Source organism: Campylobacter sp. RM16190, from assembly GCF_012978835.1.
Taxonomy (GTDB): domain Bacteria; phylum Campylobacterota; class Campylobacteria; order Campylobacterales; family Campylobacteraceae; genus Campylobacter_A.
On the sequence record NZ_LIWS01000003.1, the window covers coordinates 173014 to 230684 of the forward strand.

Here is a 57671-nt window from a genome sequence, read left to right on the forward strand (position 1 = left end):
CGAGCCCTCCACAAGTGAATAAAAGCTCTGGCTTAGCTCATCGACCATATCGCGGCTTGGCTTATCCTCGCTTACCTTATTTGGGATCTGGTGAGCTATCTGCACTAAAGATCGCTTTATCGATTTTTCCCTAAGTTCTGTTGCATATTTTTTAATATCCAGGATTGAGTTTGTACCAATAATATTTGCAAAAATTTCCTCATCAAATTTACTTCCTAACTTTGTCTTTAAAAATGTCGTCTCTATCGGCAAATCCGCATTCATGCACTCGACCATAGCCAAATATACGTCCGCATGACCTTTTAGATAAAAATCCCCGGCAGAAATAGTGTCAAAAATTTCAGCTAAATTATCTCCGCTATAGATGATAGAGCTTAAAATCGACCTCTCCATATCGAGGTCATAAAGATTATGCATATTTATCTCGTTCTTAGCCACGGCTCTTTATCTCCTCGTCAAGCTCTAGTAAAAACCTATCCACAAGCTCGTGCTCTTTCAGCCTTGCGACGACCTCTCCTCGGCGCATTATAAGCCCGCTTTCTTTGCCAAAAGCTATCGCCACGTCAGCACCCTTAGCCTCGCCTATCGCATTTACCACGCAGCCCATAACAGAGACGTTAAGCGGCTCTTTGATATGCTTTGTCTTTTCCTCGACTATCTTAATCGCCGCCATTAGATCGCTTTGAAGCCTCCCGCAGGTAGGGCAAGAGATGATATTTAGCCCCTCTTTTTGTCTTCCGCTATCTTTTAAAATAGCCTTTGCGACCTTTATCTCCTCTTCAAGCTCGCCCGTGATGCTCACTCTCATCGTATCGCCGATTCCTTCAAGCAAAAGCCCCCCAAGCGCAATAGACGATTTTATAGTCGCGTGAAAAGTGGTTCCAGCCTCGGTTACTCCTAAATGAAATGGATATATAACCTTTGGGCGAAGTTCACGGTAAGCCTGCATGGTACGCTCTACATCGCTTGATTTAAGAGAAATTTTAATATCCGTAAAATCAAAATCCTCAAGCAAATTTATGTTATAAATCGCAGAAGCCACCATAGCCTCAACCGTTCTACCATATTTATTCTCAAACTGCTCCTCTAGCGAGCCTGAATTTACACCGATTCTTATAGGTAAATTTCTTTGCTTGCATGCATCCACAACTGCTTTTATGCGCTCTTTTGAGCCGATATTGCCCGGATTTATCCGTACGGCATCTACAAATTCACTAACTATAAGTGCATATCGGTAGTTGAAGTGTATATCAGCTACCACAGGAAGCGGACTTTGCCTTACTATTTCGCGCAGAGCTGCAGCGTCCTCTTTGTCAAGTACCGCACAACGCACTATATCGCATCCTGCAAAATAAAGCCTGCTTATCTGCTCTAAGGTGCCTTTTATATCCCTTGTCTTAGAAAATGTCATCGACTGCACCGAGATGGGAGCATCACCCCCTATTAAAACATCACGAATTTTTATCTGTTTAGTTGGATATCTTTGCAAAATTTGCCTTTTAATTTTTTGGGTAATTATAAGAAATTTTCACTTTCAAAAGGCTCAAATTTAAATTATAAACCAAATTAAATTTAAACTGACACAAAACATCTAAGCATACATGCAATTTAATGCTTATTAAGCTTAAAATATATAAAATTAGCAGCTGTTTTTATTACTTACAAAACTTAACTAGGAGCCGAGCATGAACTCAAAATTAGCAAGAAGTGTTACGATTTTAATATCATTTTTACTAGTAATAGCACTAAGTATATTCTCTTTTGTCTCGTTTAATATAACAAAACAAGAGACAAAGACACTTATATCCTCATCTCAATACAGTATAGTAAAAGATGCGATAGAGTATATGCAAAACTACATGGATTCAAAGCTAAGCATAGTAAAATCAGTAGCTTCTTATATAGAGAGTTCGGAGTATAACGAAGATAATTTTGAGCAGATATTAAAGGTAGGTAGCCAATCTGGTAAATTTGTATCTTTATATGCAGGTTTTGAAAAAGACGGCAGGATGCTACGATCAAATGGAAACCACCAATACCCAAGCCTAAATGGATACGACCCAAGAGCAAGAGGATGGTATAAACAAGTCATATCGGCTAAAGATGCCGTTATCACAGATCCATATATCTCAACCAAAGATCAAAAACTAACTATATCATTCGCAGCCCCTATTAAAAAAGGCGGCAAACTATCAGGTGTTGTATCATCAGATATTACTCTTGAGAAATTAAGCGAAGTAATATCAAATATGAAACACCACAATGATGACTACATACTACTCATAGATAAAAATGCAAAAAGCATCATAAATCCTAATAAAGAGCTTCTAATGAAGGAGTCTGAGGTAAATAAAAATTTACTCAACTTCTTTAAGGATAGTTCTACAAAATCAACAACATACGCATTTAACGATAATAACAATGATATGGTTGCAGCGTGCCTAAAAGATGATATTACTGGTTGGTTACTATGCTCAGTAACCACAGCAAAAACATACAATCAAAGCATAGACAATCTATTCATATATCAACTCATCCTATCCATATGCTCTATACTGCTTATAGTGACCACTTTGGCTGTTGTATTAAATTTAAAACTAAAACCTCTATCCAAGATTAAAGAGGGGCTGTTTGAATTTTTTGCATATCTAAACGATAGCTCTAGGGAGTGCAAGCAAATAACAGTAAAATCAGACGATGAATTCAAACAAATGGCGGATCTTATCAACGAGAATATTAAAAATATAGCAGACGGTCTAAAAAAAGACACTAAAATGATAAATGATGCTAAGATGGTCTTTAAATCAGCATCTACAGGCAATCTAGGGCAAAATATTAACCAAACTCCTAATAATAGAAATTTAGAAGAGTTAAAAGACCTTATTAACAATTTTGTAAATACGCTAAAAACCGATATTCACGGCGTTGTTGAAATTTTAGGACTTTATACGAATAATGACTTTACAGCCAGAATCGATCTTGGAGATTCTAAAAGCGAAAAAAGAAAGCTTGGGGAGGGCATAAATTTCTTAGGTGAAGAGATGAGCAATATCCTTAGAAATTCACTTGAACAAAACAAAATGCTAGAAGAGAAATCTCAGGTGCTAAATTCATTTGTTCACAACCTATCCGAAGGCACAAACAAGCAAGCGGAATCTGTCCAAGAGAGCGTGCTAGCGATAGAAGAGATAAATAACTCAATGCACTCAATAAACGACAAAGCAAATCAAATCATAAACCAAAGCAACGACATAAAAAATATCGTCAGCATCATAAGAGATATAGCCGATCAGACAAATTTACTAGCTCTTAATGCGGCGATCGAGGCGGCACGAGCAGGAGAGCACGGACGCGGATTTGCCGTAGTGGCGGACGAAGTAAGAAATCTAGCCGAAAGAACGCAAAAATCACTATCCGAAATAGAAGCGAATATCAATATGCTATCTCAAGGCATAAACGATATGAGCCATAGCATATTTGAGCAGACCAAAGGCATAGATCAGATCAATCAGGCCATAGTCGAGATAGATAATGTAACAAGAGAAAATATTAAGATAGCAAAAAATACTAACGAAATTGCCTCACAGGTAAACGAAGCGGCAAAAATCGCTACGCAGGATGTGCGTAAAAAGAAATTTTAATTTTATTTGCAGGATCCGATTAGGAGAAATTCATCGGATCCATATCCACATCAAAGCCGAAATTTGAGCAAATTTTACCCGCTTTAATAAGCGGTATATGAGAATTTGATCTTAGTAGTATCTCGTATCTATACTTGCCGGAAATCATCTCTATAGCGCATTTTCCATGCCCTACTATCTGCAAATTTGACTCCTCGCTAGCTAGATTATTTAGCTCTTTTAGACACTCATTTAGCCTCTCTTTAGCTAAATTTTCATTTTTATCGCTTATAACTACTCGTAAAAGTCTAGCAAAAGGCGGATATAAGCCATCCCTGTAAGCTATCTCGTCGGCTAAAAACGAATCATAATCATCTATATAGCTTTTAAAAAACTCTTTTTGCAGGCTTTGTATCACGACTCTACCACGCCCTACTCGTCCCGCCCTGCCAGCCACCTGCATCGCAAGAGCCAAGGTTCTCTCACGAGACCTAAAGTCAGGAAAATTTAGAAGCTCATCTATGCCCATTATTACAGCTAAATCCACGTTATGATAATCATGCCCTTTGCTTAGCATCTGAGTACCTACCAGAATTTGCACTTCACCGTCATTAAAGGCCTTTAGGCTCTTTTCTAACCTGCTTTGAGTTGTTATCTCATCTCTATCAAATTTGGCTATTTTGGTATCTTTAAAAGCCTCTTGAAGCTTTGCGGTAAGTTCATCCGTGCCTATTTTTTTGGCTTCTATCATCTCGCTTTCACAATTTTCGCAAGTTTTTACAACAGGCATTGTAAAACCGCAGTATTGACACTTTAACATATTGCGCCTCTTATAAAAGCTCATTCCAACGCTACAGAACGGACACTTTATCGTATGTCCGCAATCCCTGCAAACAAGATATTTAAAATTCGCTCTCGTAGGTACAAAGACCACAGCTTGCTTGCCTATACTTATACTTCTTTCAAGCTCTGATAAAATTTTTTGACTTAAACCCGTCTCACTCTCATCGTATATAAACTCTTTTTCACTCTTATAAAATGTTCCCTTTAGCCTAAAATTTGCTTGCTTAAAGTAAGTTACAAGACTTGGAGTTGCAGAGCCTAAAAGCACTTTTACATCAAATTTATTAGCTAAAAACAAAGCCAAATCTCTAGCGTTATATCGCGGATTTTGAGCTGATTTATAGCTCTCATCGTGTTCTTCATCGACTACTATCAAGCCTAAATTCGTAAACGGTAAAAATAGAGCCGATCTTGCACCGGCAATTAACTTTATCTCACCGCTTAAAAATTTAGTCAAAATTTCATTTCGTTTTTTTTGTGTAATTTTAGAGTGCCAAAGACCGAATTTATCGCCAAAATAGCTCTTAAGCCGCTTTTGCATCTGAGGAGTTAGAGAGATTTCCGGCATGAGAAACAAAACCTGATTTCCTTTATTTAGATATTCTTTTATTAAAGATATATATACTTCACTTTTGCCACTTCCAGTATCACCAAAAAGTAGGCTAGCCTTATGCTCTTTAGCAAATTTAAGAGCTTCTTTTTGAGCATCGCTCAAATTTGGCTCTTTGTTAAATTTACTATCCTCTAAAATAGGCTTTATACTATTGTCAAAAGGAGTAAAAAGTCCTGCGCTAACACATAAATTTGAGATATAGTAATATGAGATGAAGCTTAGAAGCGAAATTTGAATATCGGTTAGTTTGGTCGGTAAAATTTCTAAAATTTCAAGAGTTTTAAACTCGGGCTTTTGTATTTTTTTTAATACATAGCCTAGAGTTTTTTTATTTTTTATGTTTATGAGAACTTGCGTATAAGGAGAGATTTCATAGCCACTATGATAGGCAAGCGGCTTATAGTTTAGGCCGCTTGGTATTATCTCGTAATAGTTCATTACTCCGTTAGTTGTTTGCAAAGATCTTTGTTGGTATCGTCAGAGCAACCAAAAGAGCCGTTTGTTTTATCGTATTTAAATGTTACAGTTTTTCCAGCTACAGTAAATTCATAGTCATCTCCGCTCTTTTTCCAGCCTGAAGTGCCGCCATCACCTTTAGGCTTAATTCCGTCTCGCAAAACATTATCGAAAAGATTAGTGCTGGTAGCACTTTTTTCAAGATCGGGATATGTAAAAGTTCCGGATAGCATATTGGTATTTTTTATATTTACTATCGCACTTCTAATAGACGATATGTCAGCTCTAGCTCTAGTAATAATAGCGTCATCTCTAGTGGCGAATAGTCTAGGGACGGCAATAGCAGCTAAAATACCCAAAACTACAATAACAAATACAAGCTCAACCATTGTAAATCCGCGTTTCATTATCGTTCCTTTATTTTTATGTCATTTTATCACATATAAACTTATAAGTAATCTATTCTAAGGATTAAATTTGACATTAGAGCCACCAAATTTATGGGTTTTAGTAAGTTTTTTTACAGACTCAACTTCGTTAAAAGCTACACATATAGTATCGTTGCTTGTCCCTATATTTGAAACAGTTACTATACCGTCAGATACGGATATTTTTGAACAACCTTTATTTTTGACACTTAAAAAAACATCTGTATTTATAGAAGTAGTATTGTCAATAGCAGAGCCTGAATTATCTAGCAACAAATTCACACGAGTAATATTTTTCCATTTCGTATCGGACTTAAATCCTCCTACACTTGTATAATATGTAGATATATCCATAATAAGAGTGGCAAGACTTGATGCACTTTTTGATATCTCTGCATCATCTCTAGTTGCAGCCAACTTTGGGATAGCAACAGCAGCTAAAATACTTAGTAAAACAATCACAAAAATAAGTTCAATCATAGTAAATGCACGCTTCAACTTATTTCCCTTTAAATTTGCGCAGAATTTAAAAAAGCCCAAATCTACTAAAAGTAGAATCGGGCTTTTTATTATGTAAAATACACAACTAAAATATTAGTTAAATTTTACACTTCTTCCGCCAACTTGGTAAGTTTTTGCAGCCGGAGTATCGCCGAAAACATTTTTCATAGCAGGTATCTCAAATAGTTTCGGGCATTTACCAGTACTGTTATTAGGAGTTGCAGTAATAGTTCCTGCACCGCTGTCAAATGCCACTGTAATACATTCATCACTAATAACTTTTATTTTTCCGTCTGTTGTTGTTTGGGTCATATCCGGCCAATTACTTGAAAACTCGCCTTGAGAAGTATAATACGCTGTAAGATCGGAAATAAGCGTAGAATAGTTTGTAGCAGCCTTTGAAATCTCTGCATCATCCCTTGTTGCAGATAGTCTTGGGATAGCTACAGCAGCCAAAATACCTAAAATAACGATCACGAAGATCAACTCAATCATTGTAAAACCTTTTCTCATAAGAGACTCCTTAAATTTATTTCTACATACATTTATGTAGTTAAACGAATTATATGTTTTTAATACTTAAATAGATATAAATTTATACTAAATTTTTATAAAATCTTATATAAACAAAAAGAAATATTAAATTTTTAGCTATTTAAAGCCATATTGGCAGCCTTGGTCAAAAAGGCGGAACAAATTAAGATGACTCTATCCATGACTTCAATATCGCTTTTTATTTATATCTAAGCGTATTTAATAACAGAGTAGGATACTACGAATAGAGCTATGACTATACACAGAGTCAAAAATATAGTCGCCATTTTATTTCCTTTCTTTTAAATCGGTTAGTTCTTTAATCTTTTTATTTATCTTCTTAAAAAGTACAGATATTATGATCGATAATACAACTACGGCTATACCGACTAAGATTATATCTAAATTTTCCGCTTTTTGTCTGATGGTTACTATCCAACCTATAACAGCAAATAGAGCAGTAAGAAAAAATATAATTAATGATTTTAAAAAATCTATATCAGCTTTTAATCCCTCATTCTTACTCATAAATACCCTTAAATTTTATTTGGATTATAACATATTAAAATTTACTACAATATGGATTTTATAATATAAGTAATGATGTTATTGTGGGTTTGATACTAAATTTCAGCTTATCTCTTGGCTTAGTTTTTTAGCAAGATTTTCCAAATCACGCTCTTGCTGGTAGTTTTCGTAGCATTTTTGCACAAAGGCGCTTAACAGCTCTTTCACATCAAGATATTTCTTACCTCCCAAAAACACCTCCCAGTCGCGCTCAAAGCTCCTAGCAAAGTCATCTTCAAGGCTTATAGTATAGTCTCTTGATGCGATTGTAACTGTTATTTTTTTCATTATTTACCTAAAACGGCTTCGATTTTGCGGACTATATCGTCAGATTCTATATTTTTATTTTTGAGTTCATCTTCAAGGCGTAAAATCTGATTTGTTTTGGCTTCGTTTTGAGCTTTAAGCGCTATAAGCTCATTACGTAGCGCTTCGTTCTCATCGCAAATTTCATTATATTTGACAAGCAGGTCGTTTACTTTATCCGTAAGAGTATTTAATACTTTTTCGTTTTCAAACATAAGATCCCTTTATTTGGTATAATTTCCTCGAATTGTAACATAAAATAAGCTGTTTTTTAAAGAGGATAAATGAAAAATTTTGAAATTTCATCCAAATTTAGCCCAAGTCCCGATCAGACAAATGCTATAAATGGTATAGTAGAGTCTATAAGATCAGGCTCTAGCTATCAGACCCTGCTTGGAGTTACGGGTTCGGGCAAGACCTTTACTATGGCAAATGTAATAGCAAGGCTAAATATGCCGACTCTCGTAATGACACACAATAAATCTCTTGCGGCGCAGCTTTATAGCGAATTTAAGGGCTTTTTCCCAAATAATCATGTGGAGTATTTCATAAGCTACTATGACTATTATCAGCCTGAAGCATATATCCCCAGAAGCGACCTGTATATAGAGAAAGATAGCTCGGTAAACGAGGAGCTTGAGCGGCTTAGGCTCTCGGCTACGGCAAGCTTGTTAAGCTTTGATGATGTGATAACTATAGCTTCAGTATCTGCAAACTACGGCTTAGGAAATCCTAGCGAATATAAAGGTATGGTGCTATATCTAAAGGTAGGAGAAGCCTTAAATCAACGCAAACTGCTTAGTAAACTCGTAGATATGGGCTATAAGCGAAACGATGCCTACTTTGACCGTGGCGACTTTCGCGTAAATGGCGATGTGGTCGATGTCTATCCTGCGTATTATAACGACGAGGCACTTAGGATAGAGTTTTTCGGAGATGAGATAGATGAGATGTATCATTTTGACGTTTTAGACAATAAAAGGCTTAAAAGCATAGGCAAATTCACGCTTTACGCAACTAGTCAATTTATAGTCGGAGAGGATAGGCTAAAAATCGCGATTAAGCAGATTGAAGCGGAATTAGACGAGAGACTAAAGGAATTTAACGAGCAAGGCAAGCTCGTAGAGGCTCAGAGGCTAAAGCAGAGGGTTGAATTTGATCTGGAGATGCTAAATTCTACCGGAATGTGCAAAGGTGTCGAAAACTATGCCAGACATTTAACGGGTCAAGCTCCGGGAGAGACGCCATACAGCCTATTTGACTACTACGAAATAAGCGGAAAGGACTATCTAGTAATAATTGATGAGAGTCACGTGAGCTTGCCACAGTTTCGCGGAATGTATGCTGGTGATAAAAGTCGTAAAGAGGTGCTGGTGGAGTATGGATTTCGTCTGCCGTCCGCACTTGATAACCGTCCTTTGAAATTTGATGAATTTATCAATAAAAGAGCTAAATTTCTATTTGTATCGGCTACTCCAAACGAGCTTGAGCTTGAGCTCTCAAAGGGGCATGTGTATGAGCAAATTTTGCGCCCTACGGGACTTCTTGATCCGCTAATAGAGATAAAAGATAGCGATAATCAAGTGGAAATTTTATTCGACGAAGCAAAGCGAGTAATAGAGAGAAACGAAAGAGTTTTAGTAACGGTGCTAACTAAAAAGATGGCGGAGGAGCTAAGCAGATATTACACGGAACTTGGCATAAAAGTAAAGTACATGCACTCCGATATCGATGCAATAGAGCGAAACGAGATAATAAGAGGGCTTAGGGGCGGTGACTTTGATATGCTAATAGGCATAAACTTGCTTCGCGAGGGTCTTGACCTGCCCGAAGTAAGTCTAATAGCCATAATGGATGCCGATAAAGAGGGGTTTTTACGCTCTACTACAAGCTTAATACAAACAATGGGGCGAGCTGCCAGAAACGTAAACGGCAAAGTGATGATGTTTGCCAAAAAGATCACCAAATCCATGCAAGAGGCGATGGATACGACAAATTCTCGTCGCAAACTACAAGAAGAGTACAATAAGGCTAATAATATCACTCCAAAGAGTGCAAGCAGAAATATCGAAGAGAGCCTTCATATAGAGGACGAGGGCGAACTATATAGAAAAAATAAGAATTTAGAAAAGATGCCGGCTGCAGAGCGCGCTAAAATCGTAAAAGAGCTAAGAAAACAGATGCTTGAGGCAGCAAGTAAGCTTGAATTTGAAAAAGCGGCAGCTTTGCGAGATGAGATAGCAAAGCTAAGAAAATTGTAAATTAAATTTGGGCCAAATTTAGCCCAAATTTTAACTCTCTTTTAACAGTTTTGAAGCTATATGCTCCCTTTTTGCATTATCATTGTCTTTTTTGGTGGTTTTGTAGATTTTGCTTACATACTCCTCAAAGATCTCTTGAGAATTTATGCTGTTTTCGCCCTCTTTCACCTTCGCTTTATAGTACTCTCCATTTTTATAAAGCTCAAACGCAAGCTCGTTGTCGCTTAGTTGGATTCGCAAAAACTCAAGCAATCTATCTTGTAAATTTTGCTCGTAAATTGGTGTCATAAGCTCTAATCTACGCTCTAAATTTCTAGGCATCCAGTCCGCGCTAGAGATATAAAGCTGCGGTGTGGCGTGCTTGAAGTATAAAATTCTTGCATGCTCTAAATATTTGCCTATGATTGAGCGGACGCGAATGTTCTCACTAACCCCTTTTATGCCCGGTCTTATGCAGCAAATTCCTCTGACGATAAGATCTATACTAACCCCTGCAGCACTAGCCTCGCTTAAAGCATTTATGATATCGCTATCTACAAGCGCATTCATCTTGGCTATTATCTGGCCCTCTTTGCCCTTTTTGGTCTCATTTTTTATCATCTCCAAGACTCGCTCTTTAATTTGCATCGGAGACATCGAGAGAGTATTTAGTCTGCGATTTTTAGAAAATCCCGACAGGATATGAAAAAATGTGGTACTATCGTGAGCAAACTCGCTTTTGCTAGTAAAATAGCTCACATCGGTATAAATTTTAGCCGAACCACCATTATAGTTGCCTGTGCCAAAGTGCATATAAAATTTAAGTTTATCGCCTACTTGGCGGATCACTTGGCTGACCTTGGCATGTACCTTAAAGCCTGCAATTCCATATATCACGTGAGCACCGGCATCTTCAAGAGCCTTTGCCCAGTGCAGGTTATTTTCTTCATCAAATCTAGCCTTAAGCTCTACCATTACGGTTACTTGCTTGCCATCGCTTGCAGCATCTATTAAAGATTGAATAATAGGTGAGTTTTTATCCACTCTGTAAAGAGTCATTCGTATAGAAATCACTTTAGGGTCTTTGCTCGCCTCTTTTATAAATTTGACAACAGGATCAAAGCTTTCATATGGGTGCAAAATCAACACATCTTCTTTGTCTATCGCATCAAAAATAGGCATATGCTCACTAAAAGGCAAAAGAGTTCTAGGTGTATATGGCGGAAGTGCAAGATGAGAAAATTCCTTATTTCCCACTATCTGCCAGAGCGAATTTAACGTGAGTGGAACCGTGTACTCATAGATATCTTTGTAAAAAATCTTCATGTGAGTGTTTAGAAACTCGACTATATCGGCATCGGCGTCCTTTTGTATCTGCATACGGACAAAAGCGCCTTTTCTGCGAAGTTTAAGCCCCTGCTCCAATATCATCATAAAGTCATCGGCTTCTTCTTCCTCGATGATAATATCAGCATTTCTGGTGACTCTAAACGCCGCAGAGCTAATGAGTCTATACCCCGGGAAAATTTCTTCGGCATGCTCGTGGACTATAGTTTCAATAGGCACATAGACATTGTCCTGCGCTTGATAAAATCTTGGCAACACTCTAGAAATTCTTATCATTCCGTATTTTAAAATCTCAGGATGTTCGCTGTCTGCAAGCTTAACAGCCAGCGAAAAGCTAAGATTATTTAAGTGAGGGAACGGATGGGTCGCATCTACTGCGATTGGAACTATTACGGGAAGAATATTTGAGAAGAAATAGTCATCGCATTTTTTTCTAAGAGACTCGGGAATTTCGCTATAGTTTTTAATAAATAAATTTTGCTCTCCAAGCTCTTTTAAGGCATCTTTATAGTGTTTTTCCACTATATTAAGCTCATCTTTTATATATTTTCTAATCTCTCTTAACTGCTCTAACGGTGTCATTTCATCGCTTCCGCTTGCAACTATGCCTGCGGCAAAAAGCTGCTTAAGACCAGCTATCCTTATCATATAAAACTCATCTAAATTTGTCATATAGATAGCTATAAATTTAAGCTTCTCAAGCGGTGGGATAGGTTTTTCACACTGAGCTAGAACACGAGAGTTAAAACGTAGCCAACTAAGCTCTCTATTGATAAAAATACTTTCTTTATCATTCATCATTAATCCTTTTGAATAATATTAATTTTATACAAATTTAATTTTATTCAAGCTTTAATACTAATATTTTTAATAATTTTATTTTTTATTGTGTATAATTATTTTGAGTCAAGTTACCACAAGGAATAAAGATGAACGAATATGTTCTGGCAATCGGACTTTTAATAGCTGTTATGATAGTTTTTTATATTCTCAAGAAGATATCGATAGATTAAAATTTAAAAACCCTGCCTGAAATTTCAATGATTTAAGGCAGGATTTGGTAGATTAGAGTCCTTTTTCTTTTTTATACTCCAAAATCATAGCATAGGCTTCATCTTTTAGTCTTAGTTTTTCGCGTTTCATCTCTTCAATGCGAATGTGATCCAAGTGACTTCTGCCCTCTTCGGCATCTATGATTTTTTGATCCAAATCATTATGCTTATCAAAAATCGAAGCAAATCTCGCATTTGAGACTTTTAGCTCAGTGATTATATCCCTGTATTCGTGTAACATCTACCCTCCTTGAAATATTTATATAATTTTAGCAACTTAACTCTAATAAATGGTTTAAGAGCGATAGTCTGCGTTAATACTTACGTATTTATGACCCAGATCGCAACCGTAAGCACTAAATTGTGCATCTCCGACATTCAGATTGCAACTTATCGTATAGCTTGGTTTTTTCATTACCTGATGAGCTGCGAGTTCTCTTTTTTCATCAAGCTCTTTATGAAATTTATCATAAACCAAGACATCATCGTAATAAATTTCAAGCTTATCTTCATCGCACTCTACTCCGCTTGCGCCTATGGTGGATGCGATTCTACCCCAGTTTGGATCCTCTCCGAAGATAGCGGTTTTAACCAAAAGTGAATTTGAAAGAGCCTTTGCGGCATGCTCCGCCTCTTTTAAATTAAGTGCACCGCTTATATTAAATTCGACCACCTTAGTAGCTCCTTCTCCATCTTTAACAAGCATTAAAGCCAGCTCTTTAGTAATTAGTTTTAAAGCCTCTTTAAAAGCCTCTTTATCATAGACCCCGCTCTTTCTTGAGGTTAAAAGCATAACGGTATCATTAGTGGATGTATCGCCATCTACGCTTACGGCATTAAAACTACTCTCGCAAGCCTCTTTTAACAGCTCATCCATATCGGGTTTTGAGATATTGGCATCCGTTAAAATAAAACATAGCATAGTAGCAAGAGACGGATTTATCATACCTGCACCCTTACAGATAGCGGCGATTTTAAACTCTTTTTTATCATCAAATTTCACGCTTACGGCTATCTCTTTTTTAAAGCTATCCGTCGTCATTATGGCACCGACAACTCCATTGGAATCTCTTGAATCAAAATCGAATTTATCAAATGCGGATATAATTTTTTCTTTTTTAAGGCGATATCCTATGACTCCCGTAGAGCTCATAACGGGATTTACTAAATTTATATTTTTACTCAAATTTTTAAAAATTTCATCTATATCGTTTATGCCCGCTTCTCCTGTCATTGCATTTGCGTTTTTAGAGTTTAGCAAGATGAAATTTGTTCTAAAATTCTGCCTTTTTTTTAAAAAATGCCTAATCGGGGCGGCTTGAAATTTATTGCTTGTAAAAACGGAACTTATATCAACAGGCTCACTTGATCTTATAAATCCAAGATCATTACCCTCTTTTTTAAAGCCCGAATTTACCCCGCCAAAATAAAATCCATCTATATTCTCAAGTCCATTTTCAAGACGCTTTATCTCATACATATTTACACTCCTCAGGCTTATGCTTGCTTTTTACTACTTTTTTGGTCATTCGTATAGATTCTGCGGTGCCTATGACAAGCAGCTTCGTGCCTGTACCTATCAAGGTGTCTCCTCTTGGCATAGGAATAAATTTATTATTCATATCCCTTATGCCGACAACATCCGCATTTGTAATATTTCTTAAATTGGTCTCCTTAAGACGCTTAAATCTTATCCAAGAGTAATCAGGCACACTGATCTCTTCGATATCTATAGGGGAGTCCTTTTTGTATAAAAATTGCTCCAATAAATTTTCCATATCCGGGCGCACACTCATCGCACTTAAACGTTGCGCTACTAGTTTGGAAGGGCTTACGACATTATCTGCACCCAATTTTTTAAGGCGCTCTGTATCATCATCATTATCAGAATTTGTCATTATAAAATATGGTTTTTTTCTACCTATCTCTTTTTCATACAGTCTAACAGTGGCGATGAGAGCGATATTATCAGCGATATTTGGACTAAGAGTAATAAGCCCTTTGGCGCTTGAAAGATGGGTTTTTAAAAGTGCGATTTGAGTATGAGGCTGAGACATTATATAATAAGGATATTTGTATTTTTCGGCTATCTCGTGCATATCTTCGCGCGGATCAACGACAACAAAAGGGATATGATTATCTCTAAACTGCTTACTAAGTTCTATCGTATATAGACTATGATAACAAATTACAAAGTGATTTTTGAGTCTAGCGATCTTATAGAGCATTCGCCTCTCCTTTAAAATATTTATCAAAGAGCCTTTTTTTAAAACTTCCACTAGAATACCGATAGAAAATGTAAAAACGCAAAATCCAAGCAGAATAAAAGTGATAGTAAAAAGGCGACCGGCGGGTGAAATTGGAGCAACTTCAGTAAAACCTACCGTAGTAAAGGTCATTCCGGCCTGATATATAGCATCAATAAGACTGAAATTATCTATAGCAACATAGCCCAAAGCACCGACCATCATCATTAAAACGACTAGGATAAGCGGTAGGCGAAATGGGCGAAGTTGTTCGTATAGTTCTGTATTTAAATTTATTTCCGGTTTAGAGAAGCTAGACCAGTTGAGGAATTTTTGGATCTTTTTTATAAAAGACATAATCCCTCTTTATTTATAAAACTTGCAAATTATGAACGCGATTGCTTTCTCATAGTTCTAAGCGTAGAAGCGGCTACTTTAATTCTTCTTGTTGTTCCGTCTTCAAGCATTACTCTAATAGTTCTAAGATTTGGCAAAAATCTTCTCTTGGTTCTATTTTTAGCGTGGCTTACATTGTTTCCAACCATAGGGCCTTTGCCTGTGATATCGCATATTTTTGACATATTTTTCCTTCAAAACAAAAATTTCTGCTGATTTTATCCAAAAAAAGCAAAATATTAACTTAAATAAATTTTAGAATATAGGTTATCTTAAAATTATTATATGCAATATTTAAACTCATTTTATGAATATAAAGGATAGAATATTAAAAGATTATTTTTACAAAATTGGCAGATAGATACGATAATGATAAAACAAGAAAGTATAGATGAGTTAATCGCTCAAATACCTGCGATTCCGGCTATTTTAAAATCATGTGAAAATACTCTTGCTTCCGGAGATTTAGCCAAAGCAGCTGCTATTGCCAAAAACGATTTGGCATTAGTAGAATATATGCGCTCTATCATCAACAAGCCGATTTTTGGATTCAAAAAAGAGATCAAAGATATATCTCAAATCTTTTCCGCTCTTGGCGCAGATAGAACTACCGATATTTTATACTCTTATTACGTATTACTGACGACACCTAAAAAATGGAAAATTTTCAATCTAGACACACAAAAATTTGCAAATTTGCAAGCCAATTTTATGATCGATTGGGGAAAGATATTAAAAGAAATAAAGGTAGATAATAAGGATATTTTTAAATCCATAACAATAATACCATCAAGCATATCCGTATGTGAAAAAATATTCTCGGAAAACGCAGAAAATTTAAAACACGTATTAAGAACTAGCGGACTTAGCTACAATACGATTTTAAAGAGAGAACTAGGTTTTGATATATTTGAAATATGTTGTAAGATAGCTGAAAAATGGCAGCTGAGCAACATTGTAGTAGATATTTTTCAAAATTTATCCAAACAAGAGGAGCAAACAACAATAACCAAATATATACATTTGCTAATATCATACGAGCTATCAAAGCCGGAATTTGCAAATTCCGGCTTTGGAGAGATGTTTGAGTTTAATTGTAACGCCTCACCTAAAGAGCTTGAGACTTTTATGAAAGCGATAGGGTATGAAACCAAAAATTAAAGATAATGTAGTCATATTCTATCCTCACGGCTTTTTAGACGGAGATGCCTCAAAATATGAGATAGACTTGGCAACCAAAGAGTTAATCTTTTCAAAAAAAATAGAATGCATACTAATATCACTTAAAAAAGTTGTCTATTTTAACAAAATAGGCATTAACTCTATCTCATTGACAATGTATGAAATGGCAAAAAAAGTGTATGCCAATGTGGCATTTTGCGACTATGACGAGACAAAATTTAAAGCGCTAAGAGAGATGTCTCCTCAAAGCCTAAATCTATCATTCTTTGATAGTGAAGAGATAGCCATGCTATTTTTTGGAAATACCGAAAAATCAACCAAAGAAAAAAAGATAATCCTATTTCACGAAAATCAAGAGCAAAAAAATCAAATTTCACTAAAGCTTGTCGGAAGAGGCTACATAGTCTATACAGCAAAAGATGTAAACGAGTTTAAAAACTCAGCTAAAAACTATAATATCAAAATTCATTTAACACATATCAATATAAATGAAAAAACCATAGCCGTACAAGTAAGAGAAAATGTCGTTATTTATAAGCTTACGGGCTTTATAGACTCAAATTTTGCCGAAAATTTCGACATGTCGGCTCACAACAACTCTCTTAAAATAGGGTTTAAATTTTTCGTATTCGATGCAACAAAAGCAAGATCGGCCAATATTCACGGTGTAAGCTTTTTAGCCAAACTATCTATATCGAGCGCCGAATACGGTGCCACTATTGCGATTTGCGGACTTAGCGGCTCAAATACATCTGAAGCGCTTAGAAACGACTTGGAAGATTCGGGAATTTTACTATATAATAACGTCGAAGATTTTTTCAATGATGACGGAAGTATAAACGGCGGTCCCGGAATGAAAGAGTCGATGCCACATAACATCACTAGAAATTTAGTTCAATTATTGCCTATCATTTTAGAAACAGCTATAGACACCTTATCCTCTATGGCAAAAATTAAAGTAGAGCGCGGTGAAATTTTTGTTAAAACATTTGACTTCGATCAAAAAGCGCTAACAGGATGCATAGGCTTTTACGGCGATATTGACGCTAAAATTTTACTCTCCCTTGATAAAAGTATAGTACAAAAAGCTTGCGCTATACTTTTGCAAGATGACAAAGAGGCATCATTAAACAGTGCTTTTGGTAATTTTATGATAATAATAGGAAATAAAATTCTATCCTTATTAGAGTCAAAAAAGATAAAGGTAGATATTACGATGCCAAATGTTTTTGAAAACTATATTCAAGACGGCGATACCGTTAGCAAAGGCGCTTTTATTGAGCTTGTTAGTGATGGAACAAAGGGCGCTTTATTTTTAAGTAGATAACAAAGGATTTATATGTACGTTGCTCCGAGTATTTTATCGGCTGATTTTGGAAATTTAAGAGCGGAGATAGAGGCCATCTGCGAAGCGGGTTGCGATCTTGTGCACGTTGATGTGATGGATGGGCATTTTGTTCCGAATTTAACCATCGGACCGCTTGTGGTAAGTGCAGTTGCAAAGGCTTCCACAAAGCCTCTTGATATACACTTGATGGTGCAAAACAATACATTTTTTGCCGATCTTTTCTTGCCGCTTAAGCCTAAATTTTTAAGCTTTCATATAGAGGAAGAAAAGCACCCGCTAAGACTAATAGACCATATCAGAAAAAACGGCGTAAGCCCTGCTATCACGCTAAATCCGCACACGCCTATTGAAACTCTTGAATACATCATAAACGAGATTGATATGGTTCTTTTAATGAGTGTAAATCCCGGCTTTGGCGGACAGAAATTTATCCCTTCAGTGCTTGAAAAAGCTCGCAAACTACGCGAAATGATAGAGCGCAAAAATGCAAAATGCATGATAGAAGTTGACGGCGGAATAACGGGACTAAACGTAGCCGAGCTTGATGAAGCGGGCGTTGATATCGTCGTTGCGGGCAATTATATATTTTCATCAAACTCTTATGCCGAGGCGATAAGAGCGCTAAAGCTTGAGTTTTGAACCAAAAGCTAGAAAATCTCATAAATTTACTCTGCAAGCAAAATTTAAGCTATTATGAATTTATCTCAAAAGCAAACGAGATAGAAGAATTAAGCTCGATATTTGACGTAAGAGACCTTGCCATGTGGCAAATTTTAGGGCTTGACATTAAGCGAAACGGCTCAAACGAGATAGAGTTAAACACAAGAAAAAGAAATATAGACGATCAAACTTTTTGCGTCGTAGATATAGAAACGAGCGGCGGTATAAACAGCGGACAGATCATAGAAATCGGCGCGATTAAGATAAAAGACGGAATTGAGCTTGATAGATTTGAAACTCTCGTGTATGCAAGCAGCGTACCTGAAAACATCTCCGCGCTTACGGGCATACGAGTAGAGGATCTCAAAGGCGCTCCAAGCCTTGCAAGCGTGCTTGAAAAATTTAGACTTTTTTTAGCCGAGTGCGTTTTCGTAGCGCACAACGTGAAATTTGACTACGGATTTATCAACGCCAGCTTTGAGAAATTTGGACTTGGCACTATGCTAAATCGCAAAATTTGCACTATCGATCTAGCTCGTAGAACAATCCCTTCGCTTAAATACGGACTTGGCGCACTAAAAGAGGTTTTAGGCATACAAAACACTCATCATAGAGCGATGAACGACGCTATCGCCGCAGCTGAAATTTTTAAAGCCGCTGTTAAAAATACTCCAAGTGTAGTAAGGTACACGGAAGATCTTATAGAGTTTAGCAAAACCGCAAATACGGTCAAAAGACCGACAGTTAGCGCTCAAACCGTGATAAATTTTGAAGAGTGATTTTTAAGCTCTACTCGCTTGGAATTAATCTAAATTTTATAAAAGCTCAAATTTTATAGTTTGTGGGCTTTAGCTCTCGATTTTCTCGCCGTTTATCCTAACTACTCTAGCGGGTATACCGACAACCGTTGCATTATCGGGCACATCTTTAAGCACGACTGAATTTGCTCCGATTTTTGAATTTTCGCCTATAGTGATAGCACCAAGTACCTTTGCGCCTGCTGCTATGACAACACCGTTTTTAATAGTCGGATGACGCTTGCCTACTTCTTTACCCGTTCCGCCAAGAGTTACTTGATGATACATCGTAACATCATCTCCGATCTCGGCTGTTTCTCCGATAACTACCCCCATGCCGTGATCGATAAAGAGCCTTGAGCCGATCTTTGCGCCCGGATGTATCTCAATGCCCGTTATAAATCTTGAAATTTGAGAGATAAATCGAGCGATAAAAAAGAATTTCTTCACGTATAGAAAATGCGAAAATCTATGAAAAACCACCGCATGAATGCCCGGGGTGTTTATAAGCACCGCCCAAAAGCAGCATCCGTTTGCGGCGGGATCTTTCTCACCGACAGTGGCAACCAGCTCTTTTATCTCTTCTATTATCTTCAAATTTTAAACCTCGTAAAGTGGCGTGCTTAAGTATCTCTCGCCATTATCGGGAGCTATAAACAGCACTTTTTTGCCCTCGCCCAGCCTTTTTGCCGTGCGGATAGCTACTGCAAGAGCGGCACCTCCGGAGATCCCAAGCAAAATTCCCTCGCTTTTTGCCAAGACCCTAGCCGCCTCAAAAGCCTCTTCATTACTAACTAGCTCTATTGTGTCGATTAAAGAGGTATCAAGTGTATCAGGGATAAATCCCGCTCCTATGCCTTGAATTTTATGTGCGCCTGCCGTATTTCCGGAAATCACGGCGGAATCCTTTGGCTCAACTGCGATTATCTGTGTGTTGTAGCCATTTTCTTTAAGCACCTTAGAAACGCCGCTTAGCGTCCCGCCCGTTCCGACACCGGCTACAAAAGCGTCAAGCTGCTTAAAATCACTCATTATCTCAACTGCGGTAGTCTTTACGTGAGCTTGCGGGTTATAGGCGTTTTCGAACTGACTTAGCATCATATATCCTGGCTGTTTTGCAAGCTCATTTGCCTTTTCAATAGCGCCTTTCATGCCTTTTGCACCCTCGGTTAGCACAAGTTTAGCTCCATAAGCGGCTAGAATTTTGCGCCTTTCGATACTCATCGTCTCAGGCATAGTTAGCACCACTTCATACCCAAGCGCGCTTGCCGTCATGGCTATGCCGATACCCGTGTTTCCGCTTGTGGGCTCTACTATAACATCACCCTTTTTTAAAGCGCCATCTTTTTGCATCTCAAGAATCATATTTGCAGCGATCCTATCTTTTACCGAGCCGCCCGGGTTGAAAAACTCAAGCTTAGAGTAAATTTCTGCCATGCCTACTTGCTTTAAACTATTTAATTTTACTACAGGCGTCTTTCCTATCGTTTGAATTATATTCTCATATATCATTTTATTCCTTGATTAAATTTTCCAGTTATTTTAACACATCAAGCAAAGTAACTTCAGCTTCGTCAATCTTCTTTCCTTTGAAGTGAGCTTTGCCAAATTCCACTATCTTGCCGTGATAGCGCGCAAAAATTTGATTTAGACTAAGCTCTTTTCCGTAAGCTTTGCAAACTGCGCCTGTATCGATATCTTCAAACCACTCACGTGCCTCTTCATAACTTTCAAATTCATATCCGAAATGAGCCAAAATCCTAAGTGCGTAGCTATCCACGCACATCACTTCGCGCTCACAAGCATAGCAAAGTATCGCGTCACAAGTCTCGGCACCTATGCCTCTAATGCCAAGAAGCCACTCTCTGCTCACGTTTTGCTTAAAGCTCTCAAAGCTGCCAAATTCCTCATATATCGCCTTGCAAAGCGCACTTAATCTCTTTGCTTTAGTGTTGTAAAAGCCGCTTGGTTTAATCATGATCGCAATACTTGTGGTGTCTAAATTCGCTAAACGTTCAAGAGTTAAATTTCCGCTATTTTTTAGATTATCAAGCGCTTTTTGAGCGTTTTTCCATGCGGTATTTTGCACCAAAATTGCTCCGACAATCACTTCAAAGCTACGCGAATTTGGCCACCAAAGCTCATCTTGCAAATCCGCTTTAATTCCCGCGTTTAAAAGCGTTATTAATAGTTCTTCGCTTCTCAAATTTCAACCTACTTATCAAATTTAAGTGCGTTTTGTACCTGCATCTCATCTATGCCGTCTATGACTCTAACTTTAAAAGCGTCTATACACCTGCTCTCTTCACACTCAAAAACCATCATCTGAAATATCCGCCTACACCTTTCATTTACCTTAAAAGAGTGCTTAAAGCCCGTTAAAAATGTCTTAATAGGAGCTTCTTTGTCCATACCGATAACTCCGTCAAAGGGTCCGCTTAAACCCACATCGCTTGCATAAGCAGTATGATTTAAAATTTGCAAATCATCAGTGCCTACGTGAGTATGCGTGCCAAATATCGCGCTAACTTGCCCGTTTAGATAGCCAAATATAGCGTTTTTCTCACTTGTTGCCTCGGCGTGAAAATCAATAAGTATGTTTTGGCTCTTGCACTCTTTTAGAGCGTTTTGCACCTCTAAAAAGGCGTTATTCGTATGGGGCATAGCGTAATGTCCCATTAAATTTATGACACTTAAGCTTTTCTCGCCTCTTTTTAAATTTATCACACCTTTGCCGGCAGTGCCTGCGAAGTGGTTATACGGACGAATGATCGGTAAGCTGTCCATAAGCGAGGCAATCTCCTTTTTATCAAAGCTATGGTTACCTCCCGTTATCGCGTCTATCCCGCACTCAAGGAGTTCTGCTGCGTTTTGAGCGCTTAGTCCAAAGCCTCCACTTGCATTTTCGCAGTTTGCGATGACAAAATCAAGCTCAAATTTATCCCGCATCTTTTTAACGTTTTCAGCCACGATCTTACGACCCGCTCGCCCGACGATATCGCCTATAAATCCCGCTCTCACAAAAGCTTCTCTTTATAAGATAGATAAAACTGCTTTGCGGTTCGTCCTGACCTGCTGGCTCTAAGCGCAGAGTAGTTTTTAGCAAGCTCGTGAAGCATCTGCCTATCGCCCATGTAGTCTTTAAAATAAAAATCCACGATCTTAAGATACTCGGCAAAGCTTCCCTGATAGAAACTTATCCAAAGACCAAAGCGATCAGATAGCGAAATTTTTTCATCCACGCTTTCTGCGTAGTGGATCTCGTCACTGGTTACGCTTGTGCCTTCATTGTCGCTTTTTAGCTCGCTGATTAGATGACGGCGATTTGAAGTGGCGTAGATGAGCACGTTTTTAGGAGCTTTTTCTATAGAGCCTTCTAAAATCGGCTTTAAAAATTTATAGTTAGTATCTCCCGCTTCAAAGCTTAGATCATCGCAGTAAATAATAAATTTATAATTGCTTCTGCGAACCTCATCGATGATATCAACGATAAATTCAAGTTCATCGCTTCTAAGCTCTATAATTCTTAAACCCTCGTTATGAAATTTAGTAAAAACAGCCTTTACCAAGCTACTTTTGCCACACCCTCTTGCACCCCACAAAATGGCGTTGTTAGCCTCTTTGCCGTCTATGAAATTTTGAGTGTTGGCTATTAACTGCTCTTTTTGTTTTTCCATGCCGACAAGGTTATCAAGCTCAACAAAATCAATCTCATGCACAGCCCTTAAAGCCCCTATCCTACGCCTAAAAACAGCAGCGTGACTCAAGCTCCAATCAATCATCTTGACGCCTTTCTTAGATGGATTAAAATTTCATCTATTATATCGTCATCATCTTTGCTTTTTGATTTTAAAACCGTTTTCTCGTCGTTTAAATTTGTAAGAACGATGTTTTGACCGCTGTTTGAGACAAGCTTAAAGCCAGCTTTTGCGGCTAAAATTTTAATTATTATAAGCGATAAAAACTGCTTGGTATAAATGTCAATCTTTCCGAACCTATCCTCAAGCTCGCTTTCTATGGCATGTACTTCGCTTACCTCTTCACACTTGCTAAGGCGACGATAAAGCTCCAGACGAAGCCTGTCTTCACGGATAAAATCTTGATTTAAAAATGCGTTTATACTGAGCTTGAGATCAACTTTTTTACTCTTGAAATTCTCTTTGTTTAAAAGCTTATTTATCTCGTCTTCAAGCATTTTAATATAAAGCGAATATCCGATAGCCTCGATATGCCCGCTTTGAGCCTCTCCGATTAAATTTCCTCCGCCTCTAATCTCTAAATCATGATAAGCAAGTACGGAACCCGAGCCTAAAAACGAATTGCTCTCAAGTGCGACAAGCCGCTTTAAGGCCTCAGGCGTAAGCTCGCTTCTATCCTCGACCAAGAAATAACAATACGCCTGCTTGTCGCTTCTACCCACGCGGCCTCTTAGCTGATGAAGATCCGCCATACCGAATTTGTTTGCATTTTCTATGATTATCGTATTTACGTTTGGCAGGTGAATTCCGCTTTCAACAATGCTTGTGCAAAGCAAGATGTCGTATTCGCCCGCTTTAAATTTCATCATCTCGTCTTCTGTGGTATTTGCATCTATCTTTGAATGAAGTATGAGGATGCGCAAATTTGGCAAAATTTTCTTAATCTGCCTTTTTGCCTGATCCATAGTGGCGATGTGATTGTGGATATAAAAAATTTGCCCGCCTCTTCTTAGCTCCCGCAAAATCGCCTCTTTAATCACCTTTTCGTCCCACTCCCTTACGCTCGTTCTCACGTCTAAACGAGAGCTTGGCGGAGTTTGAAGCACGCTATAGCTTTTTACGTTGCTAAGCGCCATATTTAGGCTTCTTGGGATAGGTGTCGCACTCATTGAAAGGATATGCGAGTTGCTTGAAATTTCTTTTAACTTCTCTTTTTGCTTAACGCCGAATTTATGCTCTTCATCGATGACAATAAGCCCTAAATTTAAAGCCTTCAGTCCCAAAAGGGAATGAGTTCCCACGCAAACGCAAGCAAGCCCCTCCTCAAGCGCTCTTTTAACGGCTGATTTTTCTTTTGCCGAACTAAATCTATCAAGTCTAAAAACTGGAATTTCAAATTTGTCAAACCTGTCTTTTAAGCTCTTAAAATGCTGAGCCGAAAGCAACGTCGTAGGCACGAAAAATAGCGCCTGAAATCCTGATTTAACACATTTAAATATCGCATTCATCGCGATTTCAGTCTTGCCAAAGCCGACATCTCCGCTTAAAAGCCTATCCATAACCTTACCGCTTGCAAGATCCTTTGAAATTTCGCTTGCAGCCTTTTCTTGATCTATAGTATAATCAAAGCCCGCATTTTGCAAGAAATTTAAGTATTCGGCATCATCTTTTTGTATAATTTCGGCGCGAATTAGCTCTCTTTTAGCGGCAAGTTCGATGATCTTGGAAGCGATTATAAATAGTTTTTGGCGAACTTTTTCTTTTATCTTGGCAAAGCTAGCCTTACCAAGCCTATCAAGTGCCGCTATAGAGCCGCTTTGAGCTATGTAGCGATCGATTAAATTTATATTTTCGACAGGCAAAAGAAGTTTGTCGTCGTTTTGATAAACGATAACTACGAATTCGCGCATGCTTCCTAGCACGGTTATCTTTTCAAGTCCCGCAAATCGACCTATACCATACTCTTCATGCACGACGTAGTCATTTATCTTTAGCTCGTCGATCACTAAACTTGCATGCTTAACGCGGCGCTTCTTTTCAAATTTATTAAGCGAAACGATGATTTCGTTACCGGAAGTTAAATTTACGACAACATCGCTTTTAATAAATTCTATATTTTTATATTCGCTTAAATTTAATGAGTTAAAAAGCCCGTCGTTTCGGGCTATGACCTTGATATTTTTATTGGCGTTAAGTTCAAAAAAGTCCTTATTAGGCGTTACTGATAAATCTTTGTAAATTTTTGCTTCAGGAATCACGGGCAAATCATGAAGCGCGCTCGTATCTCTCTCAAAATCCTCGAATTTAAACTCTTTTGCAAGGACGGTCTTAAACTCCTTGCTATAGTCTATAAAACCATCAATCGCCCAAAAACCAAGTGAATTAAGGTCATTTATCAGAGCCTCGCTTTTTAGCTGCTGCGCTTTTTGGCTTGCTTTTTCAAATTCATCCTTGCTAAGCGCTGCGATAAATGGTGAAATTTCAACGCTTTCAAGTTCGGTTTTGTTTGAAATTTGAGTGCTGGTTGAGTAGTTTCTGATGCTTTCTATCTCGTCATCAAAAAGCAAAATTCTATGAGGTTCGTCGCTTCCTATGCAAAATATGTCAATGATATCTCCGCGCAAGCAAAACTCGCCCTCGCTCTCAACGATATCCACAGGCTCGTAACCAAAGCGCGTAAGCTCGTCAGCTAGCTCGTTTAAGTTTAACTTATCGCCAAATTTCAGAGTAATTTTTTGTAGATGTTTTTTGCCGGGAAGTTTGTTTAAGATGGTTGAAATAGGAGCTATAAGAAGCTTTTTGCCCTCAAATTCGTAAAATTTAGAAAGCTTAGCCGAAAGCTCATAAAGCTCTGCGCTAAAAGAGCGTAGATCATCGCCAAAATGCGCTCTAAAATCAGGCAAGCTAAACGGACAAACGCCTGCAAATTTAACCGCATTTTCGATAAGCAAAGCCTCCTTATCATCTTCACAAACGATAATCTGGGCTTCGTTTGGCTTTAAAAGATACTCATATATCCTAGCTTGCATTAAACTGCCTTAAAAAGGCCTCGACTAGATAAAACGAGCCAAAAGCCAAATATAACTCATCTTTATTTTCGCATAAACTATCAAAATTTGCCAAAAAATCCCTATGCTGGATATCTAATTCATTAAGAGTTTTTCTGATCTCATCGGTAGCTAGCTCACGTTCGCCACTATCATATTGATAAATTTCAACTCTTTTTATTATGGGCTTAAGAGTAGCTAAAACCGCCTTATAATCCTTATCGGCAAAAGAGTTATATATCAAAACAAGCTTTTTACCGATAAATTTTTGAGCTATGGTCTGCGCAGCAAGCTCGTTGTGACCAACATCCACATAGATATTTTGGGCTACTTTCTCACATCTTCCACGCAGATTCAATTCTTCTAAATTTTCTATATCAATCTTATTAATAAGTCTTTTTGCAGCTGCGCTTGCAAGGCATAAATTCGATATTAAAAAATATGGAAGTGAAAATTTAATAGAATATTTTTTAATATTTTCTACATCCTCTTTTTCCAAAATTTCACTTGCAAAATTTATCCTTACTCTTCTTGAAGCTGCAATCAAAAATGCGATATGGACGCTTATGCTATCCATCTCATCATTTAATATAGCTTGTGAATTTACTTGCATGGCTTTAAATTTCGTAGTTGAAATTTGCTCTATTGTTTTACCCAAAACAGCAGTATGATCAAGCCCAATCGGAGTAAAAACACTTAAAATTTTATCAAAAACATTTGTCGCATCAAGCTCTCCGCCCATGCCACATTCGCAAACAAAATAATCACATTCACTAAAAAGCACCGCCGCAAGCAGGGTCGCATACTCAAAATAGCTGGTTTTTACTTTAAATTCTTCACTTAGCATAGCCTGCAAACTCTCGTGAGCAGACTCCAAAAGCTCGCTTGAAACCACATCTCCGTTTAGCCAAAATCTCTCGCGAAATTCAAATATATGAGGGCTTGTGTAATGCCCCACACTCTTGCCTTGAAGATGCAGAATTTGAGCTAAAAACCTTCCTGTTGAGCCCTTGCCGTTTGTGCCTATGATGTGAATAATCTTAAACGGCTTTAAATTCGCCTTTATGCTACCCCATGCACGCGGCATACGAATATAATCTATCTCTTTGTAAAAAAGCGGTTTGTGGCTTAAAAATTCATCCAACTTCATATAATACTTGGCATAACCTGATTTCTGCCGTTTTGTTTAGCGGTATAAAGCATCTTATCGGCGGATTCAAGTGTTGATGATGAAGTTTTATTGGAGCTTCTTAAGGCTACTCCGCAACTAATAGTAACATCTATTCGTTCGTCTTTATACATAAATTTTGAATTTTCTATAATATCACGAATTTTATTTGCAAAATTTACACTATCTACTAAAGAAATTTGAGGAAGCAGCATAACAAACTCTTCACCGCCATATCTAGCCACAAAATCAATCTTTCTTGAGTATTTTCTAAGCATCTTCCCAACGCTTGCTATGATGACATCACCTGCATCGTGGCCGTAAGTATCGTTAATCTTTTTGAAATAATCTATATCAAAAAAGCAAATAGAGTAGTCCGCATCATAGCGTCTATATTTATCTTCCATACGATCAAGCTCTTCTATTAATGCTCTTTTTGTGGCGGTTTTAGTTAAGAAGTCCTCTTTGCTCTCGGCTTTAACCATAGCCAGCTCACCCTCAAGACTACTAATTCTATCTTGAAGCTCTTTTATTTTTTTTTGATCACTACTAACCTGCAATGAAAACTGTTGTGTTTCGTTGCCTAAAGATTCAGCTATGATAATAAGCTTATCTCTAATAACTTCAAAACTATCTTCTTTTAAATTTATTGAGTTTAGATCCCTTTTTATATCTTGCATCTTGGCTCTGCTCGTAGAGGAGCTACTCATCATATTTAAAAGCCTGGTATTTATCCCTTCAAGCACATCGTTTAAAACTGAAACTTTGGTTGAAATTTCAGCCCTATCAAGCTCTATACGCCTTTTAATCATTTGTTGTATATTATCTTGAGTTTCATCTAATTCTAATAGTTTAGGATTACTCTTTAAACTAAGCTCAAATCCTGAAATTTCAGCATTCATGCTTTCAGATATAGAAGGTGTAAGAGCACATACCAGAAGAGGAATCATCTTTTGGCATAGATAAGCGGTATCACCTGATCTTATAGAGGCATTATCAAGCTCTGTAATTGCTGTTTGCAAATCATCAAAACTCTTAACACCATAAAAACCAAGTCTTCTAATAAATAGATCATCATAATCTGTTAAAAACTCAAACCACTTGTCTCTAATCAGGTCGATAGACGATATGTCAAGTTTTTTATTAAGAGTATCTATGCTTAATTCTGCTAGTTTTTTAGCCTCTTTGTTATGAAGCATAGTCACTGCTTGAAATACTCTCTTACTCATAAAAACAAGCGAGTGTATAAGCTTTGCGGGTTCATTAATATTTGACGAGTTTAATTTAGCCGCCATAAACGCAAATAACTCATCTATATTTTTAACTCTTTTTTGTTTAAGTTGCTCTACAAGATCGGCATTGAGTCTAGAAAGATACTTTTCAAGCTTTTGACAATCAGGGCTTATGTATCCATTTTTTTTCGCTATCTCACAAAAAACTTCTGTGTAGTTATCGGGAGTAAGTATTAAATTCCTCTCCTTAATAGTGCTAATGGTATCTCTTATAATCTTAGTGATTGTTGCTGACATTTTTAAACCCTTTAACCGCAAGAGCTGCTAAATATTCATCAAAAGCCTCTTTTGAAGCCTCTTTTATCGCATTATATCTATCTGTTTCACTGATTACGCTATCTGCATAGCGAACATCTTTTATTTTTTGAGAAATAGTAAAATCATATTCACCGGTAGTTACACTCTTATATATCTTTCCGTTTTCAAATTTAGTATCAAACTCCATTTTTAAAATAGCTTTATATAACGATACATATCCATCTTCATCATATAAAAGTGCTTGTAAACTTACAGATTTTACAGACGCTATTATCTTTGTTTTTGCATTTTTATCACTACTAAGTTTTCTGTTAAGGCTTGATACTATACCCTCTTTTATGCTGTCTGCTATCCAAACACTGCTTTTTGGATCGGCTCTATCTATAGTCACATGCACGTAGATATCATCCCCAATCATATCTTTTGTGATCTTTGAAACAGGCTTATACCCGCACCCGACTAAAAAAACAGCGATGAAAACCGCAGCTATAAATCTCATATCTAACCTTTTACAACCAAATTTACAAGCTTTCCTTGCACGTAAATTTCTTTTATAAGCTCCTTGCCTTCAATCCATTTAGCGACATTTTCTTTGGCTGCTTTTAAAATTTCAGCTTCACTAGCGTCGCTTGGCACTTCAACTTCGCCTCTTCTTTTTCCATTTACGGTAATGGCTAAATTTAGGCTATCTTTTTCAAAGACCTCTTCTTTGATATCAATATGCGTGAAATTTGCTCTGCCAAATAAATTCTCGCTTAGCTCATTTGCTATATGCGGCACGATCGGCTCAAGCAAATTTAGTATTATAAAAAACGCTTCAGTGGTTACATCTTCATTGTTTTGCGCATTTACCGCGTTTAAAGCCTCCATACACGCAGCTATTAAGGTATTAAAAGTAAAGCTTTGCGTATAGACCTCTTGAGATTTTTTAAGAGCTTCATAGACTTTAGCTCGGGCGTATTTTTCATCCTTAGTAAGCTTTGTGTGATCTATATCAGGGATTTTAGAACATTTTTTAACGCCCACAGCCTTATCGTAAAGTCTATTTAAAAATCTAAACGCACCCTCAACTGCGCTATCGTTCCACTCAAGCTCTTTTTGAGGAGGCGCAGCAAAGAGTATAAACAGCCTTGCAGTATCAGCTCCATAGTTTTTAATGATATCATCAGGATCTACGACATTTCCTTTACTCTTACTCATCTTCTTGCCGTCTTTTAGCACCATTCCTTGCGTTAAAAGCCTCTCAAAAGGCTCATCATCACGCAAGTAGCCAAGATCTCTAAGCGCTTTTTGGAAAAATCTCGCATATAAAAGATGTAGTATCGCATGCTCGATTCCGCCGATATACTGATCGACATTCATCCAGTAATTCACGCTCTTTTCATCAAAGGCTATATCGTTCCAAGTCTTGTGATCGCTTGCATATCTGGCAAAATACCAGCTGCTTTGAAAAAACGTATCCATAGTATCAGTCTCTCTAACTGCGTCACCGCCGCATTTTGGACACTTGGTATGCTTCCAACTTGGATGTTTATCAAGTGGATTTCCTTCACCCGTTATCTCGACATCATCAGGCAGAGTAACAGGTAAATTTTTAATATCTTCGCAAACCACACCGCATTTATCGCAATGAATCATTGGAATAGGTGCACCCCAATATCTTTGGCGAGAAATTCCCCAGTCGCGAATTTTAAAATTCACAACTCTTTTTCCGATCTTTTCACTCTCAAATTTCTCTATGATTTTAAGCTTTGCCTCTTCGTTATTTAGCCCGTCTATAAGCGGCGAATTTATACAAATTCCACTTTCCGTAAATGCTTTTGATCCATCCATTTCTCCGTCAATAGGTCTAATCACTTGCTTGATAGATAGGTTAAATTTGCTAGCAAATTCAAAATCTCTCTCATCATGCGCAGGAACAGCCATAACAGCTCCGCTTCCGTAATCAGCCAAAACAAAATTCGCAACCCAAACAGGCACTTTTTCGCCGCTTAACGGGTGGATAACGTAAATTCCTAAAAATACGCCGTCTTTTTCTTTGGCTTGACGCTCTCTTGGGCTTTGATTTAGCATAGCTTTTACTTTTTGGCTTGCCTCATCGCTTAAATTTCCGCTATCAAGCAGCTTTTTAACTATCTTATGCTCAGGCGCAAGTGCGGTATAGCTAACTCCATAAATCGTATCAGGGCGAGTTGTAAAGACTTCAAAGCCCTCCGCTTCGCCGCCTAAAAACGCTTTAGAAGCGTCATCAAGACTAAATTTAAACTCAAGACCAAAGCTCTTGCCAATCCAGTTTTCTTGCATTGTGATTACTTGATTTGGCCACTTGTCTTTTAACTTTTCAAGATCGGCCAAAAGCTCCTCGGCATAATCTGTTATCTTTAGATAATACCCCGGCAACTCACGCTGAATTACGCTATTTCCACATCTCCAGCAGCAGCCATCCTCAACCTGCTCGTTTGCAAGAACGGTTTGATCATGCTCGCACCAGTTTACTATAGCATTTTTGCGATACACAAGCCCTTTTTCATACATTTTGATGAAAAATTCCTGCTCAAATTTCGTATAAAGCGGATCAGATGTGGCAAATTCTCTATTTTTAGAAAATGAAAAACCAAGCGACAAAAGCTCAGCTCTCATATAATCGATATTTTCATAAGTCCATTTTTTAGGATGAATTTTATGCTGTATAGCCGCATTTTCAGCAGGCATACCAAAGCTATCAAAGCCGATAGGATGAAGCACGTTATAGCCTTGTTTACGGTAATATCTTGCTAGCACGTCACCGATAGAGTAGTTTCTAACGTGACCCATGTGGATACGTCCGCTTGGGTATGGAAACATACTTAAGATATATTTTTTAGGCAGGCTATAATTATCTTTTGGTTCAAATTCTTCGTTTTTTAACCAAATTTCTTGCCATTTTTTCTCAATTTTTAAGGCGTCATACTTCAAATTTTCAGCCATTTTATCTCCTAAAATTCTTCTTGAGTCTTACTTGCTTCAACTAAAACAAGCGAAAGTGAAAAAAAGTTTGCGATAGCAGCACCGATTGCAAGTGAATAAACAACTGTCATATTTCCGGTTGTTTGAAGCACTACAAATGCAGGTATAAGGTGCAAATCAGCCACAAGCGAGCTAGCAAAAAGCTCAGCCGATAAAATATTTTTAACACCGATTTTAAGTAGCGTAGAGACTAAATTTATGCTAGCTGCTACAAATAGCGCTATCTCGTTTTTATCATACAAAAAACCCGCCGTAGTCGTTAGACTCATCAACGCAAAAAAGATATAAACAACCTTACCCCAGTTCATAAATCCTCCTTACACCACGCCTTTTTCAAACATAGCTCTATGTCTTTCGCGCTCTTTTTTCGCTTTCATCTTTTCAGCCTCTTTCGCTCTATATTTCTCCACGCTAAATTTAAACCAAAGAAGCATCGGAGAAGCTATGTAGATAGAGCTTAGAGTTCCTCCGACTATACCCACTAAAAGCACTAAAGAAAAGCCGTGTATCATATCTCCACCATATAAAAATAGTGTTAAAACAACCATTAAAGTAGTTACAGATGTAAGAATAGTTCTTGAAAGAGTCGCGGAGACAGATTCGTTTATAATCATATCAAGAGCCGAATTCTTACTTGTGTTTATGCTCTCTCTAATCCTATCAAAGATAATAATCTTATCATTTAAAGAATAGCCTATGATCGTTAAAACCGCAGCCAAAATATCCAAATTTACATCAATCCTAAATAAGCATATAGCACCTAAGGCTATCACTACATCATACGCTTCGGCAAATATAGCAGCCATCGCAAATCTCCACTCGAACCTAAAGGCAACATAAAGCAAGATACCCAAAAGAGACATGGCTATAGCCATCATTCCTTTTTGTCTAAGCTCGCTTCCTACCTTTGGTCCCACGACATCCACACGGCGAACTTCAAAGCTGCCAGTATCTTTGAGTAATTGAGATACGCTAGAGCCGATATCACTACCCAAATTTGAGCTTGAGCCCGAAAAACGTATAGTAATCTCCTCCTCTGAACCAAATTCGGTCACAGAGGCATTTTTTAAAGTCTCATCTTTATACAAAGCCTCTCTAATCTTATCAAGAGGTGCTTTTTTATCATACTTTATCTGGATCAGCGTTCCACCAGAAAAATCAATACCGTAATTTAGCCCTTTGGTAAAAAGCAGAAAGATTGAGCCAAAAAATAAAATAGCGGCTACGGCAAGGGCGATATGGCGCTTACCCATAAAATCATAAACATGTGCTTTTGAAAAAATTTGCATTATTACCCTCTCTTGTATCCAAACCAAATTTTGGTATTTCCGCTCTTCTCTATCTTGTCCATTATAGTATCAAACATGCCTCGAGTACCTAAAATAGCAGTTAGCATAGAAGCCGCTATACCTATGCTCATGGTTACGGCAAAACCCTTTACAGGACCCGTGCCGTATGCATACAAAACAACAGAGGTTATAATCGAAGTTAAATTCGCATCCACAATAGCACTCATGGCATTTTCATAGCCCTTTCTCACACTTAAGGCTATACCCTGCCCATCTCTTAAAAACTCCCTTATACGCTCATTTATAATTACATTCGCATCGACAGCCATGCCTACCGTAAGCACTATACCAGCCATTCCGGGCAGGGTCAAGGTAGCTCCAAACATAGCCATAACCGCAACCAGAATAAGGATATTCGCAACTAAGGCTAAATTTGCCAAAATTCCTGCAAACCCATAATAAGCTATCATAAATAGCACTACAAGAACACCCGCACCTGCGAGAGCCATCATACTTTGATTGATACTATCAGCACCTAGGCTTGGTCCGATACTTCTCTTTTCAAGCATCTTTACCGGAGCTAAAAGCGCACCGCTTCTAAGCGCAATAGCAAGATCATGAGCCTCTTCTACACTAAATCCTCCACTTATCTGGCCACTTCCACCGCCTATACGCTCATTTATAACAGGTGCCGAATAAACCCTACCGTCAAGCACTATAGCAAGTCTTTTTCCTACATTTGCACCCGTAAAATCTCCAAATATCCTAGCTCCTTCGGCATTTAACGTAAAATTTATAATTGGGGCGTTAGTTCGCTGATCAAAAGCCACTCTAGCATCCGTTAGCATTGAGCCATCAAGCACGGGAATATTTTTTACGGTATATTTCATTTGATCGCTTTTAACATCCGGATAAACGATTACACCATAGCTTTCAGCCTCTGCTGCGCTTAGAGTGTTTGCCTGCAACTGTCTTTTTTCATCAAGCGCCATCAGCTGCAAATGCGCAGCCTTAGCGATCAGCTCTCTTGCACGTTGCTCGTCAGCCTGAGTTTTCACGCCCGGAAGCTCGATTAAGATATTTTCTTTACCCTGCCTCGCGACCGTTGGCTCGGCCAAACCAAACTGATCAAGCCTATTTCTAATAGTCTCAACGGCTTGATTTATCGCATACTCAATCGTATGAGACTGCTCAGTCTCAGTTAGTCTAATAGTGTATTTGAGTCCTTCTTTTTGGACATCAAGCCCCTCAATCTCTTTCAGCATCCCATCTATCTTATTTTGATCATCGTTATCTAAAAGTTCAAAGCTTACATGCTCCTCTTTTATTTTAAAGTTATCTATCAAAATATCTTCTTTGCCCGCATAGTAATTTATACCAGAGGCCACGGATTTGACTTTAGAGTGTATGGCTTCTTGTGTTTCTACGCCAAGAAGCATATATAGACCTCCTTGAAGGTCAAGTCCTAAATTTATCTTAGATCCACCATCTGTCTGTAAAAACGAAGGAGCTGAAAAGCCTATGCCAAAAATTAGAGCTATTAGAAAGATAACGAGTCTGTATGTTACCTTGGCACTACGCATTTACTTTAGTCTCGATTTTTCTGGCAACAAACTCACGTCCGATACGCACTATTACATCGTCATTAAGTTTAACTTTGATAAAATCATCTTCCGGTTTGATAACCTCGCAGTAAAGTCCGCCGGCAGTGATGATCTTGTCACCTTTTTCTAGGGCTGCAAGCATCTTTTGATGCTCTTTTTGCTGTTTTTGCTGCGGTCTAATAACCAAAAAGTAAAAAATCGCGAAAAGCACGATCAGAGGTAGTAATGAAGCTAAAAAATTGCCTTCTTGCATTGTATTCCTTAGTGAAAAATTTTTTAATCAAATATTTTAGCACTAAAATTATAAGAAAAGCCTTTTTTAGTGCTTTTTTGATATCAAATTTTATATTTCTTTCGCTTTTTAATTCTGAAGTGCTAAATTTTATCTCGCCATTTCTTGCCATTTTAGGCTTTTATCTGCTATTTCAGTTTAATCGCCATGAGTTTTTTACGACAGGATTTTTCGTAGGAATTTTGTGGTTTTATTGGATAAGTTTTAGCCTTATTTATTACAACTTTGGCTATCTAATCCCAATTGAAATTTTATTTATCGGAATCGTATATGGAATTATGTTTTTTATAGCCGGAATTCCTACTCAAATTTGGCCTAAAGCGATCTTGCTTATTTTAATTTCAAATTTGCATCCGTTTAATTTCAACTGGCTAAATTTTGAGGCGATATTTGTAGTTGGAATTTTTAAACCGAATTTATATGGACTTATCTTTATTTTTACTGCGATTTTATCGCTATTTTACATAAAATCAAAGCTTAAATTTTTAGCTTTTATCACGCTTTTACTTTTTGCGGTTCAGTATAACGATAACAAGGCTAAAATTTTGCCTTTTGAAGTTGCTCTTACAAATACAAACGTACCTCAAGCTTTAAAGTGGGAAAAGTCGCTTAAAAATGAGTTTATAAACCAAAATTTAAAGATGATAGATGAGGCAATAAACGAAGGCAAAAGAGCTATAATCATGCCTGAGAGCGTATTTCCGACATTTATGACGCACGAGCGAAATTTAGTAGCCGAGCTTAAAGAAAAATCGCAAAAGATCGCTATCGTGACTGGCGCACTTGCCTATGAAAACGCACAAAGCTACAACTCGACTTTTTTATTTGATAAAGGCGAGATGAAGCGATTTGATAAATTTGTGTTAGTACCCTTTGGCGAGGAAATTCCGCTTCCAAATTTTATGAAAAATTTTATAAACGAGCTATTTTTTGATGGTAGCAAGGATTTCAAAACGGCAAATTCAGTTAGCAACTACGAGATAGACGGAGTTAAAATTCGTAATGCAATCTGCTATGAAGCTACGCGAGATGAACTGTTTAAAGGCGAATTTGATGTGATGATAGCTATCACAAACAACGGTTGGTTCGTGCCATCAACCGAGCCAAATTTACAACGCCTTTTGATTAAATATTATGCAACTAAATACAATAAAACAATTTATCACAGCGTAAACGGCTCAAAAAGCGAGATCATAACTCCTAAAGAGAGTTTGATAAGGAAAATTTTAGATAGCAGATCTTAAAAAGCATGCTTTAAATTTATATTCAAGATGGATTGTGTGTAGTTAATATAATTTTTAGTGGGCAAAATAAATAACTTTATTCAAGACATAAAATTTAAAAGCCTGCCGACCGAAAGCACTAATTTGTGTGTGATTATAAGACAGGCTTCTTAAATTTATTCTAAAATCCGTTATTTATGCGGAATTAAAGCTTTAAATGTATCTATGGCGTCTAGCTTCTCCCACGGATACTTCGCATTTCCAACCTGCCCTTTTGCTGCAACTTTTGCGTATAAAAACGTATCTTTGCCGGGCTTATCAAGTCCAAATTTTTGAGTTATCCATTTTGGAGTTAAAGGGAAATTTTGCATAACGAAATTTGATAAAATATCATCATTCAATCCGCTTATCTGAGTTCCCATTGTATCTACGCTAATAGATGTTGGCTTAGCAACTCCGATAGCGTAGCTTAGCTGAACGATACATTTTTTAGCAAGTCCCGCCGCAACGATATTTTTAGCTATCCATCTGGCAGCATATAGTCCGCTTCGATCAACCTTCGTATAGTCTTTTGAACTCTGTGCGCCGCCACCTATAGGAGCGTATCCGCCAAAGCTATCTACGATAAGCTTTCTGCCCGTTAGTCCGCTATCGTGAAGTGAGCTGTGATTTACATATCTGCCGGTTGGATTTATATAAATTATTGTCTTATCTTTATCATATAGCTCTTTTGGAAGACCGGTATCATCTATAAGCTCCCCAATAAGAGCTCTAAGTTCCTCTATCTTCATACTCTCTACGCAAGGAGCTGAGACAACGATAGTGTGTATGCTTTGCGGTTTGCAGTTTTCAAAGTTATCCTTACTATCATAATCAATTGTAACCTGAGTCTTTATATCAACACCCAGCTTATCGGGATTTGCTTTAGCAAATTTATATACTTTATCACAAAGCATTCTTGCATAAGTAATGGCTGCCGGCATATATTCTTTCGCTTCGCAGCTTGCAAAGCCAAACATTATACCTTGATCGCCTGCGCCTATCTCGCCGCTAGCTTGATCTACGCCTTGATTTATATCGCTACTTTGCTGATTTATACAAACCTTAACCTCGATATCATCAGGATGCAAGCACTGCTCTTTAGTAAAATTTGACTTACCATCATATCCGATTTTGGCCAGAGCGTTTTTGACTATACTTTCATAATCTTTAAAACTGAGCTTAACTTTTGAGTTTATCTCACCACCGATTACTATGTTTTTACCGGCTACAAATACCTCGCTTGCAACCCTACCGTTTGGATCCTGCATTAAAATACTATCTACTATACTATCAGCGATAATATCTGCGCATTTGTCAGGATGCCCCGGACTTACTACTTCAGATGTAAATAAATACATATCTTTCCTTAAATTTTATATTAAATTGTAAAATTGTAGCATTTCATAATAAAATTTATATTAATTTTTTGTTAAATTTTAAAAAATTTCAGAATCTTTTAGTTATACTTAAATCCAAATTTTAAATTTATAAAGGTGTAAAAATGAGTGGATTTAGCAATATCGCTAAGCGTTTTGCCGATGGAAATTTGATTGTTCAAATACTAATCGGTATCATTGTCGGTGCTATTTTTGGCTTTTGGGGGAATGCAAGCGGAAGTGAATTCGCCGACAAAATTCTAAACGGCATTTCCGTTCTTGGAAATTTATTCGTAGGTGCCTTAAAGGCTGTCGCTCCTATTTTGGTCTTTGTATTGGTTGCTACATCAATTATTACTAAAGAGTTTGGCGAAGCAAAAGGCATGTCAAAGATTGTCGCATTGTATCTAATTGGAACTTTTTTGGCGGCTGTAGTCGCAGTTGCAGCTAGCTTTATGTTTCCGGTTGAACTCGTTTTAAAAGGTGTAGAAACAGCAACTATGAGTGCGCCTCAAAACGTAATAGACGTATTAAAAGACCTCATTTTTAAAATGGTTCAAAATCCGGTACAGGCCCTAAGTACAGGCAATTATATAGGTATCATTACTTGGGCTGTGGGTGGCGGTATAGCCATGAGAGGCTGCTCAAGTGAGACCAAAAAAGTATTTATGGATGTAAGTGATGGCGTGACAAGAATTGTTAGATTCGTAATCCGCTTAGCTCCATTTGGAATTTTTGGTCTTGTTGCTATTAGTATCCACGAGACAGGATTTGCGGCTCTAGCTGGATATATGAAACTAATTGCGGTTTTAGTTGGTGCAATGCTATTTGTGGCATTTGTTGTAAACCCTATTATTGTATTTGTGGTAACCAAAAAAAATCCATATCCGCTTATAATGACTTGCGTAAGAGAGAGCGCCGTAACTGCGTTTTTCACAAGAAGCTCGGCTGCAAACATACCTGTAAATATGGCGCTTTGTAAAAAGTTAGGACTTAGAGAGGAGCTTTACTCTATATCCATACCTTTAGGGGCCACTATAAATATGGCAGGAGCTGCGGTAACCATCAGTGTTTTGGCTCTTGCTGCAGTAAATTCTATAGATCATATCACAGTTAGCTTTGCAGACGCTCTACTTCTTAGCTTTATCTCTGCGATAGGTGCTTGCGGAGCTTCAGGCGTTGCGGGCGGATCGCTTCTTCTCGTGCCTCTTGCTTGCGCTCTTTTTGGAATAAATAACGACATAGCCATGCAGGTTGTTGCCGTAGGCTTTATAATAGGAGTTATTCAAGACTCGGTAGAAACTGCGGTAAACAGCTCTTCAGACGTTGTATTTACAGCGATAGCTTCAGAAACAATAAAATAAAACATAAATTTAGTGTCCATTATTTGGACACTAAATTTGATAATCTCTTTCTAAAAACTTTAAATTTCATTATATTTTGTGTAAAATATCCTAAAAAATTTCAAGGATAAAAATGACAACATGGGATTTAACTCCGCTTTTTAAAAATGAAAAAGAGCTTGAAAAAAGCGCATTAAGCCTAAAAAATGAGTGTGAAAAATTTGAAAAAAAATATTTTGAAGACTTTTTAAATTTAAGCACAGATCAATTTTTAGAGGCGTTTGATGAGTATGAACAGCTACTTTCTAAAATTTCAAAGGTTACAACTTATGCGTTTTTAGTATTTGCAAAGGACACAAGCAAGGGTGCTTTTTATGCCAAATTTGAAGAGATCGCCATAAAAGCTCATGAAAATTTAATATTTTTTGAGCTTAAATTCAATGAATTTGACGACAAAAAGCAAAAAGATATTATTAATACATCTAAAAATAACAGATACTATCTAAGCAATGTAGCTAAATCCAAAGCGCATCAACTAAGTATAAAAGAGGAGCAAGTCTTGCTTCGCACAGCAAGCACTGGAGCTGATGGATTTGCAAGGCTATTTGATGAGACAATGAGCAATATGAAATTTAAATTTCAAGGTAAGCTTTTGAGCGAAGAGGAAATTTTAAGCAAGCTTCACGACAAAGACAGAAATGTAAGAAAAGCGGCCGCCAAAAGCCTGAGTAGCGAACTATCTCGTCACCAGCATCTGCTTGGCTATATATACAATATGATAAAAACTAATCTAAAAACAAGTTGCGAATTAAGAAATTTTAGCTCTCCTGAAGAGCCTAGACACGAAAGCAACCAGATAAGTAAGAAAAGCGTGGACGCACTTATAAAAACAACCGAGGCGAATTTCTCTTTGGTCAGTAAATTTTATGATAAAAAACGCAAAATTTTAGGCTTTAAAAAACTATATGACTATGATAGGTATGCACCGCTCGATGAGGGTAGAAAATATGAATTTAACGAATGCAAAGAGATAGTCTTAAAGGCGTTTAACGACTTTAGCCCGAAATTTGGCAAAATTGCTCAAAAAGCTTTTGATGAGGGCTGGATAGATGCTTATCCTACGACAAATAAAAGAGGTGGGGCATTTTCACACTCAGGCTCATTAGATGCTCATCCTTACGTGCTTTTAAATCATACGGACGGAAGAAGAGATCTATTTACTCTAGCTCACGAGCTGGGTCATGCCATACATCAAAATTTATCTTACAAAGTTGGTTATCTAAACTCGGATACGCCGCTTACTACGGCTGAAACCGCTTCGGTATTTTGTGAAATGCTAGTGTTTGATTACGTTAAAAAAGAGCTAAGCGACAAAGATAAAATTTCGCTTCTTGCAGGCAAGATAGAAGACATTTTTGCCACGCTTTATCGCCAGATAAATTTTACCACCTTTGAGCGCAGAGTCCATTCTCACGAAGGCGAAATTTCGCTTGATGAGCTAAATAAAATTTGGCTTGAAGAGAGCAAAAAGATGTTTGGCAAAAGCGTTACTCTAAATGATTATTATAAAATTTGGTGGAGTTATATCCCGCACTTCATACACACGCCGTTTTACTGCTATGCCTACTCTTATGCGCAGCTTTTGGTCCTTGCTATCTTTGGGCTTTACAAGAGCGGCAAATGTAAAAATTTCGTGCAAATTTACACTGAATTTTTAAGTCTTGGCGGAAGCCAAAGCCCAAAAGATATGGTTGCGAAATTTGGCTTTGACATAGAGGACTCGAAATTTTGGAACATAGGAATAAATGAAGTTAAAAAATTAGTTAAAGAATTTGAGGAGTTATAATGCTTGATAAAATTTTAGATGATGAAAAATTTGCACTACTTATGAAAATGCATGTTTACGAGTGCATAGACTATTTGCTTCAAAACAAGCATCCGTTTTCGGTAATGACAAACTCGGACTTAGTAAAATTTGAGCCGGAGCTTCCAAAGAGTATAAGCTCTACTTTTACATCTCCGGTGATTCTTTTTACTCTTGACGGATATACATTTTCTAGTGCTAAATTGATGCAAGACAGCCTTAGTTTTGAGGCGGGTTTTGGCAGTGATGATTTTGCTTCGCTTGTTAGCTTTCCACTTGGAGCAGTAGTTCAAATTTTAGTAGAAAATAGCCCGATTTTGATCAATTTTTCTATTCACAAAGCAAAAGAGGCTAAAAGTAAAACTCAAAAATCAATGTCAATCTTTATGTCAAATCCAAAAAATAAAGATTTTTTCAATAAATAAAAACACTTTTGCAGACATAGAATCACTATGTCTGCTATAAATTTTTAAAAATTAAAGCTATTTTTTATCTTTAAAAAGCTATTTAATATGTCTTCATTCTCTTTAAGTACCGCTACATAAACTGAGCGCGTAAGCTTTATTCTATTGATTTTGATCTCAAAAAGTTTTTCGTTTTTTAGATGATCTTCTATTAAAAATTTAGGCAAAAAGGCAACATAATCTTCGGCAAAATTATTTAAAATTGCTCTTTTTACCATTATTGAACCGTCTAATACATAAGCACTTTTTAAATCATTGTAATTTATTCCGTATTTTACGAAAATATCATTAAGATAGTATTTTGTGCGATCTTTTATCAATTTGTATTTATAAAGCTCTTCGGGCTTAATAGAGTCAACCAGTTTTTTATTGGAAACTAAAATAATCTCATAATCAAAAAGCTTTTTAACTATCAGATTTTCATCATAAGACTGATCTAAAACCATTGCAATATCGCTTCTTCTATCCTTTAAATGTGGAATTAGATCGTTTTGCTCTTTTATTCTTATGTCAAGCTCCGCATCGGCAGTTTGCGAAATTTTATCAAGCAATAAAGGCACAAAAGTTTCTCCGATAAGCTGAGTGGTTGATATTATAAGTGGAGCTTTGTCATTTTTGATATGAGAAATTTCATCTTTAAATCTAAACATTGCACTTTCAAATCTAAGACAAAGTTTATAAAATTTTTCACCCTCTCTAGTTAAAATTATTCCATTTTTTTTACGCATTATTAGAGTTGCTTGTAAAATCTCTTCTAGTTTTTTTATTTGAAGCGTAACAGCAGGCTGAGATATACCAAGAGTCTTTGAAGCCTTAGAAAAGCTCCTCTCTTTAACTATCTCCATAAAAGTGTAAATTTTGCTAAAATCATTAATCATATTTATCCCCTCTTTGATAAAGTAATATATATATATATTACTTTAAGTTATAAATTATAGCGGATATAATTATATTAATATATACTAAAATTTTACTGAAAGCGAAACGGTAATATTAATTCATGTAGGCGGGGATTTTTAAGCTTATTGTGTTAAAATCTATAAATAATATATTTTTGGAATTTTAATGCGAGATATCCTAGATAGTTTAAACGAAGAACAAAAAAGAGCTGCCACTCATTTAGATGGAGCTATGTTGATTTTAGCAGGTGCCGGAAGTGGAAAGACAAAGACTATAACGACAAGGCTTGCCTATCTAATAAGCGAAGTTGGAATAGATCCCACTAGTACGCTTACTCTTACTTTTACAAATAAAGCCGCTAATGAAATGCGAACCAGAGCCATTAATATGCTATCTGAAAATAACAAAAATTTTACTCCATTGCTCTGCACTTTTCATAAATTTGGACTTTTGTTTTTAAAATTTTATATAGACAGACTCTCTCGTAAAAACAGCTTTGTCATAATCGACACCGATGATAAAAAAAGAATACTAAAAAGCTTTGAAAGCTCAATCGCAACATCGATATTATCAAGTGAAATATCAAATTTCAAAAACTCCCTTTTAAGCGTAGAAGATGTTATCTCGAGCACCAATTTATTTGGCAATAACGAAAAACACAAAGATGGTTATTACACTAAAATAGCAAACATATACAAACAGTATGAAGAGTATTTAAGCGCAAATAATTTAGTGGATTTTGACGACCTCCTATCTCTGACTTATAAAATTTTGGATAAAAACGAAGGACTGGCAGATGAAATTTCACAAAGATATCGCTATATAATGGTAGATGAGTATCAAGACACCAATGATTTACAATATAAGCTTCTTAAAAAGCTTTGCAAAACCCATGAAAATATCTGCGTAGTAGGTGATGATGATCAGAGTATATATGGCTGGAGAGGCGCAAAGATAGAAAATATCTTAAATTTTAAAAATCAATTTAAAGATACAAAAATAATCAGACTGGAGCATAATTATCGCTCGACAAATTCTATCCTCAAAGCCGCAAATGAGCTGATAGATCACAATAGAAACCGCCTAGGCAAAAAGCTAATAGGCACCAAAGACGGCGGTGAGGATATAGTATTTATGGAGTCAGTTGACGAAACTATGGAGTCTGGCAAGATAGCAAAAAGCATCAAAGAGCTACTTGCAAAAGGCGTAGATGCAAGCCAAATAGCCATATTATACCGTATAAACGCACTCTCTCGCTCCCTTGAAGAGGGTCTTAATAAGGAAAAAATACCGTATAAGATGGTTGGCGGTGTAAAATTTTATGAAAGAGCGGAAGTAAAAGATGTTATTAGCTATCTTAGGCTAGTCGCCAACGAAAACGATGACTTTTCGTTAAAACGCATAATAAACCGTCCAAAACGCGGTCTTGGTAAAGTAAGCATAACCAAGATCGAGAAGATAGCTTATGAAAATAAAATTTCTCTATTTGAGTCAATATCTACTCTGGATGAAAAAGATGAAGCCTTTAGCAAAAAAACAATATCTGCTCTAAACGATTTTACAAGCGGTATAAAAGAGCTAAAGGAATGCGGCTCTTTATATGGACTAATTGATAAGCTAGAGTCTAAATTCGGTATTAAAAAATATTACGAGAGTCTTCCTGACGGTGCTGAAAGAGTAGCAAATATCGATGAATTTTACGCGATGATCAAAGATCAAATCAAGCAAAATCCGGAATTTGAACTAGAAGAGTTCTTAAACGAACTTGCTTTAGCCAGCGAACAAGACGCCATAAGCGATAAGGCTATCTCTATAATGAGTATTCACGCAAGCAAAGGGCTTGAATTTGATCATCTTTTTGTAATTGGGCTTGAAGAGGGATTTTTCCCGCTAATAGGAGACGGAAGCGATATAGAAGAGGAGAGAAGATTGGCTTACGTGGCAATAACAAGGGCTAAAAAAACTCTTGTTCTAAGCTGCGTAAATTCAAGATTTTATAAAGGACAAAGAACAAGACTTGAAAGAAGCAGATTTTTAAGCGAGGCCGGAATATGCACGGGAAGCCTAATAATCCAACCTCAAACTACAAGCGAATACAAAAAAGGTGATTTGGTAAAACATAAGATATTTGGCATAGGACGAGTTACGGGCGTAAGTAAAATCAAAAAAGATCTAAAGCTAACTATAAATTTTGGCGGTATAGAGCGCGATATAATGTCAAATTTTGTAGAAAAAGTCGTATGAACGCTCTATTTGTAGTGAATAAACCGATCGCAATCAGCTCAAATCACTTTCTAAATCGTATCAAAAGAAAATATCCAACTAAAAAAGCAGGCTTTTCAGGCACTTTAGATCCTTTTGCCAGCGGTTGCCTGATAATAGCTCTTGGTAACTATACAAAGCTGTTTAATTACATCAGCAAATCTCCTAAAATTTATGAAGCCACGATGTGGATAGGGGCAAAAAGCGAGAGCGGGGACAATGAAAATATAAGCGAAATTGAAATTTTAAATCCTCTTGATTTAAAAACAATTGAGCTTGCCAAAAATTCCTTGCTTGGTAAAATAAGCTATACTCCGCCAAAATTTAGCGCAAAAAACATAGACGGAACAAGAGCTTACAAGCTAGCTAGAGCGGGAGTTGAATTCGAGCTTAAAAAAGAAGAAATGGAAATTTTTAGCTGCGAAATAATGCACTACCGTCATCCGTTTTTAACATTTAAAATTAGCGTAGACGAGGGATCATACATAAGGTCATACGCTCAAATTTTAGCCAAAAAACTGGGAGTAAATGCGACTCTTAGTTCGTTAAAAAGATTAAGCGAAGGCAAATTTAAATTTGAAAATGAAAAGTTTTTAAATCCGCTTGATTTTATAGATCTAAAAACTAATGAGTATTTGGGCGATTTAAAAGATATCGAATCAGGTAAAAAACTTGAATATACAAGCTTTAAAAAGTGTGAAGATGGAATATATTTAATAAAATTTGATAAATTTTTTAGTATTATTGAGATAAAAGATCAAACGGTTTCGTACCGATTAAATAAGGTTGAATTATGCTGATACTTTCGCGTAAAGAGGGTGAGAGTATATTGCTTGGAAACAATATAAAAATCACTATCGCAGGGATTTCAAAAAGTGGAGTTAAAGTGGGCATAGATGCTCCTAAAAATATGATGATATTGCGCTCCGAGCTTGCAGAAGAAGTGGCCAACGAAAACAAACAGGCTATAAATTTAGCCGACGAGATAGAGCTTATCGAGCTTAGCCAAAAAATAAAAAAATGAAAAGCTTTGCAAAAATAAATATATTTCTTAAGATAGTCGGAACCCGCGCAAACTATCACGAGCTGATCTCGCGCTTTATTTTAGTAGATGAAATTTACGATGAAATTTGGTTTGAAAAGAGTGAAAAATTCAAGCTTGTTTGCGATAGTGTGGATATAAAAGACAATATTGTATTAAAGGCTAAAAAAGCACTTGAAGACGCTGGATTCAAAAATGAACTTGATGATTTTTTCAGATCGCATAAAATAGTTTTAAAGAAAAATATCCCTATGGGGGCGGGGCTTGGCGGAGGAAGCTCTAATGCGGCTGCTTTTTTAAATTTAGCAAATAGTGAACTAAATTTAAAAATTTCAAAAGAACGCCTTTATAAGATAGCAGAGAACATAGGTGCCGATGTGGCGTTTTTTGTAAGCGGATTTAAAAGCGCAAATGTGAGTGGCATAGGCGAGATTGTAAAAGAATTTGATGATGAAATTCCTAAAATTAAAATTTTTACGCCTGATGTTTTTTGCTCCACTCCAGAAGTTTATAAAGAATTTAGAAGAAATTTTATGGATAAAATAGATGTAAATTTTGCAAACAAGATGCAACATATGAAAAGTAGCGAATTGCTCGCAACTTACAAAAATGATGTGTTAAACGATCTTTATGCGCCTTGTTTTAAAATTTATAACGATATGAAAGAGTATAAAGATATGTTTTTAAGCGGAAGTGGAAGCACTGTTTTTAAGGTAATAAATGGGTAAAGATTTAGCAAAAAACAAAAAAGCTCTGCATGATTTTAGTATAATAGAAACTTACGAGGCTGGAGTTGTGCTAAAAGGAAGCGAAGTAAAGGCACTTCGTGCAGGACGGGCAAATTTAAAAGATAGCTTTGTGAGAATTATAAAAGGCGAGATGTTTTTACTAAATGCGCACATAAGCCATCTTAGTACGACACATTCGACATTTCGCCCTGATGAAAGAGCTCCAAGAAAACTACTTATGCACAGAAAGCAGATAGATAAACTCTTTGGAGCGGTAACACAAGAAGGTCTTACTTTAGTTGTGCTAGTGCTTTATCTAAATGATAAAAATATAGTGAAGGCTAAAATAGCGCTAGCTAAAGGTAAAAACCTACATGACAAACGCGAAAGTTTAAAGAAGCGAGAAGCCAACAAAGAGGCTCGTGCAGCAATAAAAAGATATATATAAAAATTTAAAGGAACAATATGAAAAAAATATTTTTAGCAATTCTATGTGTGATTTTTTTAGTTGGTTGTGGTAAAGAGGACGAGACAGCAAAAGCTCCTACTAAGATAGAGGGATACAAAACAGGTGAAGAGATAAAGCTTGCAAGTGTTTTTGGCAAGGAGCTAACCCTGCTTAGGACAGAGGGTGGATTTGTGATAAAGGGTGACGAGAGTAAGGTGATAATGTTTGATATCTTTGGCACATTTTGTCCTCCGTGTCAAAAAGAGGCGCCTGAACTAATGGATTTTCAGCTAAAAAACAATAAAGATTTTACAATAATTGCATTAACTCACTTTGAAAATGTAACAAACCAACACGTTATAGAGAATTTTGCACAAAAATACAATGCATACTACTTTATTTCAAATAATATGCCTGTAAACGATAAGCTTAGCGCTCAAATTCTAGAAGATATCAAATATCCGCATCTTGAGTCTGTGCCTATAAAAATGGTGCTTAAAAACGGAATCTATCAACCACTAACAGATATTGCCAGCGGAAAATTTGGAGTACATTACTATCTGGGCGGGATTCACTTAGACAAATTGACTCAGGATTTTGAGAGAATTAAAAATGTCAACTAAAACTAGCGAAAGAACGCTGGAAAATACGAGTCTAAAAGAAAAAATTAAATTTCCTAAAAAATTTAAAGTTATTTTATTAAACGATGATGTGACAAGTATGGATTTTGTAGTAGATGTTTTGACGCAAATTTTTCACTATAGCGCACAAAGCGCCATTGCATTGATGTTAAAAGTTCACAACGAAGGAAGTGCTGTATGTGGGGTTTATATCAAAGAAATTGCTCTTAGTAAGCAAAACGAAGTTAGAAAAGCAGCTATCAACGCTGGATATCCGCTAAAAGTAGATATAGAGGAGGAGTGATGCTGGATGCAAATTTAAGCTATTTTTTAGAAAAAGCAGGACAGTTCGCATACTCAAATTCGCACGAATACTTAACAAGTGAGCATATCTTATTTGTACTTATAAATCTCAACGAAGAGAGTAGAGATATGCTGAAAAATGCGGGTCTTAATGATATTGATGGGTTAAGAAACGATCTTAAAAACTATCTTGCACAAAATAACGAACAAGTTACACAAAACAAACAACCTAAAATGACACTGTTGCTTGAGCAAATTTTTAAAGAACTTACAGATGAAACAAAGGCTCAGAATAAAAATATAGGAATTAGAGAGCTTTTGTATAAAATCGCGGTTAGCAAAGATAGCTTTTGCTCACAAATTTTAGATTTTTATGGGGTAGACGCACAAAAGATAAAAGAGGAAACAACGGCTGACAGCGATAAGTTTGAAAATTTAAGTAAATTTGCAATAAATCTAACAGTTCTTGCAAAAGAGGGAAAGATTGATCCTATTATAGGCAGAACTCATGAGCTAGAAAGGCTTATGCAGACCCTAAGTCGCCGCAAGAAAAATAATCCTTTATTAGTCGGTGAGGCCGGAGTAGGAAAAACCGCAATAGTAGAAGGATTGGCGCTAAAAATTTCTCAAGATAAAGTGCCCGATAAACTCAAAGGGTCTCAAATTTTCGCCCTTGATATAGGAGCTATGATAGCTGGCACAAAATATCGCGGTGATTTTGAAAAACGACTAAAAGATGTCATAGATGAGGCTAGCAATCACGAAAATGCAGTACTTTTCATAGATGAGATTCATACAATAATAGGAGCAGGTGCTACAAGCGGCGGAAGTCTTGATATGTCAAATTTACTAAAACCAGCCCTTGCCAACGGCTCACTTAGATGTATAGGCGCAACTACATATACTGAGTATAGAAATTTTTTTGAAAAGGAGAAGGCTCTATCAAGACGCTTTGCCAAAATAGACGTGGAGGAGCCAAGCATAGAGGATAGCGTTGAAATTTTAAAAGGGCTTCGCACCAAATACGAGAAATTTCACAGCGTTAAATATAGTGACGAGATTTTAAAACTAAGTGTAGAGCTAGCTAAAAAATATATCAATGATCGCTTTTTACCAGATAGTGCAATAGACCTTATAGATGAAGTTGGAGCAAGGTTGGCATTAAAAGAGAAAAAAAATGTAAAAGTTAAAAAAAGCGATATAAGCGAAGTTCTAAGCAAGATTGCAAATATTCCTAATACAACCGATGTAAAGACTAATGACATTTCATTTTTAAAAGATCTTGAAAAGAATTTAAAATCTGAAATTTTCGGACAAGACGATGCCGTTAAAACTCTAGCCGATGCGATAAAGCGCTCGTATGCAGGACTTAAAAATCCTACTTCACCTATAGGCGTATTTTTATTCACCGGATCAAGCGGAGTTGGTAAAAGTGAGCTTGCTGCTGCGCTTGCCAGAAATTTAAACATCAATTTTGAACGCTTTGACATGAGCGAATATATGGAAAAACATAGCGTATCAAGACTAATTGGAGCGCCTCCCGGATATGTAGGCTTTGAAGGCGGAGGCATGCTTACAAATGCGATCAAAAAGCACCCTTATAGCGTAATTTTATTTGACGAGATCGAAAAGGCAAACGACGAGCTTGTAAATGTCTTTTTGCAAATTTTTGATAGTGCTAGTTTAACTGACAACACCGGCGCAAAGAGTGATTTTAGAAATACTATCATCATAATGACATCAAATTTAGGCTCAAAAGAAGCTCCTAAAATGGGCTTTAGCAAGGATGAAAGCGGCAAAGCAGATAGTGCGGTTAAAAATTTCTTTAGTCCTGAATTTAGAAACAGGATCGATGCGATAGTGCATTTTAACGATCTAAATGAAGATGTGCTAGCTCTCATAACTCAAAAGATACTTGATGAGATAAGTGCAAGTCTGCAAGATAAAAAAGTAGCCATCAAAGCTGATATGAAGGCAAAAAGACACCTTTGGGAAAAAGGATATAGCAAGGAATTTGGCGCTAGAAATCTAAAACGCGTAGTTCAAGATGAAATTTCAACCAAGCTTAGCGAGGAAATTTTATTTGGCAAGCTTAAAAACGGCGGCGTTTTAGATATCAGCACAAAAGATGACAAACTAACTTTTAAATTTGATAAACTGACAAAATAAAATCTATAAAAGCGAGCTTGGGAGTGGAATTTAGCAGAATTTATAATTTCCCCGATCCAAGCTTAGCTCCTTCAAACTCACCTCTTTGTGTCGGCGGAGACTTAAGCGTTGAGGCACTTTTACAAGCTTACAATAAGGGCATTTTTCCTTGGTTTTTGCCGCATGAGCCGATATACTGGTGGTGTCCTGACCCGCGCGCAGTGCTATTTCCAAAAGATATCAGAATCCAAAAAAGCATAAAATCAGCACTTAAAAAATTTAACGTCAAATTTGATCACGACTTTGAAGGCTTTTTGCAAATTTGCAAAAACGAACGCGCCGCAAAGGAAGATACTTGGCTAAGTGATACCATCGTAGAAGCCTATACGGCGTTGTTTGAAGCAGGATTTGCTCATAGTGTAGAAGTTTACGAGGATGAAAAACTTATCGGCGGACTTTACGGACTAATTTTTGGCAAGGTTTTTTGCGGAGAGAGTATGATAAGCCTAAAAACAGGTGCTTCAAAAGTGGCGCTTATAAGGCTTTGCGAGGTTTTAGCTAAATTTGATTTTATGATCGACTGCCAAGTGATGAATGATCATCTAAAATTTATGGGTGCGCAGGCAATGGGGCGCGATGAGTTTTTAAAAAAGTTTAAAATTTTAAAAAAAGAGCCGAGCGGATTTGAAAATTTCAAAGGTTTAGAAAATTTGCTTTGAAATTTAGAATTTTAGGAACAAATTTTGCTTGTATATCTAGTGAAATTTAAATAAAAAGGCTAAAGATGTTTGCAGATATATCAAGTTCAAAGTCAAAACAGCTTGTAGAAAGCGCACTGGCTAGTAGAAATTTGCGCCAGCAGCTCATATCAAGCAATATCGCAAACATCAATACGCCGTTTTATAAATCACGCGATATCGCATTTGAAAGCGCTCTAAGCGAAAGAGCGGCTGAAATTTACGGCAAAAAAGAAAGCAAAGAGCTTGAGCTTGCCAATACTGACGAGGCTCATTTGCCAAAGGTAAAATTTCCCGACTCAAAGCTAGCTACGATCTTTCTTCGTGACGGACACATGGCTAGAAATGACGGCAACACGGTCGATCTTGATGTAGAGACAACCGAGCTTAGCAAAAATGCGATCATGATAACTGCGCTTGATAATGCGATGAAGCGCGATAGTGCAAACTTTAAAAGCGTGATTGAAGCAAGTAGCAAGATTTAAAGGAAATTAAGATGAGTTATTTAAGCGATTTTGATATAAGCGGATACGGACTAAGCGCACAGAGATTTAGAATGAACGTAATTAGCTCAAACATAGCTAATGCAAACACGACAAGAACGGCTGAAGGCGGACCTTATCGCCGACGCGAAGTGATATTTAAAGCGGTTGATTTCGATAGCACGCTAAATGAGCAAATCGCAAAAAAAACAAACATGCTTGAGTATGAAAACCCGCTTGATGATAGCTTTTGGCAAAAAGACGCAAAACCTGCTATAATGAGCGTCGTAGTTGATAAAGTGGTGCGCGACGATAAGGATTTTAAACTAAAATACGATCCAAGCCACCCTGATGCTAATGCCAAAGGATACGTCGCATATCCAAATATAAATCCGGTCATCGAAATGGCTGATCTGATCGAGGCTACAAGAGCCTATCAGGCAAACGTCTCTGCATTTCAAAGCGCAAAGACGATCGCTCAAAGTGCGATAGAACTATTAAGAGGTTAATAAAAATGACAAATATCGATAAAATAAGCTCTGTTGCTTCGCCATTTAAAAAAGAAAATGCGAATTTGACTCAAAAAAGCCAAAATGAATTTGCAACAATGCTTGATAATTCGCTTAAAGAGCTAAACGAAGTACAAGTAAATGCCGATAAAGCAATCGCCGATTTAGCAACAGGCGAAGTAAAAGACCTTCATCAAGCTGCAATCGCCATAGGCAAGGCGGAGACCAGCATGAAGCTAATGCTTGAAATCCGCAACAAGGCGCTAAGCGCATACAAAGAGATATCAAGGACACAAATTTAGCCTTAAATGAACTCTAGAAAATCAAAAATTTTAATTTTATTTTCACTAATTGTATTTGGGATATCTATATTTTTAGCGGTTATCTTTTATAGAGCAAACATCGAAAGACGCCTGCCAAAGCTTGAAACAAGCGAAGTAAACACTGCACTTAGGGGCAATATAGTCACAAAAGACGGATTTAGCGTCGCAAGCAGTCAAAAGCTATATAAGGCAATGGTGGATACAAGAAATATCGATCCTGATAAAAAAGATATGTTTATCAAGCTTTATTCCTTGTATAGCGGAGATAATCCTAAAAGAGTTAAAAAGATACTTGACGGGGCAAAAGGCATTGTAACCCTATCTTACAAGATTGATGCCAAGGGGGCTGCTTACCTAAAAGAGCTAACAAGAAAACTATACAGAAAAAAAATTTTTATACCATATGAAGATCCAAACACCGGAGTTGCTAGCTTAAGGGGCATGAGTATAATCGAAAGTGGCGAAAACAGGCAATACATTTCAAAAGATGCTTTAACTCCGGTCATCGGATATGTCAGAAAGGTAGAAAAGGATAATATTACAAAGGTTGAGGGTGTAAAAGGGATAGAAAAATCCTATGAATACTACATCTCAGCAATTCAAGATGCAAAGCTTATAGGACCAAAAGATATAGGAAACAATATAATCTTGACAAGCGACTCAAATCTGGCAAATCGAGTGGATGGATATGATACTATTTTGACAGTATCTCTTAAATTCCAAACGATGCTTGAAAAGATAATTGATGAGAAAAAGGAATTTCTAAACGCAAAAGAGATAATAGTGGGTATTATGGATTCAAAAACAGGAGAGATGCTAGCACTAGCTACAACCTCAAGATATGATCCATCAAATATTAGAAAGCAAGACTATAAATCCTTAAATTCAAGTGCCACAGAATATGCTTACGAGGTTGGCTCTGTTTTTAAGCCGTTTATGTTCTCGGTTTTGCTAGCCAATAATAAAATAAATCCTCTTGAGATGATAAATACCCATAATGGCAAATACCAGCTAGGAAAACGTATAATCAGAGATACTCATCCTGAAGCCTATATGACAGCAGAGGACATTATAGTGCACTCATCAAATATAGGTATGATTCAGATCGCGCAAAGGCTTGACGGACATCAAATTTACTCCGGACTTTTAAAATTTGGCTTCACTCAAAAAACAGGAATCGATATGCCATATGAACAGGTGGGGAATATGCCGCCTGTAGCAAAGATGAATTCGCAAATTTATAAGGCTACGATTAGCTACGGTTACGGTCTTCAGGCAACTTTTATACAGCTTTTAAAAGCCTATAATGTATTTAATAATAAAGGTATTATGGTAACACCAAAAGTCGTTAGCTCACTTTATAAAAACGGTAAATTTTATATTGTTAATAAGCCCGAACCGGTAGAAGTTTTAACACAAGATGTGGCAAAAAGGATGAAGAGAATCCTAATAAAGGCCGTTGAAAACGGAACAGGGAAAAAGACAAAAACTGCCGGACTTGAAATAGGCGGCAAAACCGGAACGGCACATATCGCATCAAAAGATGGCGGATACGCCAATAACTACAACGGGTCTTTTTTCGGTTTTGTTAATGATTCGGAAGGAAACAGCTACACCATAGGAGTGCTAGCTAGAGAACCTAAAAAACCATACTACTACTTTGGTGCTCAAAGCGCACTTCCAGTATTCAAACAAACCGTTGATCTAATGGTGGATGAAGGATTTTTAAAGCCTAGCGATATAAACAGAACCAACGAAAATATCGTAAAGTCCGCCACTCAAAAACAAAAATTATAATTTTTGCAGGATAGAGCTAAGAGGAGAACCGTTTTGGCTAGCCGATGATAATCTTTGTTGTTTTTGCAATAAAGAGTTATTTTGTAAACTTGCCAGCAGATCCTTTTTAAACTGCTCTAATAGATCTTCAAGTATATTTTTTAGTTCTAAAATTTCATCTTTGCCTTTATTTTTTAAGCCCTCTTCATCAAGCCCCAAGGTCTTTATCAGTTCCTCTTTTTTAGCAGCTATTTTCTCTTCGATTTTTGATTGATTTAATTGACTTAAAAATGTCGCAGCGCCTAGATTTATCAAATTTTGTTTAAATTTGTCTAAATCCATACTGATTTTTGAATTTATATTGTCAAAATTTGAGTTGGTATCTTTTAAATACTTTTCAAAATCATCATTATGACTTGATGAACTTTTGGCTAAATTTAAACCTTTTGCTAAATTTTTTAAAGATAAAAGATATGAATCTATATTTTTAGACTCCATTTACTTTCCTTATAAATAATTTTATAAAGGGAAAGCAAATTTTATTCCGTTTAAGTTCTAGTTTACAGTGTTGTTGTTTATATAACTTAAGCCGGTTTGAAATATAAATTTGGCAAATTCTTCACTGTCATTAAGACAAGGAACTACGTCGTAATACTCGAATTTAAGCTCATTGGCAACATCCTTATACTCTTTTACGAGCTCAAAAACAGTCTCTGAGTTGTCGATGCAAAACGATATGGGATAAACTAAAGCCTTTTTGTTTTTAATGCCTGTTAAGGCATCGCCCAAAGAAGGCTCTAGCCATTTTACCGGTCCGAGTCTTGATTGATAAGCTAAGCTAATATCCGCGAATTTAATCTCTTTATTGATTAAATTTGAGAGTATTTCTACATGAGATCTTATATGTTTTTCGTAAAGATCACCATTATCTATTGTTTTTTGCGGAAGAGAGTGAGCTGAAAATATCAAGGTAATATCATCAGTGTTGATACCTTTTACACTATTTTTTATACTGTTTAAAACCGCATCATTATATGTTTGATTTTCAAAAAATGGTTCAACAATTTTTACTTTTGACTTCAAATTAAGCTCATTAAACGCCAGATTAAAGTCATCTATACTCGATGAAATAGTTGTCGCAGAGTGATGAGGATAGAGTGGAAAAACTACAATTTCATCAAAATTTTCATATTTTTTTAACACTTCTTTGGCAAATGGAGGCGTGTAGTTCATCGCAAAATCAACCGCATCAAACTCACTGCTTAAATTTGAAATTTTAGAGCATAAACTAGCTGTTATTTCACAAAGAGGTGACTTGCCTCCGATTTGATTATAGTTGCTTTTAGCAGCCTTTAGTCGTCCTTTTGCGATCATAAAACCAACAAATTTACGTAAAATTTTATTTTTGATACCAAGAATATACGGGTCATTAAACATATTTTTTAAAAAAACTTCAACCTCTTCTATATTGTTTGGGCCACCCATATTTAATAGCAAAAGCAATCTTTTTATACGCATATTTCATATACCTTTAAAGCATCATCAAGCGATGCCAAATTATTAAATTTATCATTTTTACAAAGCTCAAAAAACTCCGAATGGGCCTTTTTAATAGGTGAAATATCACTATCTACTTTTAAATTTTGCTGTCCATAATCAGTGTATTTATTTAATTTCATTCCTATTAAATCTCCAAAATATATCCCACTATTTGCCGAAACTTCGATTATAAAACGATCTATAGGATAATTTATGGAGTTATGTATGCTCACTAAAGTTTGATTTTTCATTTTTAGCTGACAAAGAGTATTTGTTGGATTCTTTTTATCCTCTTTATGAACTTCAAATTTAGAAAATTGCGCTATATCACTAGCCGCTACAAATCTTGCCAGATCAATATTTTGCAAGATTTCTAAATTTAAATTCCTGCTTAAACAAAAGCCTCTTGTAATATTTATCGAATAAATCTTCTCTTCTCTCTCAAGAGATTTTTTTAAAGATACTATCACAGGATTAAACCTATCAAAAAATCCAGCGACACTCATAACTCCACTTAGATTAGAGTAATATTTCATCTCATGAATTGCACCTGTATTTTTAGCTATAGGATGATGGATAAATATATGTTTGCAGGTTTTCACACACTTTGAAAAAAGCTCAAGATACTGTATTCCATCTGTTATTATAATAGCTTCCGGATCTGCGGATTCAAACAGTTCGTTTAGATCGCTATAAATTTTTATACGCCCAAAAGATTCGCTATTTTTTTGACAATACACACCGACAAGATCGAATTCATCGGACCTTCTAAGTTCATTGCAATGAAACTTTCCGACATCATTAAACCCTATGATAGCAAGCCGTTTTTTCATAAAATTTTTCCGAATTTATCTTTTTTATAGCGATTATAATACAAATTGGTAATTATATAATTAACTTACTTGAAAATTACAAAACACTCTCAATTTAATATTATAATTTTCCACACATTGCACAGTATACAGGTGTCTTAGAATTTATAATTTTTATGCTAAAATCAGAACTATTTTATAAATTTTAAATAGGAAAATTAATGAAAAATTGCGATACAAATATTTTTGATGTCAGAGAAGCTTTTTTAAATTTTTTCAGCTCAAAGGGACACGAAATAATACCTTCCGCTCCACTTGTTCCAAATGATGCAACACTGCTTTTTACAAACGCTGGAATGGTGCCTTTTAAAAGTATTTTTACAGGTGAGATTCCTCGCCCTACTCCACCGATTCGCACAAGCTGTCAAACTTGCATAAGAGCTGGCGGCAAGCACAACGATCTTGATAATGTCGGCTATACAGCACGCCACCACACGTTTTTTGAAATGCTTGGAAATTTTAGCTTCGGAGAATACTTTAAAAAAGATGCGATAGCCTACGGATGGGAATTTGTTACAGAGGTACTAAAGCTACCAAAAGATCGCCTTTACGTAACAGTTCACGAGAGTGATGACGAGGCGTATGAGATGTGGCAAGAGCATATAAGCAAGGATAGAATTTATAAATTTGGAGACAAGGACAACTTCTGGCAGATGGGTGATACAGGACCTTGCGGACCTTGTTCTGAGATATTTTATGATCAAGGCACAGAACACTTTAACTCCGATGAAGACTACATGGGTGGAGACGGAGATAGATTTCTTGAAATTTGGAATCTCGTATTTATGCAGTATGAAAGAGGCGCAGATGGAAAGCTAAGCCCTCTTCCAAAACCTTCAATAGATACAGGCATGGGACTTGAACGTGTAACAGCGATAAAAGAGGGGAAATTTAGCAACTACGATAGCTCTCTTTTTATGCCTTATATAAACGAGGTTGCAAAACTTTGTAAAAAACCTTACGAGTATTCAACCGGAGCAAGCTACCGCGTAATTAGCGATCATATTCGCTCGGTTACTTTTTTGTTAGCTCAAGGGGTAAATTTTGATAAAGAGGGTAGAGGATACGTTCTGCGCCGAATTTTACGCCGCGCTGTTCGCCATGGATACTTACTAGGCATAAAAGAGCCTTTTATGCATAAGCTAGTTGATAAGGTATGCGAACTAATGGGCGGACACTACGCTTATCTAAACGATAAAAAAGAGGCGGTTAAAGAGCAAATTCGCTTAGAAGAAGAGAGGTTTTTTGCAACTATAGCATCAGGTCTTGAGCTATTTAACAGCGAGCTTAAAAATACTAAAGATGTCTTTAGCGGAGAGATCGCGTTTAAGCTTTATGATACTTACGGCTTCCCACTTGATCTTACAGCCGATATGCTAAGGGATAAAAATCTAAAAGTAAATGAAGCAAAATTTGAAGAGCTGATGAATGAGCAAAAAACTCGTGCAAAGGCCGCTTGGAAAGGAAGCGGAGATAAGAGTGCAAAAGGAGATTTTAAAGAGCTTTTAGAAGAATTTGGAGAGAATGAGTTTATAGGATATGAAAGTTTGAGCTCAAAAAGCAAAATTTTAGCCTTGCTTGATGAGGATTTTAAAAGGGTTATGAGCTTAAAAGCCGGACAAAACGGTTGGGTAATGCTTAATAAAACTCCTTTTTATGCACAAAGCGGCGGACAATGCGGAGATACTGGAGATATTTTAAATTTTGCAAAAGTGGTTGATACGCAGAAATTTCACGGATTAAACCTATCATCTATAGAGTTAAAAACAAATTTAAGCGCAGGAGATGAGGTTGAAGTAAAAGTAAGTGACGAAAGAAGCGAAATAGCTCGCCATCACAGTGCGACCCACCTGCTCCACTCGGCACTTAGAAATATACTT

General features: G+C 36.8%; 57 protein-coding genes and 1 pseudogene (2 of these 58 only partly in view). 25 read left to right on the plus strand and 33 right to left on the minus strand.

Going from position 1 to position 57671, the window contains the following annotated elements; all coding sequences use genetic code 11:
* Window positions 1-417: the 5' end (the start) of a replicative DNA helicase gene (locus tag CDOM16190_RS04675; RefSeq protein ID WP_211437413.1), read on the minus strand. Its footprint begins 966 nt before the window's first position; only the first 417 of its 1383 coding nucleotides appear in the window; its start codon is at window positions 415-417; its stop codon lies beyond the left edge, outside the window.
* 13 nt (window positions 418-430) lie between these two features.
* Complete coding sequence (ispG, locus tag CDOM16190_RS04680) at window positions 431-1492, minus strand: flavodoxin-dependent (E)-4-hydroxy-3-methylbut-2-enyl-diphosphate synthase (protein ID WP_349644377.1); 1062 nt, start codon at window positions 1490-1492, stop codon at window positions 431-433.
* 193 nt (window positions 1493-1685) lie between these two features.
* Between ispG and CDOM16190_RS10945 the strand changes: the two are divergent.
* Window positions 1686-2477, plus strand: a pseudogene (locus CDOM16190_RS10945) (PDC sensor domain-containing protein); the annotation flags it as partial.
* A 723-nt stretch (window positions 2478-3200) separates the two neighbouring features.
* Window positions 3201-3641, plus strand: a complete 441-nt coding sequence (locus CDOM16190_RS10950; RefSeq protein ID WP_442863535.1) for a methyl-accepting chemotaxis protein — start codon at window positions 3201-3203, stop codon at window positions 3639-3641.
* A 19-nt stretch (window positions 3642-3660) separates the two neighbouring features.
* Here the strand turns inward: CDOM16190_RS10950 and CDOM16190_RS04690 are convergent, their stop codons facing one another.
* The 7 genes from CDOM16190_RS04690 to CDOM16190_RS04720 form a co-directional block, all read right to left on the minus strand.
* On the minus strand, window positions 3661-5514 hold the full coding sequence (locus CDOM16190_RS04690; protein ID WP_170019094.1) for a primosomal protein N': 1854 nt from the start codon (window positions 5512-5514) through the stop codon (window positions 3661-3663).
* Window positions 5514-5939 (minus strand): type II secretion system protein, encoded by a 426-nt coding sequence (locus CDOM16190_RS10835; RefSeq protein ID WP_170019095.1) that lies wholly within the window; start codon window positions 5937-5939, stop codon window positions 5514-5516. Before CDOM16190_RS10835 ends, CDOM16190_RS04690 begins: the two co-directional genes overlap by 1 nt.
* A 57-nt stretch (window positions 5940-5996) precedes the next feature.
* The gene (locus CDOM16190_RS04700; protein WP_170019096.1) at window positions 5997-6458 is read right to left on the minus strand and encodes a type II secretion system protein; all 462 of its coding nucleotides are present in this window, start codon (window positions 6456-6458) and stop codon (window positions 5997-5999) included.
* Between the two features lie 96 nt (window positions 6459-6554).
* Window positions 6555-6974 carry a type II secretion system protein gene (locus CDOM16190_RS04705; RefSeq protein WP_170019097.1) on the minus strand — a complete coding sequence of 140 codons (420 nt, stop codon included), beginning with the start codon at window positions 6972-6974 and terminating at the stop codon, window positions 6555-6557.
* Between the two features lie 309 nt (window positions 6975-7283).
* Window positions 7284-7523, minus strand: a complete 240-nt coding sequence (locus tag CDOM16190_RS04710; RefSeq protein WP_169973725.1) for a hypothetical protein — start codon at window positions 7521-7523, stop codon at window positions 7284-7286.
* 102 nt (window positions 7524-7625) lie between these two features.
* The gene (locus CDOM16190_RS04715) at window positions 7626-7850 is read right to left on the minus strand and encodes a hypothetical protein (RefSeq protein WP_169973723.1); all 225 of its coding nucleotides are present in this window, start codon (window positions 7848-7850) and stop codon (window positions 7626-7628) included.
* Window positions 7850-8083 carry a hypothetical protein gene (locus tag CDOM16190_RS04720; protein ID WP_169973721.1) on the minus strand — a complete coding sequence of 78 codons (234 nt, stop codon included), beginning with the start codon at window positions 8081-8083 and terminating at the stop codon, window positions 7850-7852. The genes CDOM16190_RS04715 and CDOM16190_RS04720 overlap by 1 nt, the downstream gene beginning before the upstream one ends.
* A 69-nt stretch (window positions 8084-8152) precedes the next feature.
* Between CDOM16190_RS04720 and uvrB the strand changes: the two genes are divergently transcribed.
* The gene (gene uvrB / locus CDOM16190_RS04725; protein WP_170019098.1) at window positions 8153-10129 is read left to right on the plus strand and encodes an excinuclease ABC subunit UvrB; all 1977 of its coding nucleotides are present in this window, start codon (window positions 8153-8155) and stop codon (window positions 10127-10129) included.
* Window positions 10130-10159: 30 nt separating this feature from the next.
* On the opposite strand, the gene CDOM16190_RS04730 is transcribed toward uvrB, so the two are convergent.
* The 5 genes from CDOM16190_RS04730 to rpmB all read right to left on the minus strand — a co-directional run bounded on the left by CDOM16190_RS04730 (window position 10160) and on the right by rpmB (window position 15334).
* Entirely contained in the window at window positions 10160-12253 is a 2094-nt protein-coding gene (locus CDOM16190_RS04730) for an RNA degradosome polyphosphate kinase (RefSeq protein WP_170019099.1), read from the minus strand.
* A gap of 267 nt (window positions 12254-12520) precedes the next feature.
* Window positions 12521-12748 (minus strand): HP1242/YdcH family protein, encoded by a 228-nt coding sequence (locus CDOM16190_RS04735; protein WP_169973716.1) that lies wholly within the window; start codon window positions 12746-12748, stop codon window positions 12521-12523.
* A 54-nt stretch (window positions 12749-12802) separates the two neighbouring features.
* Window positions 12803-13987, minus strand: coding sequence for a bifunctional glutamate N-acetyltransferase/amino-acid acetyltransferase ArgJ (argJ, locus tag CDOM16190_RS04740; RefSeq protein WP_170019100.1), 1185 nt, complete (start codon window positions 13985-13987; stop codon window positions 12803-12805).
* Window positions 13980-15110 (minus strand): potassium channel family protein, encoded by a 1131-nt coding sequence (locus CDOM16190_RS04745; RefSeq protein WP_169973712.1) that lies wholly within the window; start codon window positions 15108-15110, stop codon window positions 13980-13982. The genes argJ and CDOM16190_RS04745 overlap by 8 nt, the downstream gene beginning before the upstream one ends.
* Window positions 15111-15139: 29 nt before the next feature.
* Window positions 15140-15334, minus strand: a complete 195-nt coding sequence (rpmB, locus tag CDOM16190_RS04750) for a 50S ribosomal protein L28 (RefSeq protein WP_169973710.1) — start codon at window positions 15332-15334, stop codon at window positions 15140-15142.
* 184 nt (window positions 15335-15518) lie between these two features.
* On the opposite strand from rpmB, the gene CDOM16190_RS04755 reads away from it, so the two are divergent.
* The 4 genes from CDOM16190_RS04755 to CDOM16190_RS04770 are packed head-to-tail and all read left to right on the plus strand — an operon-like array spanning window position 15519 to window position 19118.
* Window positions 15519-16310, plus strand: coding sequence for an HDOD domain-containing protein (locus tag CDOM16190_RS04755; RefSeq protein ID WP_170019101.1), 792 nt, complete (start codon window positions 15519-15521; stop codon window positions 16308-16310).
* A complete protein-coding gene (locus tag CDOM16190_RS04760; RefSeq protein ID WP_170019102.1) occupies window positions 16294-17658 on the plus strand; it encodes a sulfate transporter in 1365 nt (454 codons plus the stop codon). The genes CDOM16190_RS04755 and CDOM16190_RS04760 overlap by 17 nt, the downstream gene beginning before the upstream one ends.
* Window positions 17659-17670: 12 nt before the next feature.
* Window positions 17671-18318 carry a ribulose-phosphate 3-epimerase gene (gene rpe / locus CDOM16190_RS04765; RefSeq protein ID WP_170019103.1) on the plus strand — a complete coding sequence of 216 codons (648 nt, stop codon included), beginning with the start codon at window positions 17671-17673 and terminating at the stop codon, window positions 18316-18318.
* Window positions 18315-19118 (plus strand): 3'-5' exonuclease, encoded by an 804-nt coding sequence (locus CDOM16190_RS04770; protein WP_170019104.1) that lies wholly within the window; start codon window positions 18315-18317, stop codon window positions 19116-19118. Before rpe ends, CDOM16190_RS04770 begins: the two co-directional genes overlap by 4 nt.
* A 69-nt stretch (window positions 19119-19187) precedes the next feature.
* Here the strand turns inward: CDOM16190_RS04770 and epsC are convergent, their stop codons facing one another.
* The 14 genes from epsC to yajC are packed head-to-tail and all read right to left on the minus strand — an operon-like array spanning window position 19188 to window position 34751.
* On the minus strand, window positions 19188-19724 hold the full coding sequence (gene epsC / locus CDOM16190_RS04775; RefSeq protein WP_502707511.1) for a serine O-acetyltransferase EpsC: 537 nt from the start codon (window positions 19722-19724) through the stop codon (window positions 19188-19190).
* Between the two features lie 12 nt (window positions 19725-19736).
* Window positions 19737-20648: a cysteine synthase A gene (gene cysK / locus CDOM16190_RS04780; RefSeq protein WP_170019105.1), complete on the minus strand. Its 912-nt coding sequence runs from the start codon at window positions 20646-20648 to the stop codon at window positions 19737-19739.
* A gap of 25 nt (window positions 20649-20673) precedes the next feature.
* On the minus strand, window positions 20674-21342 hold the full coding sequence (locus tag CDOM16190_RS04785) for a 3-methyladenine DNA glycosylase (RefSeq protein WP_170019106.1): 669 nt from the start codon (window positions 21340-21342) through the stop codon (window positions 20674-20676).
* Between the two features lie 8 nt (window positions 21343-21350).
* Complete coding sequence (locus CDOM16190_RS04790; protein ID WP_170019107.1) at window positions 21351-22157, minus strand: TIGR00282 family metallophosphoesterase; 807 nt, start codon at window positions 22155-22157, stop codon at window positions 21351-21353.
* Window positions 22154-22918, minus strand: coding sequence for an ATP-binding protein (locus CDOM16190_RS04795; RefSeq protein ID WP_170019108.1), 765 nt, complete (start codon window positions 22916-22918; stop codon window positions 22154-22156). The genes CDOM16190_RS04790 and CDOM16190_RS04795 overlap by 4 nt, the downstream gene beginning before the upstream one ends.
* Window positions 22915-25863 (minus strand): transcription-repair coupling factor, encoded by a 2949-nt coding sequence (gene mfd / locus CDOM16190_RS04800; protein WP_170019109.1) that lies wholly within the window; start codon window positions 25861-25863, stop codon window positions 22915-22917. Before mfd ends, CDOM16190_RS04795 begins: the two co-directional genes overlap by 4 nt.
* Window positions 25853-27031 (minus strand): Mur ligase family protein, encoded by a 1179-nt coding sequence (locus CDOM16190_RS04805; protein ID WP_170019110.1) that lies wholly within the window; start codon window positions 27029-27031, stop codon window positions 25853-25855. The genes mfd and CDOM16190_RS04805 overlap by 11 nt, the downstream gene beginning before the upstream one ends.
* Entirely contained in the window at window positions 27028-28578 is a 1551-nt protein-coding gene (locus CDOM16190_RS04810) for a GGDEF domain-containing protein (protein ID WP_170019111.1), read from the minus strand. The genes CDOM16190_RS04805 and CDOM16190_RS04810 overlap by 4 nt, the downstream gene beginning before the upstream one ends.
* The gene (gene lptE / locus CDOM16190_RS04815; protein ID WP_170019112.1) at window positions 28559-29098 is read right to left on the minus strand and encodes an LPS assembly lipoprotein LptE; all 540 of its coding nucleotides are present in this window, start codon (window positions 29096-29098) and stop codon (window positions 28559-28561) included. Before lptE ends, CDOM16190_RS04810 begins: the two co-directional genes overlap by 20 nt.
* A 2-nt stretch (window positions 29099-29100) precedes the next feature.
* A complete protein-coding gene (gene leuS / locus CDOM16190_RS04820; RefSeq protein WP_170019113.1) occupies window positions 29101-31566 on the minus strand; it encodes a leucine--tRNA ligase in 2466 nt (821 codons plus the stop codon).
* Window positions 31567-31574: 8 nt separating this feature from the next.
* Window positions 31575-31913, minus strand: coding sequence for a DUF6394 family protein (locus CDOM16190_RS04825; protein WP_169973686.1), 339 nt, complete (start codon window positions 31911-31913; stop codon window positions 31575-31577).
* 9 nt (window positions 31914-31922) lie between these two features.
* Window positions 31923-32894, minus strand: a complete 972-nt coding sequence (gene secF / locus CDOM16190_RS04830) for a protein translocase subunit SecF (RefSeq protein ID WP_170019114.1) — start codon at window positions 32892-32894, stop codon at window positions 31923-31925.
* A gap of 2 nt (window positions 32895-32896) precedes the next feature.
* Entirely contained in the window at window positions 32897-34477 is a 1581-nt protein-coding gene (secD, locus tag CDOM16190_RS04835) for a protein translocase subunit SecD (protein WP_170019115.1), read from the minus strand.
* Window positions 34470-34751: a preprotein translocase subunit YajC gene (gene yajC, locus CDOM16190_RS04840; protein ID WP_169942038.1), complete on the minus strand. Its 282-nt coding sequence runs from the start codon at window positions 34749-34751 to the stop codon at window positions 34470-34472. The genes secD and yajC overlap by 8 nt, the downstream gene beginning before the upstream one ends.
* Between yajC and CDOM16190_RS04845 the strand changes: the two genes are divergently transcribed.
* Window positions 34724-36034: an apolipoprotein N-acyltransferase gene (locus tag CDOM16190_RS04845; protein WP_170019116.1), complete on the plus strand. Its 1311-nt coding sequence runs from the start codon at window positions 34724-34726 to the stop codon at window positions 36032-36034. The genes yajC and CDOM16190_RS04845 overlap by 28 nt on opposite strands.
* Window positions 36035-36204: 170 nt before the next feature.
* On the opposite strand, the gene metK is transcribed toward CDOM16190_RS04845, so the two are convergent.
* Window positions 36205-37413, minus strand: a complete 1209-nt coding sequence (gene metK / locus CDOM16190_RS04850) for a methionine adenosyltransferase (protein ID WP_170019117.1) — start codon at window positions 37411-37413, stop codon at window positions 36205-36207.
* 143 nt (window positions 37414-37556) lie between these two features.
* Between metK and sstT the strand changes: the two genes are divergently transcribed.
* The 3 genes from sstT to CDOM16190_RS04865 all read left to right on the plus strand — a co-directional run bounded on the left by sstT (window position 37557) and on the right by CDOM16190_RS04865 (window position 41063).
* A complete protein-coding gene (gene sstT, locus CDOM16190_RS04855; protein WP_169973676.1) occupies window positions 37557-38795 on the plus strand; it encodes a serine/threonine transporter SstT in 1239 nt (412 codons plus the stop codon).
* A gap of 112 nt (window positions 38796-38907) precedes the next feature.
* Window positions 38908-40620, plus strand: a complete 1713-nt coding sequence (locus tag CDOM16190_RS04860) for a M3 family oligoendopeptidase (protein ID WP_170019118.1) — start codon at window positions 38908-38910, stop codon at window positions 40618-40620.
* Window positions 40620-41063, plus strand: coding sequence for a hypothetical protein (locus CDOM16190_RS04865; protein ID WP_169973673.1), 444 nt, complete (start codon window positions 40620-40622; stop codon window positions 41061-41063). Before CDOM16190_RS04860 ends, CDOM16190_RS04865 begins: the two co-directional genes overlap by 1 nt.
* Window positions 41064-41107: 44 nt before the next feature.
* Here CDOM16190_RS04865 and CDOM16190_RS04870 read toward each other — a convergent pair whose 3' ends face one another.
* The gene (locus tag CDOM16190_RS04870) at window positions 41108-41980 is read right to left on the minus strand and encodes a LysR family transcriptional regulator (RefSeq protein ID WP_169973671.1); all 873 of its coding nucleotides are present in this window, start codon (window positions 41978-41980) and stop codon (window positions 41108-41110) included.
* Between the two features lie 187 nt (window positions 41981-42167).
* On the opposite strand from CDOM16190_RS04870, the gene CDOM16190_RS04875 reads away from it, so the two are divergent.
* The 13 genes from CDOM16190_RS04875 to CDOM16190_RS04935 all read left to right on the plus strand — a co-directional run bounded on the left by CDOM16190_RS04875 (window position 42168) and on the right by CDOM16190_RS04935 (window position 53401).
* Window positions 42168-44246 carry an ATP-dependent helicase gene (locus CDOM16190_RS04875; protein WP_170019119.1) on the plus strand — a complete coding sequence of 693 codons (2079 nt, stop codon included), beginning with the start codon at window positions 42168-42170 and terminating at the stop codon, window positions 44244-44246.
* The gene (truB, locus tag CDOM16190_RS04880; RefSeq protein WP_170019120.1) at window positions 44243-45064 is read left to right on the plus strand and encodes a tRNA pseudouridine(55) synthase TruB; all 822 of its coding nucleotides are present in this window, start codon (window positions 44243-44245) and stop codon (window positions 45062-45064) included. The genes CDOM16190_RS04875 and truB overlap by 4 nt, the downstream gene beginning before the upstream one ends.
* Window positions 45058-45288: a carbon storage regulator CsrA gene (gene csrA / locus CDOM16190_RS04885; protein ID WP_170019121.1), complete on the plus strand. Its 231-nt coding sequence runs from the start codon at window positions 45058-45060 to the stop codon at window positions 45286-45288. Before truB ends, csrA begins: the two co-directional genes overlap by 7 nt.
* Window positions 45285-46034 carry a 4-(cytidine 5'-diphospho)-2-C-methyl-D-erythritol kinase gene (locus tag CDOM16190_RS04890; protein ID WP_170019122.1) on the plus strand — a complete coding sequence of 250 codons (750 nt, stop codon included), beginning with the start codon at window positions 45285-45287 and terminating at the stop codon, window positions 46032-46034. Before csrA ends, CDOM16190_RS04890 begins: the two co-directional genes overlap by 4 nt.
* Complete coding sequence (gene smpB / locus CDOM16190_RS04895; protein ID WP_170019123.1) at window positions 46027-46482, plus strand: SsrA-binding protein SmpB; 456 nt, start codon at window positions 46027-46029, stop codon at window positions 46480-46482. Before CDOM16190_RS04890 ends, smpB begins: the two co-directional genes overlap by 8 nt.
* A gap of 17 nt (window positions 46483-46499) precedes the next feature.
* Entirely contained in the window at window positions 46500-47105 is a 606-nt protein-coding gene (locus tag CDOM16190_RS04900; RefSeq protein WP_170019124.1) for a thioredoxin domain-containing protein, read from the plus strand.
* A complete protein-coding gene (locus CDOM16190_RS04905) occupies window positions 47095-47406 on the plus strand; it encodes an ATP-dependent Clp protease adaptor ClpS (RefSeq protein ID WP_170019125.1) in 312 nt (103 codons plus the stop codon). The genes CDOM16190_RS04900 and CDOM16190_RS04905 overlap by 11 nt, the downstream gene beginning before the upstream one ends.
* Entirely contained in the window at window positions 47406-49574 is a 2169-nt protein-coding gene (locus tag CDOM16190_RS04910) for an AAA family ATPase (RefSeq protein WP_170019126.1), read from the plus strand. The genes CDOM16190_RS04905 and CDOM16190_RS04910 overlap by 1 nt, the downstream gene beginning before the upstream one ends.
* 23 nt (window positions 49575-49597) lie before the next feature.
* Window positions 49598-50272 carry a leucyl/phenylalanyl-tRNA--protein transferase gene (gene aat / locus CDOM16190_RS04915; protein WP_170019127.1) on the plus strand — a complete coding sequence of 225 codons (675 nt, stop codon included), beginning with the start codon at window positions 49598-49600 and terminating at the stop codon, window positions 50270-50272.
* A 65-nt stretch (window positions 50273-50337) separates the two neighbouring features.
* Window positions 50338-50775: a flagellar basal body rod protein FlgB gene (gene flgB / locus CDOM16190_RS04920; protein ID WP_170019128.1), complete on the plus strand. Its 438-nt coding sequence runs from the start codon at window positions 50338-50340 to the stop codon at window positions 50773-50775.
* 11 nt (window positions 50776-50786) lie between these two features.
* Window positions 50787-51281, plus strand: coding sequence for a flagellar basal body rod protein FlgC (flgC, locus tag CDOM16190_RS04925; RefSeq protein ID WP_169942005.1), 495 nt, complete (start codon window positions 50787-50789; stop codon window positions 51279-51281).
* Window positions 51282-51286: 5 nt separating this feature from the next.
* The gene (gene fliE / locus CDOM16190_RS04930; protein ID WP_170019129.1) at window positions 51287-51583 is read left to right on the plus strand and encodes a flagellar hook-basal body complex protein FliE; all 297 of its coding nucleotides are present in this window, start codon (window positions 51287-51289) and stop codon (window positions 51581-51583) included.
* A gap of 6 nt (window positions 51584-51589) precedes the next feature.
* Window positions 51590-53401: a peptidoglycan D,D-transpeptidase FtsI family protein gene (locus CDOM16190_RS04935; protein ID WP_170019130.1), complete on the plus strand. Its 1812-nt coding sequence runs from the start codon at window positions 51590-51592 to the stop codon at window positions 53399-53401.
* On the opposite strand, the gene CDOM16190_RS04940 is transcribed toward CDOM16190_RS04935, so the two are convergent.
* The 3 genes from CDOM16190_RS04940 to CDOM16190_RS04950 are packed head-to-tail and all read right to left on the minus strand — an operon-like array spanning window position 53396 to window position 55752.
* Complete coding sequence (locus tag CDOM16190_RS04940) at window positions 53396-53878, minus strand: response regulator (RefSeq protein ID WP_169973643.1); 483 nt, start codon at window positions 53876-53878, stop codon at window positions 53396-53398. The genes CDOM16190_RS04935 and CDOM16190_RS04940 overlap by 6 nt on opposite strands.
* Before the next feature lie 57 nt (window positions 53879-53935).
* Window positions 53936-54892 carry a ferrochelatase gene (hemH, locus tag CDOM16190_RS04945; protein ID WP_170019175.1) on the minus strand — a complete coding sequence of 319 codons (957 nt, stop codon included), beginning with the start codon at window positions 54890-54892 and terminating at the stop codon, window positions 53936-53938.
* Window positions 54889-55752: a Gfo/Idh/MocA family oxidoreductase gene (locus CDOM16190_RS04950; RefSeq protein ID WP_169973641.1), complete on the minus strand. Its 864-nt coding sequence runs from the start codon at window positions 55750-55752 to the stop codon at window positions 54889-54891. The genes hemH and CDOM16190_RS04950 overlap by 4 nt, the downstream gene beginning before the upstream one ends.
* Window positions 55753-55952: 200 nt before the next feature.
* Here CDOM16190_RS04950 and alaS point away from each other — a divergent pair, with 200 nt between their 5' ends.
* A protein-coding gene (gene alaS / locus CDOM16190_RS04955; RefSeq protein WP_170019131.1) for an alanine--tRNA ligase crosses the window boundary here: on the plus strand, window positions 55953-57671 show its 5' portion. The gene runs 849 nt beyond the window's last position; only the first 1719 of its 2568 coding nucleotides appear in the window; the start codon lies at window positions 55953-55955; the stop codon falls past the right edge of the window.

Bases quoted from the DNA above. Each gene is read 5' to 3' on its own strand.
- CDOM16190_RS10950 (WP_442863535.1), top strand. From the start codon at position 3,201: ATGCACTCAATAAACGACAAAGCAAATCAAATCATAAACCAAAGCAAC.
- CDOM16190_RS04690 (WP_170019094.1), bottom strand. From the start codon at position 5,514: ATGAACTATTACGAGATAATACCAAGCGGCCTAAACTATAAGCCGCTT.
- CDOM16190_RS10835 (WP_170019095.1), bottom strand. From the start codon at position 5,939: ATGAAACGCGGATTTACAATGGTTGAGCTTGTATTTGTTATTGTAGTT.
- CDOM16190_RS04705 (WP_170019097.1), bottom strand. From the start codon at position 6,974: ATGAGAAAAGGTTTTACAATGATTGAGTTGATCTTCGTGATCGTTATT.
- CDOM16190_RS04710 (WP_169973725.1), bottom strand. From the start codon at position 7,523: ATGAGTAAGAATGAGGGATTAAAAGCTGATATAGATTTTTTAAAATCA.
- CDOM16190_RS04715 (WP_169973723.1), bottom strand. From the start codon at position 7,850: ATGAAAAAAATAACAGTTACAATCGCATCAAGAGACTATACTATAAGC.
- CDOM16190_RS04720 (WP_169973721.1), bottom strand. From the start codon at position 8,083: ATGTTTGAAAACGAAAAAGTATTAAATACTCTTACGGATAAAGTAAAC.
- uvrB (WP_170019098.1), top strand. From the start codon at position 8,153: ATGAAAAATTTTGAAATTTCATCCAAATTTAGCCCAAGTCCCGATCAG.
- CDOM16190_RS04730 (WP_170019099.1), bottom strand. From the start codon at position 12,253: ATGAATGATAAAGAAAGTATTTTTATCAATAGAGAGCTTAGTTGGCTA.
- CDOM16190_RS04735 (WP_169973716.1), bottom strand. From the start codon at position 12,748: ATGTTACACGAATACAGGGATATAATCACTGAGCTAAAAGTCTCAAAT.
- argJ (WP_170019100.1), bottom strand. From the start codon at position 13,987: ATGTATGAGATAAAGCGTCTTGAAAATGGACTTGAGAATATAGATGGA.
- CDOM16190_RS04745 (WP_169973712.1), bottom strand. From the start codon at position 15,110: ATGTCTTTTATAAAAAAGATCCAAAAATTCCTCAACTGGTCTAGCTTC.
- rpmB (WP_169973710.1), bottom strand. From the start codon at position 15,334: ATGTCAAAAATATGCGATATCACAGGCAAAGGCCCTATGGTTGGAAAC.
- CDOM16190_RS04755 (WP_170019101.1), top strand. From the start codon at position 15,519: ATGATAAAACAAGAAAGTATAGATGAGTTAATCGCTCAAATACCTGCG.
- CDOM16190_RS04760 (WP_170019102.1), top strand. From the start codon at position 16,294: ATGAAACCAAAAATTAAAGATAATGTAGTCATATTCTATCCTCACGGC.
- rpe (WP_170019103.1), top strand. From the start codon at position 17,671: ATGTACGTTGCTCCGAGTATTTTATCGGCTGATTTTGGAAATTTAAGA.
- cysK (WP_170019105.1), bottom strand. From the start codon at position 20,648: ATGATATATGAGAATATAATTCAAACGATAGGAAAGACGCCTGTAGTA.
- CDOM16190_RS04795 (WP_170019108.1), bottom strand. From the start codon at position 22,918: ATGATTGATTGGAGCTTGAGTCACGCTGCTGTTTTTAGGCGTAGGATA.
- mfd (WP_170019109.1), bottom strand. From the start codon at position 25,863: ATGCAAGCTAGGATATATGAGTATCTTTTAAAGCCAAACGAAGCCCAG.
- CDOM16190_RS04805 (WP_170019110.1), bottom strand. From the start codon at position 27,031: ATGAAGTTGGATGAATTTTTAAGCCACAAACCGCTTTTTTACAAAGAG.
- CDOM16190_RS04810 (WP_170019111.1), bottom strand. From the start codon at position 28,578: ATGTCAGCAACAATCACTAAGATTATAAGAGATACCATTAGCACTATT.
- lptE (WP_170019112.1), bottom strand. From the start codon at position 29,098: ATGAGATTTATAGCTGCGGTTTTCATCGCTGTTTTTTTAGTCGGGTGC.
- leuS (WP_170019113.1), bottom strand. From the start codon at position 31,566: ATGGCTGAAAATTTGAAGTATGACGCCTTAAAAATTGAGAAAAAATGG.
- CDOM16190_RS04825 (WP_169973686.1), bottom strand. From the start codon at position 31,913: ATGAACTGGGGTAAGGTTGTTTATATCTTTTTTGCGTTGATGAGTCTA.
- secF (WP_170019114.1), bottom strand. From the start codon at position 32,894: ATGCAAATTTTTTCAAAAGCACATGTTTATGATTTTATGGGTAAGCGC.
- secD (WP_170019115.1), bottom strand. From the start codon at position 34,477: ATGCGTAGTGCCAAGGTAACATACAGACTCGTTATCTTTCTAATAGCT.
- CDOM16190_RS04845 (WP_170019116.1), top strand. From the start codon at position 34,724: ATGAAGCTAAAAAATTGCCTTCTTGCATTGTATTCCTTAGTGAAAAAT.
- yajC (WP_169942038.1), bottom strand. From the start codon at position 34,751: ATGCAAGAAGGCAATTTTTTAGCTTCATTACTACCTCTGATCGTGCTT.
- metK (WP_170019117.1), bottom strand. From the start codon at position 37,413: ATGTATTTATTTACATCTGAAGTAGTAAGTCCGGGGCATCCTGACAAA.
- sstT (WP_169973676.1), top strand. From the start codon at position 37,557: ATGAGTGGATTTAGCAATATCGCTAAGCGTTTTGCCGATGGAAATTTG.
- CDOM16190_RS04860 (WP_170019118.1), top strand. From the start codon at position 38,908: ATGACAACATGGGATTTAACTCCGCTTTTTAAAAATGAAAAAGAGCTT.
- CDOM16190_RS04865 (WP_169973673.1), top strand. From the start codon at position 40,620: ATGCTTGATAAAATTTTAGATGATGAAAAATTTGCACTACTTATGAAA.
- CDOM16190_RS04870 (WP_169973671.1), bottom strand. From the start codon at position 41,980: ATGATTAATGATTTTAGCAAAATTTACACTTTTATGGAGATAGTTAAA.
- CDOM16190_RS04875 (WP_170019119.1), top strand. From the start codon at position 42,168: ATGCGAGATATCCTAGATAGTTTAAACGAAGAACAAAAAAGAGCTGCC.
- truB (WP_170019120.1), top strand. From the start codon at position 44,243: ATGAACGCTCTATTTGTAGTGAATAAACCGATCGCAATCAGCTCAAAT.
- csrA (WP_170019121.1), top strand. From the start codon at position 45,058: ATGCTGATACTTTCGCGTAAAGAGGGTGAGAGTATATTGCTTGGAAAC.
- CDOM16190_RS04890 (WP_170019122.1), top strand. From the start codon at position 45,285: ATGAAAAGCTTTGCAAAAATAAATATATTTCTTAAGATAGTCGGAACC.
- smpB (WP_170019123.1), top strand. From the start codon at position 46,027: ATGGGTAAAGATTTAGCAAAAAACAAAAAAGCTCTGCATGATTTTAGT.
- CDOM16190_RS04900 (WP_170019124.1), top strand. From the start codon at position 46,500: ATGAAAAAAATATTTTTAGCAATTCTATGTGTGATTTTTTTAGTTGGT.
- CDOM16190_RS04905 (WP_170019125.1), top strand. From the start codon at position 47,095: ATGTCAACTAAAACTAGCGAAAGAACGCTGGAAAATACGAGTCTAAAA.
- CDOM16190_RS04910 (WP_170019126.1), top strand. From the start codon at position 47,406: ATGCTGGATGCAAATTTAAGCTATTTTTTAGAAAAAGCAGGACAGTTC.
- flgB (WP_170019128.1), top strand. From the start codon at position 50,338: ATGTTTGCAGATATATCAAGTTCAAAGTCAAAACAGCTTGTAGAAAGC.
- flgC (WP_169942005.1), top strand. From the start codon at position 50,787: ATGAGTTATTTAAGCGATTTTGATATAAGCGGATACGGACTAAGCGCA.
- fliE (WP_170019129.1), top strand. From the start codon at position 51,287: ATGACAAATATCGATAAAATAAGCTCTGTTGCTTCGCCATTTAAAAAA.
- CDOM16190_RS04935 (WP_170019130.1), top strand. From the start codon at position 51,590: ATGAACTCTAGAAAATCAAAAATTTTAATTTTATTTTCACTAATTGTA.
- CDOM16190_RS04940 (WP_169973643.1), bottom strand. From the start codon at position 53,878: ATGGAGTCTAAAAATATAGATTCATATCTTTTATCTTTAAAAAATTTA.
- CDOM16190_RS04950 (WP_169973641.1), bottom strand. From the start codon at position 55,752: ATGAAAAAACGGCTTGCTATCATAGGGTTTAATGATGTCGGAAAGTTT.